General features: G+C 64.5%; 53 protein-coding genes, 1 tRNA gene and 1 pseudogene (1 of these 55 only partly in view). 17 read left to right on the forward strand and 38 right to left on the reverse strand.

Annotation, left to right across the window (positions count from 1 at the left end):
- The 17 genes and pseudogenes from CXR03_RS18095 to rpoB form a co-directional block, all read right to left on the reverse strand.
- Nucleotides 1-3,124, reverse strand: a pseudogene (locus CXR03_RS18095) (hypothetical protein); the annotation flags it as partial.
- 226 nt (nt 3,125-3,350) lie between these two features.
- Nucleotides 3,351-4,541, reverse strand: coding sequence for an elongation factor Tu (tuf, locus tag CXR03_RS01980; RefSeq protein WP_104052739.1), 1,191 nt, complete (start codon nt 4,539-4,541; stop codon nt 3,351-3,353).
- A gap of 224 nt (nt 4,542-4,765) precedes the next feature.
- A complete protein-coding gene (gene fusA / locus CXR03_RS01985) occupies nt 4,766-6,880 on the reverse strand; it encodes an elongation factor G (RefSeq protein ID WP_104101596.1) in 2,115 nt (704 codons plus the stop codon).
- A 117-nt stretch (nt 6,881-6,997) separates the two neighbouring features.
- Nucleotides 6,998-7,468 carry a 30S ribosomal protein S7 gene (gene rpsG, locus CXR03_RS01990; RefSeq protein ID WP_104052741.1) on the reverse strand — a complete coding sequence of 157 codons (471 nt, stop codon included), beginning with the start codon at nt 7,466-7,468 and terminating at the stop codon, nt 6,998-7,000.
- Nucleotide 7,469: 1 nt separating this feature from the next.
- Nucleotides 7,470-7,844, reverse strand: coding sequence for a 30S ribosomal protein S12 (gene rpsL / locus CXR03_RS01995; RefSeq protein WP_104052742.1), 375 nt, complete (start codon nt 7,842-7,844; stop codon nt 7,470-7,472).
- 310 nt (nt 7,845-8,154) lie between these two features.
- Nucleotides 8,155-8,946, reverse strand: a complete 792-nt coding sequence (locus tag CXR03_RS02000; protein ID WP_104101597.1) for an IclR family transcriptional regulator C-terminal domain-containing protein — start codon at nt 8,944-8,946, stop codon at nt 8,155-8,157.
- A gap of 28 nt (nt 8,947-8,974) precedes the next feature.
- A complete protein-coding gene (locus CXR03_RS02005; protein ID WP_104101599.1) occupies nt 8,975-9,694 on the reverse strand; it encodes a 3-oxoacid CoA-transferase subunit B in 720 nt (239 codons plus the stop codon).
- On the reverse strand, nt 9,691-10,374 hold the full coding sequence (locus CXR03_RS02010) for a 3-oxoacid CoA-transferase subunit A (protein WP_104101600.1): 684 nt from the start codon (nt 10,372-10,374) through the stop codon (nt 9,691-9,693). Before CXR03_RS02010 ends, CXR03_RS02005 begins: the two co-directional genes overlap by 4 nt.
- An 8-nt stretch (nt 10,375-10,382) precedes the next feature.
- Nucleotides 10,383-11,594 carry a thiolase family protein gene (locus CXR03_RS02015; RefSeq protein WP_104101602.1) on the reverse strand — a complete coding sequence of 404 codons (1,212 nt, stop codon included), beginning with the start codon at nt 11,592-11,594 and terminating at the stop codon, nt 10,383-10,385.
- Complete coding sequence (pcaC, locus tag CXR03_RS02020) at nt 11,591-12,001, reverse strand: 4-carboxymuconolactone decarboxylase (protein WP_104101603.1); 411 nt, start codon at nt 11,999-12,001, stop codon at nt 11,591-11,593. Before pcaC ends, CXR03_RS02015 begins: the two co-directional genes overlap by 4 nt.
- A 5-nt stretch (nt 12,002-12,006) precedes the next feature.
- Complete coding sequence (locus tag CXR03_RS02025; protein WP_104101605.1) at nt 12,007-12,819, reverse strand: alpha/beta fold hydrolase; 813 nt, start codon at nt 12,817-12,819, stop codon at nt 12,007-12,009.
- Entirely contained in the window at nt 12,816-14,237 is a 1,422-nt protein-coding gene (locus CXR03_RS02030) for a lyase family protein (protein WP_104101607.1), read from the reverse strand. The genes CXR03_RS02025 and CXR03_RS02030 overlap by 4 nt, the downstream gene beginning before the upstream one ends.
- A 3-nt stretch (nt 14,238-14,240) precedes the next feature.
- Nucleotides 14,241-14,807 carry a protocatechuate 3,4-dioxygenase subunit alpha gene (gene pcaG, locus CXR03_RS02035; protein WP_104101608.1) on the reverse strand — a complete coding sequence of 189 codons (567 nt, stop codon included), beginning with the start codon at nt 14,805-14,807 and terminating at the stop codon, nt 14,241-14,243.
- Nucleotides 14,807-15,625 (reverse strand): protocatechuate 3,4-dioxygenase subunit beta, encoded by an 819-nt coding sequence (gene pcaH, locus CXR03_RS02040; protein ID WP_104102754.1) that lies wholly within the window; start codon nt 15,623-15,625, stop codon nt 14,807-14,809. Before pcaH ends, pcaG begins: the two co-directional genes overlap by 1 nt.
- A gap of 126 nt (nt 15,626-15,751) precedes the next feature.
- On the reverse strand, nt 15,752-16,957 hold the full coding sequence (locus tag CXR03_RS02045; protein WP_104101610.1) for a 4-hydroxybenzoate 3-monooxygenase: 1,206 nt from the start codon (nt 16,955-16,957) through the stop codon (nt 15,752-15,754).
- Nucleotides 16,958-17,087: 130 nt separating this feature from the next.
- Entirely contained in the window at nt 17,088-20,978 is a 3,891-nt protein-coding gene (locus CXR03_RS02050) for a DNA-directed RNA polymerase subunit beta' (RefSeq protein WP_104101611.1), read from the reverse strand.
- A gap of 96 nt (nt 20,979-21,074) precedes the next feature.
- Nucleotides 21,075-24,575, reverse strand: coding sequence for a DNA-directed RNA polymerase subunit beta (rpoB, locus tag CXR03_RS02055; RefSeq protein WP_104102755.1), 3,501 nt, complete (start codon nt 24,573-24,575; stop codon nt 21,075-21,077).
- 489 nt (nt 24,576-25,064) lie between these two features.
- On the opposite strand from rpoB, the gene CXR03_RS02060 reads away from it, so the two are divergent.
- Complete coding sequence (locus CXR03_RS02060; protein ID WP_104101613.1) at nt 25,065-26,285, forward strand: acetyl-CoA C-acetyltransferase; 1,221 nt, start codon at nt 25,065-25,067, stop codon at nt 26,283-26,285.
- 132 nt (nt 26,286-26,417) lie between these two features.
- Here the strand turns inward: CXR03_RS02060 and rplL are convergent, their stop codons facing one another.
- The 8 genes from rplL to CXR03_RS02100 form a co-directional block, all read right to left on the reverse strand.
- Nucleotides 26,418-26,792, reverse strand: coding sequence for a 50S ribosomal protein L7/L12 (gene rplL, locus CXR03_RS02065; protein ID WP_104052754.1), 375 nt, complete (start codon nt 26,790-26,792; stop codon nt 26,418-26,420).
- Nucleotides 26,793-26,870: 78 nt separating this feature from the next.
- Complete coding sequence (gene rplJ, locus CXR03_RS02070; protein ID WP_104052755.1) at nt 26,871-27,434, reverse strand: 50S ribosomal protein L10; 564 nt, start codon at nt 27,432-27,434, stop codon at nt 26,871-26,873.
- 285 nt (nt 27,435-27,719) lie between these two features.
- The gene (locus CXR03_RS02075) at nt 27,720-28,811 is read right to left on the reverse strand and encodes a GNAT family N-acetyltransferase (protein WP_104101615.1); all 1,092 of its coding nucleotides are present in this window, start codon (nt 28,809-28,811) and stop codon (nt 27,720-27,722) included.
- A gap of 107 nt (nt 28,812-28,918) precedes the next feature.
- Nucleotides 28,919-29,626, reverse strand: a complete 708-nt coding sequence (gene rplA, locus CXR03_RS02080) for a 50S ribosomal protein L1 (protein ID WP_104101617.1) — start codon at nt 29,624-29,626, stop codon at nt 28,919-28,921.
- 140 nt (nt 29,627-29,766) lie between these two features.
- On the reverse strand, nt 29,767-30,198 hold the full coding sequence (gene rplK, locus CXR03_RS02085; RefSeq protein WP_104052758.1) for a 50S ribosomal protein L11: 432 nt from the start codon (nt 30,196-30,198) through the stop codon (nt 29,767-29,769).
- A gap of 129 nt (nt 30,199-30,327) precedes the next feature.
- Nucleotides 30,328-31,119, reverse strand: a complete 792-nt coding sequence (nusG, locus tag CXR03_RS02090) for a transcription termination/antitermination protein NusG (RefSeq protein ID WP_104101618.1) — start codon at nt 31,117-31,119, stop codon at nt 30,328-30,330.
- Nucleotides 31,120-31,220: 101 nt separating this feature from the next.
- Nucleotides 31,221-31,502, reverse strand: a complete 282-nt coding sequence (secE, locus tag CXR03_RS02095; RefSeq protein WP_104101620.1) for a preprotein translocase subunit SecE — start codon at nt 31,500-31,502, stop codon at nt 31,221-31,223.
- An 81-nt stretch (nt 31,503-31,583) separates the two neighbouring features.
- Nucleotides 31,584-31,656, reverse strand: a tRNA-Trp gene (locus CXR03_RS02100).
- Between the two features lie 319 nt (nt 31,657-31,975).
- Between CXR03_RS02100 and CXR03_RS02105 the strand changes: the two genes are divergently transcribed.
- A complete protein-coding gene (locus CXR03_RS02105) occupies nt 31,976-33,196 on the forward strand; it encodes a pyridoxal phosphate-dependent aminotransferase (RefSeq protein ID WP_104101621.1) in 1,221 nt (406 codons plus the stop codon).
- Between the two features lie 22 nt (nt 33,197-33,218).
- Here the strand turns inward: CXR03_RS02105 and CXR03_RS02110 are convergent, their stop codons facing one another.
- Complete coding sequence (locus tag CXR03_RS02110; RefSeq protein WP_104101623.1) at nt 33,219-33,872, reverse strand: response regulator transcription factor; 654 nt, start codon at nt 33,870-33,872, stop codon at nt 33,219-33,221.
- Complete coding sequence (locus CXR03_RS02115; protein ID WP_104101624.1) at nt 33,869-35,221, reverse strand: ATP-binding protein; 1,353 nt, start codon at nt 35,219-35,221, stop codon at nt 33,869-33,871. Before CXR03_RS02115 ends, CXR03_RS02110 begins: the two co-directional genes overlap by 4 nt.
- A gap of 134 nt (nt 35,222-35,355) precedes the next feature.
- Here CXR03_RS02115 and CXR03_RS02120 point away from each other — a divergent pair, with 134 nt between their 5' ends.
- The 5 genes from CXR03_RS02120 to CXR03_RS02140 all read left to right on the forward strand — a co-directional run bounded on the left by CXR03_RS02120 (nt 35,356) and on the right by CXR03_RS02140 (nt 39,139).
- Nucleotides 35,356-36,681, forward strand: a complete 1,326-nt coding sequence (locus tag CXR03_RS02120) for a PspC domain-containing protein (RefSeq protein ID WP_181034468.1) — start codon at nt 35,356-35,358, stop codon at nt 36,679-36,681.
- Nucleotides 36,678-36,977, forward strand: coding sequence for a hypothetical protein (locus CXR03_RS02125; RefSeq protein WP_258073453.1), 300 nt, complete (start codon nt 36,678-36,680; stop codon nt 36,975-36,977). The genes CXR03_RS02120 and CXR03_RS02125 overlap by 4 nt, the downstream gene beginning before the upstream one ends.
- A 4-nt stretch (nt 36,978-36,981) precedes the next feature.
- Nucleotides 36,982-37,221, forward strand: coding sequence for a PspC domain-containing protein (locus CXR03_RS02130; protein ID WP_104052767.1), 240 nt, complete (start codon nt 36,982-36,984; stop codon nt 37,219-37,221).
- Between the two features lie 128 nt (nt 37,222-37,349).
- Nucleotides 37,350-38,378 carry a 6-phosphofructokinase gene (locus CXR03_RS02135; RefSeq protein ID WP_104101627.1) on the forward strand — a complete coding sequence of 343 codons (1,029 nt, stop codon included), beginning with the start codon at nt 37,350-37,352 and terminating at the stop codon, nt 38,376-38,378.
- Between the two features lie 41 nt (nt 38,379-38,419).
- Nucleotides 38,420-39,139, forward strand: coding sequence for an N-acetyltransferase (locus tag CXR03_RS02140; protein WP_104101629.1), 720 nt, complete (start codon nt 38,420-38,422; stop codon nt 39,137-39,139).
- A gap of 28 nt (nt 39,140-39,167) precedes the next feature.
- On the opposite strand, the gene CXR03_RS02145 is transcribed toward CXR03_RS02140, so the two are convergent.
- From CXR03_RS02145 to CXR03_RS02160, 4 genes are all read right to left on the reverse strand, one after another.
- Entirely contained in the window at nt 39,168-39,569 is a 402-nt protein-coding gene (locus tag CXR03_RS02145) for an ankyrin repeat domain-containing protein (RefSeq protein WP_104101631.1), read from the reverse strand.
- A gap of 54 nt (nt 39,570-39,623) precedes the next feature.
- On the reverse strand, nt 39,624-40,715 hold the full coding sequence (locus tag CXR03_RS02150) for a folate-binding protein YgfZ (RefSeq protein WP_104101632.1): 1,092 nt from the start codon (nt 40,713-40,715) through the stop codon (nt 39,624-39,626).
- A 63-nt stretch (nt 40,716-40,778) separates the two neighbouring features.
- Entirely contained in the window at nt 40,779-41,378 is a 600-nt protein-coding gene (locus CXR03_RS02155; RefSeq protein WP_104101634.1) for an FABP family protein, read from the reverse strand.
- A gap of 219 nt (nt 41,379-41,597) precedes the next feature.
- Complete coding sequence (locus CXR03_RS02160; protein WP_146070441.1) at nt 41,598-42,347, reverse strand: hypothetical protein; 750 nt, start codon at nt 42,345-42,347, stop codon at nt 41,598-41,600.
- A 144-nt stretch (nt 42,348-42,491) separates the two neighbouring features.
- Here CXR03_RS02160 and CXR03_RS02165 point away from each other — a divergent pair, with 144 nt between their 5' ends.
- The 10 genes from CXR03_RS02165 (at nt 42,492) to CXR03_RS02210 (ending at nt 52,003) form a co-directional block, all read left to right on the forward strand.
- Entirely contained in the window at nt 42,492-43,202 is a 711-nt protein-coding gene (locus CXR03_RS02165) for a response regulator transcription factor (protein WP_104052782.1), read from the forward strand.
- Nucleotides 43,203-43,295: 93 nt separating this feature from the next.
- Nucleotides 43,296-44,261, forward strand: coding sequence for a mycothiol synthase (gene mshD, locus CXR03_RS02170; protein ID WP_258073524.1), 966 nt, complete (start codon nt 43,296-43,298; stop codon nt 44,259-44,261).
- Nucleotides 44,262-44,353: 92 nt separating this feature from the next.
- Nucleotides 44,354-46,579 (forward strand): RNA degradosome polyphosphate kinase, encoded by a 2,226-nt coding sequence (locus CXR03_RS02175; protein ID WP_104101639.1) that lies wholly within the window; start codon nt 44,354-44,356, stop codon nt 46,577-46,579.
- A gap of 5 nt (nt 46,580-46,584) precedes the next feature.
- Nucleotides 46,585-47,595 carry an NUDIX hydrolase gene (locus tag CXR03_RS02180; protein WP_258073454.1) on the forward strand — a complete coding sequence of 337 codons (1,011 nt, stop codon included), beginning with the start codon at nt 46,585-46,587 and terminating at the stop codon, nt 47,593-47,595.
- 77 nt (nt 47,596-47,672) lie between these two features.
- Complete coding sequence (locus CXR03_RS02185) at nt 47,673-48,200, forward strand: ferritin (protein WP_104052788.1); 528 nt, start codon at nt 47,673-47,675, stop codon at nt 48,198-48,200.
- A 38-nt stretch (nt 48,201-48,238) separates the two neighbouring features.
- Nucleotides 48,239-48,778: a DUF1648 domain-containing protein gene (locus CXR03_RS02190; RefSeq protein WP_104101640.1), complete on the forward strand. Its 540-nt coding sequence runs from the start codon at nt 48,239-48,241 to the stop codon at nt 48,776-48,778.
- A 28-nt stretch (nt 48,779-48,806) separates the two neighbouring features.
- On the forward strand, nt 48,807-49,610 hold the full coding sequence (locus tag CXR03_RS02195; RefSeq protein ID WP_104101642.1) for a thymidylate synthase: 804 nt from the start codon (nt 48,807-48,809) through the stop codon (nt 49,608-49,610).
- A gap of 11 nt (nt 49,611-49,621) precedes the next feature.
- Nucleotides 49,622-50,308, forward strand: coding sequence for a dihydrofolate reductase (locus CXR03_RS02200; RefSeq protein ID WP_258073455.1), 687 nt, complete (start codon nt 49,622-49,624; stop codon nt 50,306-50,308).
- A gap of 9 nt (nt 50,309-50,317) precedes the next feature.
- Complete coding sequence (gene asd, locus CXR03_RS02205; protein ID WP_104101644.1) at nt 50,318-51,457, forward strand: aspartate-semialdehyde dehydrogenase; 1,140 nt, start codon at nt 50,318-50,320, stop codon at nt 51,455-51,457.
- A gap of 111 nt (nt 51,458-51,568) precedes the next feature.
- Nucleotides 51,569-52,003, forward strand: a complete 435-nt coding sequence (locus CXR03_RS02210; protein ID WP_104101645.1) for a hypothetical protein — start codon at nt 51,569-51,571, stop codon at nt 52,001-52,003.
- Here the strand turns inward: CXR03_RS02210 and CXR03_RS02215 are convergent, their stop codons facing one another.
- The 7 genes from CXR03_RS02215 to CXR03_RS02245 form a co-directional block, all read right to left on the reverse strand.
- Entirely contained in the window at nt 52,004-53,077 is a 1,074-nt protein-coding gene (locus tag CXR03_RS02215) for a UDP-N-acetylmuramate dehydrogenase (RefSeq protein WP_104053685.1), read from the reverse strand.
- 5 nt (nt 53,078-53,082) lie between these two features.
- Nucleotides 53,083-53,514, reverse strand: a complete 432-nt coding sequence (locus CXR03_RS02220) for a MaoC family dehydratase (RefSeq protein WP_104052797.1) — start codon at nt 53,512-53,514, stop codon at nt 53,083-53,085.
- Between the two features lie 4 nt (nt 53,515-53,518).
- Entirely contained in the window at nt 53,519-53,968 is a 450-nt protein-coding gene (locus CXR03_RS02225) for a MaoC family dehydratase N-terminal domain-containing protein (protein ID WP_104052799.1), read from the reverse strand.
- A complete protein-coding gene (locus tag CXR03_RS02230; RefSeq protein ID WP_104052801.1) occupies nt 53,965-54,195 on the reverse strand; it encodes a hypothetical protein in 231 nt (76 codons plus the stop codon). Before CXR03_RS02230 ends, CXR03_RS02225 begins: the two co-directional genes overlap by 4 nt.
- A 69-nt stretch (nt 54,196-54,264) precedes the next feature.
- Nucleotides 54,265-55,194 carry a DUF2797 domain-containing protein gene (locus tag CXR03_RS02235; RefSeq protein WP_181034469.1) on the reverse strand — a complete coding sequence of 310 codons (930 nt, stop codon included), beginning with the start codon at nt 55,192-55,194 and terminating at the stop codon, nt 54,265-54,267.
- Nucleotides 55,195-55,287: 93 nt separating this feature from the next.
- Nucleotides 55,288-55,854: a type 1 glutamine amidotransferase domain-containing protein gene (locus tag CXR03_RS02240; RefSeq protein ID WP_104101648.1), complete on the reverse strand. Its 567-nt coding sequence runs from the start codon at nt 55,852-55,854 to the stop codon at nt 55,288-55,290.
- A gap of 115 nt (nt 55,855-55,969) precedes the next feature.
- Nucleotides 55,970-57,188, reverse strand: the 3' portion of a protein-coding gene (locus CXR03_RS02245; RefSeq protein ID WP_181034470.1) for a ParA family protein. Its footprint extends 53 nt past the window's final position; 1,219 of the gene's 1,272 nt are visible here — the last part of the coding sequence; its start codon lies beyond the right edge, outside the window — the gene reads right to left on this strand; it ends in the stop codon at nt 55,970-55,972.

Genomic DNA, 57,188 nt, shown 5'->3' on the forward strand with positions numbered 1-57,188 from the left:
AGTAGGCCAGGGGCAGCAAAGCCAGCACCGCAATACTCCCCCACTGAGCAACCGGCACCAGCTGACCCAGTCCCACACCGCCGAACCGGTCCTGCAACACCGTCCGCACCACCTGCTGAACGGCCACCGAAACAGCCACCGCAACAAACACCCCATGCACGCTCAACTCAAGGTCCGCAACAACCAGCGCCGCCAACACCGTCAGCATCACCTGGGCTGCCAGCACGTACCGGCCCCGCACTTCCACCCGCGCCCACCGCACGGCCATGAACCCGCAGTACGCCAAAGCCGCACCGACAAGCACCTCATACCCGCGCAGCCCCAGCACCCCGGCACCAACCAGCGCAGCCGCAGCAAACCCGCCAGGGCCCACCCACTCCAACCAGGAACTCGCAGCGAAGAAACGCCGCAGCACCACCGACGTCAGCACATTCACCGCCAGCGCACCGAACACCACGCACAACGTGAGCACAGTCCCCGGATCCTCCACGAACCGCAGCCACACCGTCAGCACCGGCACCAGCCCGGCCGCGCCGCCCAGCACGGCATCCGCAAACCGAACCGGACGGCCGGAAACCATCCGTGCCGTTGCCGCTGCCTGCATAAAGAGAGTCATCCCGATGGCAATTCCCAGCAGCAGCACGTACGTGGACTTTTGGACCGGAACAGCAATGAGGGAGTAGGCCAGGGGCAGCAAAGCCAGCACCGCAATACTCCCCCACTGAGCAACCGGCACCAGCTGACCCAGTCCCACACCGCCGAACCGGTCCTGCAACACCGTCCGCACCACCTGCTGAACGGCCACCGAAACAGCCACCGCAACAAACACCCCATGCACGCTCAACTCAAGGTCCGCAACAACCAGCGCCGCCAACACCGTCAGCATCACCTGGGCTGCCAGCACGTACCGGCCCCGCACTTCCACCCGCGCCCACCGCACGGCCATGAACCCGCAGTACGCCAAAGCCGCACCGACAAGCACCTCATACCCGCGCAGCCCCAGCACCCCGGCACCAACCAGCGCAGCCGCAGCAAACCCGCCAGGGCCCACCCACTCCAACCAGGAACTCGCAGCGAAGAAACGCCGCAGCACCACCGACGTCAGCACATTCACCGCCAGCGCACCGAACACCACGCACAACGTGAGCACAGTCCCCGGATCCTCCACGAACCGCAGCCACACCGTCAGCACCGGCACCAGCCCGGCCGCGCCGCCCAGCACGGCATCCGCAAACCGAACCGGACGGCCGGAAACCAGCAGGTAAACGGACAGCACCTGGTTCACCAGTACGGCGGCGATAGACAGGGTCAGGGTCCAAGCCCACACGGTCTGCCCATCCAGACGGGCACTTTCCATTCCCGCCACGGACAGGACAGGTACCAGGCCGGTAGCGGCGCACCGCGCGCCGACGATAAAGTCCTGGCGCTGCACGCCGGACGAGGAGACAGCGCGCAGGACCAGGAAGACCGCTAGCAACACGCCCAGCAGGACGGCCGTCCACAGCGATCCGTCCCAAGGGTCAAAGAGCCGGGGAATAAAGCCGGGCAGTGCCGCCGCGGCAACTGTTGGAGCGGGAACAAAAGGAACCTTCCAAGCCGCAACCATGAACGTGATCAGTACCAGCACGGACGTGGCGGTGAACGCGGCCAAGCTCCCGCTGCCGCCTTCGAAGGATGCTGCGATTCCTGCAGCAACTGCGGCAGCGGCTTGTAGGCACAGCAGGAGAACCAGATCGACGCCGAAGAATCGTTTTCCGCCAACGGCATCATAGTGACGGCGCCACGCTGCCAGTCCCGCCGTTTGGAGCGCCAGGAGCAGGGAAAGGACAAGGAGAGCGGTTCCAAGATCATCGCCAACCTCGTAGGACAGGACTGTCAGTCCTGCCGTGGCTGAGATCCGGAAACCGTAGCTATTGATCAGGCGTTCCCGCCGCGGGCTCTGCAGGAACAGAACGGCGTAGTAGCAGGCGAACGACAGGAACAGGATGGAGAACTGCCATCCTCCCAGCTCTGCGGCTGTTAGGACCGCCACGGCTGCTGTGGCGGGAACCAGGAAGCGGTGGGAGCGGACAAAGGCGTCCAGATACAGGTTGTTCAGCCACGCCGGGCGGCGCATGGCCACCAGGGAGATCACCGTCGCCAACAGGACAGTGAAGAGAAAGTACCAGACAATTCCGGAGCGCAGGGCGGCGCCTGAGGCCAGCGCTGTCGAGAGCAGGAAGGTTATGGACAGGTAGGCAACAACCCTGCTGTCAAGCTTTGCAGCTGCATAGCCAAACGCCATGGTTCCGACAAGCGAGGTGGCCAGCCACGCCAGGGGCGCATCACGGAGCACAAAGTTGTTCAATGCCAGGCCCACTACAGGGATGAGAGCCAGACCGGTTCCGGTAAAGGCGACTCCGGCTGGCCGCAGCCGCCGACTGCGGGCATGCACAGCCAGCCCGCCGGCGTAAAACATGCCGGAAACAACGCTCACGCCCGCAAACCGCGCGGTCTGCGATATTGCCAAGCCGATGAAGAGCGAGGCGGCGGCAACCAGCAGGAGGCATGCTGCGTACAGGGTGATGTTGATGTTGCGCAGGTCCCTGCGGTGTTTGCGGGCTTCCTCCTCCGCCTTCAGGGCCGCAAGTTGCTTGGGCCCCGGAGTCACGGCCCTAGGAGGCGCAGGCCGGGCGGGAGTGGACAAGGACGGAACCGGTCGGGCAGCCCCCGCGAAGCCCAGCGGCGACGCGGCCTGCGGGGACGGCACCGGAGCGGGATTCCGGAGTGCCTCCGGCGGCGGACCGTCCAGGCGGGGAGTTTCCGGCGGCGGGCCGTCCAGGCGGGGAGTTTCCGGCGGTCTGGCAGTTTCCGGCGGTCTGGGAATTTCCAGAACGGGCTGCCGCAGGGCAGCCTCGCTGCCAGCACCGTGCGCCGCAGAAGCGATGGTGTAACCGGCCCGGTAGCCTTCATTGAAAGCCTTGCTGAGAGCCTCTGACGCCACCGGCGCCGCCTGTGCCTGTACAGCATGTCCCTGTGCCTGTACAGCAGGTTCTGAAGCCTGCGAGCCGCGGCCGCGGCAGAACCAGCCTATGGCGAAGCCGATGCCCATAAGCACCAGGACCGCCCCAACAACTATCTCCATTGCCCGTCAACCCCCATTAAGCGATGCAAATCTGCTTCACATCATAGAGGCGCTGTCGTGGGCTTCAGGACAGAGTGCACCGCGGATGGGGATAACTCCCCTGCTTGCCGGGGCGCCGGCCGGTTAAAGCAAGATGTCCCCGCTGCGTGAGCAGCGGGGACATCTTTTCAGTTCGTATCCTTACCCGGAGGCAGGATCCTCACCGAGGATTCAACAAGTAAAAAAATTACTTGATGATCTTGGTGACACGGCCTGAACCAACGGTGCGGCCGCCTTCGCGGATAGCGAAGCCGAGGCCTTCTTCCATGGCGATGGGCTGGATGAGCTCAACGGTCATCTCAGTGTTGTCGCCGGGCATAACCATTTCCGTGCCCTCGGGCAGGGTGATAACGCCGGTTACGTCCGTGGTGCGGAAGTAGAACTGCGGGCGGTAGTTCGAGTAGAACGGGTTGTGGCGTCCGCCTTCATCCTTGGACAGGATGTAGACGTTGGCCTCGAAGTCGGTGTGCGGGGTGATGGAACCCGGCTTCACGACAACCTGGCCGCGCTCTACGTCTTCGCGCTTGATGCCGCGGAGCAGGAGACCACAGTTCTCGCCTGCCCATGCTTCGTCAAGCTGCTTGTGGAACATCTCGATACCGGTAACCGTGGTCTTCTGGACCGGACGGATGCCGACGATCTCGACCTCGGAGTTGATGGCAAGGGTACCGCGCTCGGCGCGGCCCGTGACAACGGTTCCACGACCGGTGATCGTGAAGACGTCCTCGATCGGCATCAGGAACGGCTTGTCCTTGTCGCGGATCGGGTCCGGCACGTTGTTGTCAACGGCTTCCATGAGCTCTTCGACGGAAGCAACCCACTTCGGGTCGCCTTCCAGAGCCTTGAGGCCGGAGACGCGAACGACGGGAGCGTTGTCGCCGTCGAATTCCTGGGAGCTCAGCAGTTCGCGAACTTCCATTTCAACGAGGTCCAGCAGTTCCTCATCGTCGACCATGTCGGACTTGTTCAGTGCGACCAGCAGGTAGGGAACGCCAACCTGGCGGGCCAGCAGAACGTGCTCGCGGGTCTGGGCCATCGGACCGTCAGTAGCGGCAACCACGAGGATTGCGCCGTCCATCTGAGCTGCACCGGTGATCATGTTCTTGATGTAGTCAGCGTGACCGGGGGCGTCTACGTGTGCGTAGTGGCGCTTCTCGGTCTGGTACTCGATGTGCGAGATGTTGATGGTGATACCGCGCTGGCGCTCTTCAGGTGCAGAGTCGATAGCAGCGAAATCGCGCTTTTCATTCAGATCAGGGTACTTGTCAGCAAGCACCTTCGAAATGGCAGCGGTCAACGTCGTCTTTCCATGGTCAACGTGACCAATGGTGCCGATGTTGACGTGCGGCTTAGTCCGCTCGAACTTTGCCTTCGCCACGGGTTCCTCCTAGAAAGGTTGAAGACTCAATCTCCAACAGCGCTTCTCGCTGCTGAAACTGATGTAAGTCTACTGGGGGCTGTTTATTTGATGAAATTGCCGTATATCCGCAGCAGCCTGGCGAGGCCGCTCAGTCTGGCTATGCAGCGGGCTTCCGGCCTGGGCCTTGGCCCGCTGCACACAGCTGGTGTTCCGAAGTTGCCCCCGGAACACCAACCAGGGTTTTATTCGCCGCGCGTCTTCTGGATGATCTCGTCGGCTACTGCCTTCGGGACCTCCGCGTAGCTGTTGAACGACATGGAGTAAACGGCGCGTCCCTGCGTCTTTGAACGCAGGTCGCCGATGTAGCCGAACATGCCGGACAGCGGTACGTGAGCACGGATGACCTTTACGCCTGCGGCGTCTTCCATGGACTGCATCTGGCCACGGCGGGAGTTGATGTCACCGATAACTTCACCCATGTATTCCTCAGGGGTGCGGACTTCAACATCCATCAGCGGTTCGAGCAGTACAGGGTTCGCCAGGCGGGCGGCTTCCTTGAAAGCCTGTCGTCCGGCGATCTTGAACGCCATTTCCGAGGAGTCAACATCGTGGTAGGCACCGTCAAGCAGGCTTGCCTTGACACCGACCACGGGGTAACCGGCGAGCACACCTTCGGTGAGCGCGCTCTGGATACCCTGGTCAACGCTGGGGATGTATTCGCGGGGAATACGGCCACCGGTGACCTTATTGTCGAACTCGTAGAACACGCCTTCGGAAGTATCCAGCGGCTCGATTGCGATCTGGACCTTTGCGAACTGGCCCGAACCACCGGTCTGCTTCTTGTGCGTGTAGTCATGCTTGGCCACTGCGCGCTTGATGGTTTCGCGGTAGGCAACCTGGGGCTTGCCCACGTTTGCCTCGACGCGGAATTCGCGGCGCATGCGGTCAACCAGGATGTCCAGGTGCAGCTCGCCCATACCGGCGATGATCGTCTGGTTGGTGTCTTCGTCGAGGGAGACCTGGAAGGTCGGATCCTCTTCGGAGAGCTTCTGGATGGCCGTGGAGAGCTTCTCCTGGTCACCCTTGGTCTTCGGCTCGATGGCCACGGAAATCACGGGCTCCGGGAAGCTCATGGATTCCAGCACGATCGGGTTCTGAAGGTCGCACAGGGTGTCACCCGTGGTGGTGTCCTTCAGGCCAATCGCAGCGTAGATGTGACCGGTGGTGATCTCTTCGACCGGGTTTTCCTTGTTGGCGTGCATCTGGAAGAGCTTTCCGATGCGCTCCTTCTTCTGCTTGGTCGCATTCATGACCTGGGCGCCGGAAGCAGCGTGACCGGAGTACACGCGGATGTACGTCAGGCGGCCGAAGAACGGGTGCGTGACAACCTTGAACGCCAGGGCCGAGAACGGAGCGTTGGCATCAGCGGCGCGTTCGAGGATGACCTCTTCGTCGCGGATGTCGTGGCCCTTGATGTTCGGGACGTCCAGCGGGTTCGGCAGGTAGGCGACGACGGCGTCAAGCATCGGCTGTACGCCGCGGTTCTTGAACGCGGAACCGCACAGCACCGGGTAAACCAGCGAGTTGATGGTCAGGTGGCGGATGCCGGCCTTGATTTCCTCGGTGGTGAATTCTTCACCTTCGAGGTACTTGTTCATCAGTTCGTCGCTGGCTTCGGCAACGGTCTCGATGAGCGCGGCGCGGTACTCTTCAGCCTTTTCGGCCAGATCGGCCGGGATGGGCTCAACCTCGTACTTGGCACCCATGGTGACGTCACCCTTGGAGTCGCCGCGCCACGTCAGTGCACGCATCTCGACCAGGTCAACGACGCCTTCAAACTCGCTCTCAGCACCGATGGGCAGCTGGATAACCAGCGGCTTCGCGCCGAGGCGGTTGATGATCGTGTCCACGGTGAAGTAGAAGTCTGCGCCAAGCTTGTCCATCTTGTTGACGAAGCAGATACGCGGAACGTTGTACTTGTCAGCCTGGCGCCAAACAGTCTCGGACTGCGGCTCCACGCCTTCCTTGCCGTCGAAAACGGCTACAGCGCCGTCGAGCACGCGCAGGGACCGCTCAACCTCGACCGTGAAGTCAACGTGACCCGGGGTGTCGATGATGTTGATCTGGTTGTTGTCCCAGTAGCACGTGGTAGCTGCGGAGGTAATGGTGATACCCCGCTCCTGCTCCTGTGCCATCCAGTCCATGGTGGACGCACCGTCGTGGGTCTCACCAATCTTGTGGTTGACACCGGTGTAGAACAGGATGCGCTCGGTGGTGGTGGTCTTACCGGCATCAATGTGGGCCATGATGCCGATGTTGCGGACCTTGTTCAGGTCGGTAAGCACGTCAAGTGCCACGGTTTCTCCCTTAGTTGGTTTTTGCCGGTTCGACTGCGTTTATCTGCTTCGGGCCCCGCACCCCGCCGTAAGCGGAATGCAGGGCCTTGAAGGAGTGGCCGCCGTCGGCCTGGCTTATTACCAGCGGTAGTGTGCGAAGGCCTTGTTGGATTCAGCCATCTTGTGGGTGTCTTCGCGGCGCTTGACTGCTGCACCAAGACCGTTGGAAGCATCCAGGATCTCGTTGCGCAGACGCTCGGTCATGGTCTTTTCGCGGCGGGCCTTGGAGTAGCCAACCAGCCAGCGCAGGGCCAGTGCAGTTGCACGGCCCGGCTTGACCTCAACCGGAACCTGGTAGGTGGCGCCGCCGACGCGGCGGGACTTGACCTCAAGGCTGGGCTTGATGTTGTCCATGGCCTTCTTCAGGGCTGCAACGGGGTCTCCCCCGGTCTTCTCCTGAGCGCCTGCGAGTGCACCGTAAACAATGCGCTCAGCGGTGGACTTCTTGCCGTCGACGAGAACCTTGTTGATCAGCTGAGTGACCAGCGGGGAGCCGTAGACGGGATCCAGTACGAGCGGCCGCTTGGGGGCCGGACCCTTGCGGGGCATATTACTTCTTCTCCATCTTCGCGCCGTAACGGCTGCGAGCCTGCTTGCGGTTCTTGACACCCTGGGTGTCGAGTGCGCCGCGAACGATCTTGTAACGAACACCGGGCAGGTCCTTCACACGACCACCGCGAACGAGGACGATGGAGTGTTCCTGCAGGTTGTGACCAACACCGGGGATGTAGGCGGTCACTTCAATGCCACCGTTCAGGCGCACGCGGGCAACCTTACGCAGTGCAGAGTTCGGCTTCTTCGGGGTGGTGGTGTAAACGCGGGTGCAGACACCACGGCGCATCGGGCTGCCCTGGAGGGCAGGAGCCTTGGTCTTGGAGACCTTGGGTGACCGGCCCTTGCGGACCAGCTGCTGAATCGTAGGCACTTTCGTGTTCTCCGTTTTTTCTCGAGATAAGTTCTCTTGGTTGCTCCGCCCCGCTGTCAGCTGTCGGAACAGCCGAGGCGACGCGCTTTAAGTCGTCGTTTCCGCAATGCCCCGAGAAGCTCCGATAGTCTCGCCGAAAGCGACCGTAGGCGTGCAAAAGTGTGGCATTCGTTGCACAGGAACCCTGCAACCCGGAAACAGGCCCGCTACGCTGAGCGTCCTTCATCCACTGCCACACAAACAATTGATTATTAGTCTAACAGACTTAAGCTTCCCCGCCTGACGATGCGGCAAGAATCACATCCTGAGGCTAGCTCCCGGCGACCAGCGCGGCGGTAATCTTCGCCGCAGTCTGCTGCAGATGCGGCAAGACCTCCGCAACAGCTTCCTCCAGCGTACTCCCGCCTGTCCCCAACGATGCCTGCATGGAGGTATTGATGGCTGCAATCACATCCCCGTCCGGCCCTCGGACCGGGACGGCAACGGAGCGCAGCCCCGCTTCGAGTTCCTGGTCCACGATGGCCCAGCCAGCTTCCCTCACCCGGGTTATCTCTTCCCGGAGATCCGTGACGGAGGTAAGGGTCCGTTCCGTCAGCGGCCGGGGCTGGACCTGGGCCAGGTACTGCTCCAGCTCCGCGTCCGGCAGGCCGGCCAGCAGGACCCGCCCCATGGAGGTGGCATAGGCGGGGAACCGGGTACCGACGGCGATGCCAACGCGCATCAGCCTCCGGGTATGGATCCGGGCGACGTAGACAATGTCCTGGCCGTCAAGGATGGACGCGGACGTGGACTCCGAGATGGTGCGGGAGAGGTCTTCCAGCAGGGGCTGCGCCAGCTGCGGCAGGGTCTGGCCCGAGAGGTAGGAATATCCCAGGCCCAGCACCTGGGCGGTCAGCTCAAAATTGCGGCCGTCAGTGCGCATGTACCCCAAATCCACGAGGGTCAGCAGGAACCGCCGGGCGGTGGCACGGGTCAGCCCGGTCCGGCGGGAAACCTCGCTCAGGGTCATGCTGACGTGGTCGGCGTCGAAGGACCGAATCACGCTTAGGCCGCGCGCCAGCGACTGGACGTGCTGGCCGCTTGCGGCGGAGGTCTCGCTCATTTCTCCCTCGTGGATAACGGTGCCGGCCTTAGGCGCCGGCCGGATCGCGGATCAGCGGAACATCCATCACGGCGGCCAGCTCCTCGAAGCTGATGCCGTGGGTTTCCCGCACGTGCACGCCGTCCTCCTTCAGCAGGAAGACCGCTTCATTAGTGTAGACGCGGGTCACGCAGCCCACTCCCGTCAGGGGGTAGGTGCACTCCCGGACGAGTTTACTCAGGCCTTCCCGGGTGAACAGGGACATCATGACGTAGACGTCCTTGGCTCCGGTTGCCAGGTCCATGGCCCCGCCCACGGCGGGAATGGCGTCGGCGGCGCCGGTGTGCCAGTTGGCCAGGTCTCCTGAGGCCGAAACCTGGAAAGCGCCAAGCACGCAGACGTCCAGGTGACCGCCGCGCATGATGGCGAAGGAATCGGCGTGATGGAAGTACGCCGCTCCCGGCAGCTCGGTGACCGGGATCTTTCCGGCGTTGATCAGGTCGCCGTCGATCTGGCTGCCCTGCGCTTGGGGCCCCATTCCCAGCATTCCGTTTTCGGTGTGCAGGGTAATCCTCTGTTCCGGCACCAGGTAGTTCGACACCAGGGTGGGCTGGCCGATCCCGAGGTTGACGTAGGAACCGGGTGCGATGTCCCGCGCCACCAGTTCCGCGAGTTGGAACTTGTCCAGGCGGTCCCCGGTTTCCGTCCCGCCTGCTGTGCCTTCTGCTCTCGTGCCTTCTGCTCTCGTGCCTTCAATTGAAAAGTTCATGCTGCTGCCGGCTCCTTTTTCTCTGCCACGCGCACCAGCGTGTTCACGTAAATACCCGGTGTGACAACGTGCTCCGGATCCAGGTCCCCCGGGTCCACGACGTCGCGGACCTGGACAATGGCGTTCTTCGCCGCGGCGGCCATGATGGGACCGAAGTTGCGGGCGGTCTTGCGGTAGACGAGGTTCCCTGCCCGGTCGGCACGCAGTGCCTTGACCAGCGCAAAGTCCGCCGAGAGCGGGGATTCGAAAACGTAGCCCCGGCCGTCGATAATCCGGGTCTCCTTGCCCTCAGCGAGCATCGTTCCGTACCCGGTGGGCGTGAAGAAGCCGCCGATGCCCGCCCCGGCGGCCCGAATCCGCTCTGCAAGGTTGCCCTGCGGCACCAGCTCGAGTTCGATCTCCCCGGCCCGGAACTTCGCGTCGAAGATCTGCGAGTCGGACTGCCGAGGGAAGGAACAGATGATTTTCTTCACCCTGCCGGCGCCAATGAGCGCTGCCAGGCCGTGTTCACCGTTGCCGGCGTTGTTATTCACCACTGTCAGGTCCGAGGCTCCCTGCCGGAGCAGCGCCTCGATCAGTTCCACGGGCTGTCCGGCCTTGCCGAAGCCGCCGATCATGACGGTTGCCCCGTCGGTGATGGAGGCAACAGCTTCGTCGACGTCCTGCACAATGTTGAGCACAGTTTCCCCTAGTTCGCGGTGGTTGTTGAGTTTTCGAGCACTACGGCCAGTCCCTGGCCGACGCCGATGCAGATCGCGGCGACGCCCCATCGCTCACCGGAGGCTTGGAGCCGGCGAGCCAGCGTTCCCAGGATTCGGGTGCCTGAGGCACCGAGCGGGTGTCCGATGGCCACCGCACCTCCCCACGCATTGACAATGTCCGGGTCGATGTCCCAGGCATCGAGGCACGCCAGGGACTGGGCAGCGAAGGCTTCATTGAGCTCGACGGCGCCCACGTCACCCCAGCTGATCCCGGCACGCTTGAGGGCGAGATTAGCGGCTTCGACCGGCGCGTAGCCGAAGTACTGCGGTTCGTTGGCGGCTGCGCCGCGCCCGGCGATGCGGGCCAGCGGAGGCAGCCCGAGAAGACCCTCGGCTGCCTCGCTTCCCAGCCAGGCGGCCGAAGCGCCGTCGTTCAGCGGCGAAGCATTGCCGGCGGTCACAGTGCCGCCCGCGGCGTCGTCTCCGGCGGGGCGGAACACGGTGACGAGGGTGGAGAGCTTCTCGACCGTCGAGCCGGGGCGGATGGATTCGTCGCGTTCCAGGGCGACGCCGTCGACGGCGACTGTCAGGTTGGCGTAGTTGCCTTCGTCCCAGGCCTTGGCGGCGAGCACGTGGGACTTCGCGGCAAACTCGTCCTGGCGGTCGCGGGTGATGTTGTATTTCTCGCGCAGCTGCTCGGTCGCTTCGCCCAGCGATACGGTCCATTCCGAAGGCATCGCGGGATTCACGAGCCGCCAGCCCAGCGTGGTGGAGGCCAGCGTCTGGTTCCCGGCGGGATAGGCCTTCTCGTTTTTCGGGAGTACCCAGGGCGCACGGCTCATGGATTCCACGCCGCCAACGAGCATAAGGTCGGCTTCCCCGGTGTTGATCTGCCGGGACGCGATGATGGCGGCGTCCAGGGAAGAGCCGCACAGCCGGTTCACGGTGGTCCCCGGGACCGACGTGGGCAGCGATGCCAGCAGCGAAGACATCCTGGCAACGTTGCGGTTCTCCTCGCCTGCGCCGTTGGCGTTGCCGAAGACCACTTCGTCCACGGCCGCGGGATCCAGGTCTGGTGCGCGGTCCAGGGCCGCACGGATGACCTGCGCTCCCAGGTCATCCGGCCGCACTCCGGCCAGCGCACCGCCGAACTTGCCGAACGGCGTGCGGACTGCGTCGTAGATGTACGCCTGATTCATCGTTTCTCCAACCCATCGAGTTCTGCGAAAACCTGCTGCGCCGTCTTGAACGCCGAATTGGCGGCCGGAACGCCGCAGTAGATGGCCGACTGCAGAATGATTTCCTTGATTTCGGCCCGGGTCAGCCCGTTGGTCAGCGCTGAGCGGACGTGCATGGCGAACTCCTCCGTGTGCCCGTGGGCAATCAGCGCGGTGAGCGTGATCGCACTGCGCATGGTCCGGGGCAGTCCGGGCCGGGTCCAGATGCTCCCCCACGCATACTTGGTGATGAGCTCCTGGAAGTCCTCGGTGAATTCGTCCTTGGCGGCGTTCGCGCGGTCCACGTGGGCAGCACCGAGCACCTCGCGGCGGACGGCCATCCCCTCGTCATAGACGTCCTGCTGGGTCTTGTCTGCATCCTCAATCATGGAACCTACAGTCCTTCCTGATATGCGGCACCAAAGAAGCTGCGCAGCAGGTGAGCGGTTTCTTCCGGCTTTTCGGCCGGAAGCAGATGGGCGGCGCCCCCGACGGCGGCGCTGGTGCCGTTGGGCGTGTGCTCGGCAACGTACTCGGCAAACGACGGCGGGGTGACCGCGTCCTGCTCGCCCGCCAGCGCAAGCAGTGGAAGGGTGATGTCGCCGAGCCTGCCGCGGACGTCGAATTCGGCCAGAGCCTCACAGCAAAACGCATAAGAGAACCGGTCTGCGTCCTGGAGGGAATGCAAAAGGGCAGCAGAGGCGGCCGGTTCCCGGTCGATAAAGCCGGGGGCAAACCAGCGCTCAGCGGAGCCGGCCAGGACTGCGGGAGTGCCCTGGTTCCGGACCGTATCGGCGCGCTCTGCCCAGCCTTCGGCGTCGCCAATCTTGGCCCCGGAGCACAGAATCGCCAGTCCCTCGAATTCCGGGGAGTGGTCCAGCCCCAACTGCAGCCCCACGGCACCGCCCAGGGACACTCCCGCGTAGTACACGCTCTGCTGCGCTGTGATATCGCCGCCGGCACGTGCTGCGGCGACCAGGGCCGCAACACTGTCGGACAGGTCCGCCACGCTGAACGGCTCGGCGGCTGCGGGGCTGAGGCCGTGTCCGGGAAGGTCCCAGGCGATCACGGTGAAGGTCTTCAGCACGGCTGCGGCCGGGGACCACAGCGCCGCGGCGGAGGTCCCCAGCGACGGGCCGGCGATGAGGACGGGAGCATTCGCGCCGGCGGCGCTGAGGAGGCTGGCTTTGAGGACGGGCTGGCTCACCTGGAGCTCCTTACGGGATAGGCGGCAAGAATGCGGTCAATCAGGGCGGAGGCCTCGCCCACGTAGTTGGCGGGATCCAGCTGGGCGGCAAGCTCGGCATCGCTCAGCACATCGGCGGATACTGCCTCGCGCAGCATTTCGCCCAGAGAGCTCCCCGTGGTCTGGGCGGCGGTGACCAGCTCCTGAAGGCGGGCCTTGCCGCTGCCTGGGGCGCCGTCGTCGTCCAGCAGCGGGGCAACGGTGGCCATCAACCGTTCGCTGACCACCAGCGGTCCGGCGGCGAGCAGGTTCTCCCGAAGCACTGCGGTGTTTACGGTGAGCCCTTCGGTGAGTTCAGCGAGTTTCTCGGCAGCACCCGAGGCGAGCCGCAGCAGGGAGCGCAGTGCCTGCCACTCGGTGTGCCAGGAGCCGCCGGGGCGCTCGTCGTCTGCAGCACCGGCCGCGGTCTGGAGCGCCACCCCGCAGCCCGGACCGGCCAGCGCGGCGCTGCGGATGAGCACGGACAGCACCGGGTTCCGCTTCTGCGGCATGGCCGAGGATCCCCCGCGGCCAGCCGCCCGCGGCTCGGAAACCTCTGCCACCTCGGGCCTGCTCATCAGCAGGACGTCATTGGCGATCTTGCCGGCGGCAGACAGCAGGTCCTGCAGGGCGGCACCCACCGCAGTGACGGGCAGCCGGTTTCCCTGCCAGGGTGCGGCCGGCGCTGCCAGTCCCAGCCGGAGTGCCAACTCGTCGGCAAGCTCCAGAGGCGTTGCCGCTGATCCGCTGGCATCCACGACGGTGCGCAGGGCCGCAAGCGTTCCCGACCCGCCGCCCCACTGCAGGGGCAGACGGGCTGCCGCTGTTTCGAGTGCCTCCGCCGCCTGCCCGATCCCGTGCAGCCACTGGGCGGCGCGGAGACCGAAGGTGGAGGGCAGCGAATGCTGGGTCAGGGTCCGGGCCACGCAGAGGGTATGCCGGTGCTCGACGGCGAGACCGGCCAGGGCAGACATGGTCCGCCGGGTATCGGAGGCAATGCCTGCCAGCGTGTCCGCGGAGACCAGCATCAGTGCCGTGTCCAGGATGTCCTGGCTGGTGGCGGCAGTGTGCACCGCTTCGGCGGCAGCGGGCGAAATATCGCGCACCTTGGCGCGCAGGTCAGCCAGGAGGGGAATCACCGGGTTACCTCCCCCGGCGGAGCGGGCTGCCAGGGACGCCGGGTCGTAGAGGTCGGCACGGAAGGCGGGGACGGCCTCGTCGGGCAGCTGCGGTGCAATAACGCCCGCGCCGGCCAGGACGCGCAGCCATTGGAGTTCGACGTCCAGCAGTTTCTGAACAATCCGGCGGTCACCAGTCTGGCCTGCACCGGTGGTGCCTGCCCACACCGGGGACAACAGCCCGTAGTCTGCGGTGTCCGCTGCGCTTACTGATCCGGGCACCGGTTAGGCTCCGGGGAAGGACAGGAAAACGGTTTCATCCCGGCCCTGCAGGCTGATGTTCCAGCGCAGTCCGCCGTCCGCCTCACGGGTGGCGATCAGGGTCCGGCGGCGTTCCTCGGGCAGCGAGGAGAGCAGGCTATCCCGGGCAAGGGCCTCTTCGTCGTCCGGCAGGTACATCCGGGTGTGCAGCTTGTTCAGCAGGCCGCGGGCAAAAATGACGAAGGAGATAAAGGGTGCCGCTCCCTCTTCCGCGGGACCGGGGTTCACCGTGGTGAAGGTGTAATTGCCGGCGTTGTCGACTGCGGTGCGGCCCCAGCCGGTAAAGGTGTAGCCGTCGCGGACCAGGGAACCTGCCCGCTGCGGGATGTTTCCATCGGCGTCGGCCTGCCAGATTTCCAGCAGGGCGTCAGGGATGGGATCCCCGGCGCCGTCGGTCACGGTACCCTGTAGCCGGACGCTCCCGGGCAGGCCCGGGGACAGCAGTTGGTTGTCCTTCTCGAAGGGGAGGGCATAGCCGTAGAACGGGCCGATGGTCTGGCCCGGCGTGGCTGTCAGCTTCTGCTCGCTCATTACTCTGCGTCCTCTTCTTCCATCCAGGTGCGGTTGCTGCCGGTGAGCACGATGTCCCAGTTGTATCCGGTGGCCCACTCGTGCGAGGTGAGGTTGTGGTCGTACGCGGCCACGAGGCGGTCCCGTGCTTTCTGGTCGGTGATCGACTGGTAGATCGGATCCAGCGCGAACAGCGGATCCCCGGGAAAATACATCTGGGTGATCATGCGCTGGGTGAAGTCGGTGCCGAAGAGCGAGAAGTGGATGTGCGCCGGCCGCCAGGCGTTGTAGTGGTTCTTCCACGGGTACGGTCCGGGCTTGATGGTGGTGAACTCGTAGAAGCCGTCCTCAGTAGTGAGGCAGCGTCCGACGCCGGTGAAGTTGGGGTCGATCGGCGCCGGGTGCTGGTCCCGCTTGTGGATGTAGCGTCCCGCCGAGTTCGCCTGCCAGATTTCCACCAGCTGGTTACGGACCGGATGCCCGTCGCCGTCGAGGATGCGTCCGCGGACAATGATCCGCTCCCCCAGCGGTTCGCCGTTGTGCTGGATGGTCAGGTCACTTTCCAGGGCGTGGACATCCTGGTGGCCGAAAGCCGGGGACCACAGCTCAATGGTTTCGGGGTCCGCGTGGTGCGGATCCTTGGTGGGGTGGCGCAGAAGGGAGCTGCGGTACGGCTGGAAGTCCACGCGGGGCTGGGTCTCCTCCGTACCGCCGTCGTCAACCGTTTTGCGGTAGGAGGCATGGATCGAATCGATCTCCGCGGAAATTTGGTCCTGCGAGGCTTCCGCGGCATCCAGCCGTTCGATTACATGGCTGTCCTGGAACAGGCCTTCTTCCATTTCCATGGTTCTCCCTTGTCGATGTTTTCCCCCCCCCTCAGCCCGTACCGCTGCCAAGCATCTTGAGGATGGGACCACCCTACGTCAATGTTCACTTTGTGTACAGGTGTTCACTATGCGAACTTCTTATTTCGAGATTGTCGCCGGCCAGCCTGTGTAGGCCTCCGCAAGGTAGGCGCTGCCGTGCCGGGAGGCAACGACGCCGGCCAGCTCCCCCAGCGCACGCTTGCGTTCAAAAGGGCTGGCATCGGACCGGGTATGCAGCATGGAAGTCATCCAGTAAGAGAAATTCTGGGCCCGCCAAACCCGTGCCAGTGCGCGCTCACTGTATCCGTCCAACAGGTTAGTTTTTCCGGTGGCATACAACGATTCAACGGCCTCAAACAGAACCTGGACGTCGGCCAGGGCAAGATTGAGCCCCTTGGCTCCCGTGGGCGGCACGGTGTGTCCTGCGTCGCCGGCAAGGAACATCTTCCCGTAGCGCAGCGGCTCGCAAACATAGCTGCGGAACTTCAACAGCGTCTTTTCAAAGATCGGGCCGCGTTTGAGCTCTAAGCCGTCGGGACCGTCCACCCGCCGCTGGAGCTCAGCCCAAATCTGCTCCTCGGACCAACCGTCGGGGTTCTCATCAGGGTCGGCCTGAAAGTACATCCGCTGGATAGTCTGACTGCGCTGGCTGATCAGCGCGAAGCCCCGACCGGAGTTGGTGTAGATCAATTCAGGTGCACTCGGCGGCGCCTCTGTCAGGATTCCGAACCAGGCAAAGGGGTACTCAATGAAATTCTCCCTGCGCTGTCCAGCCGGGATGGCCCGCCGGCAAATCCCCTGCGAACCATCCGCGCCCACCAGGATGTCGCAGTGGACCTCGAAGGCGGCACCCTCCGCGTCGGTGAACCGGATTTTGGGCGTATCGGAGGGAAGGTCAAGAACCTCAGTGTCGGAGACCGCCCACCGCACGTCCCCGCCGTCGCGCTCCCTGGCAGCAGCCAGGTCCACGAACACTTCATTCTGCGGATAGAGCCAAACGGACTCCCCCACCAGATCCTGGAAATCTATCCGGTGGCTGACACCGCCGAAGCGAAGGTCAATACCGTCGTGGCGGTGCCCGTCGGTGAGGACCCTGTTGCTGACACCGCCCTCGGTGAGCATCCGCACCGACCCGTGCTCCAGGATTCCGGCACGGTGCGTGGTGCGGATGGTGTGATAATCCCGTTTCTCCACCACGATGCTCTCAATGCCGGCTTGAGCCAGCAGATGCGAGAGCATCAATCCGGCAGGACCGGCGCCCACGATGCCGACCCGGGCCTTGAGAACCGTGCGTGCTGCGCCCATGCAATACTCCTTGGAAAGCTGCCTGTTGGCCATTCCCAGAGTCTGGCACAAACGCGAAAGGTCCCGCACCAAACGGTGCGGGACCTTTCCTTACTGCGGCATGCCGTGTGGCTGGCCGCAGCGTTGCAGGTTAGCGGAAGTCGCTGCCCATGTCGTAGTCATCCAGCGGGATGGCATGGAACTCGGGGCTCAGGCCGCCGTCCACTCCGGCGTAGTCGAAGTCGCTGAAGGCGCTCGGGCCGGTGAACAGGTTGGCCTTTGCTTCTTCGGTCGGCTCGACAGTGACCTCGGTGTAACGGGGAAGACCCGTTCCGGCCGGGATCAGCTTACCGATGATGACGTTCTCCTTGAGGCCGAGCAGCGGATCGCTCTTGCCTTCCATGGCCGCCTGCGTCAGGACGCGGGTGGTTTCCTGGAAGGAAGCAGCGGACAGCCAGGACTCGGTGGCCAGCGACGCCTTGGTGATACCCATGAGCTCGGGACGGCCGGAGGCCGGCTTCTTGCCCTCGGATACCACGCGGCGGTTCTCGTTCTCGAAGCGGCGGCGCTCAGCCAGCTCACCCGGGAGCAGATCCGAATCGCCGGACTCGATCACGGTCACGCGGCGCAGCATCTGGCGGACGATGACTTCCACGTGCTTGTCGTGGATGCCAACACCCTGGCTGCGGTACACGCGCTGGACTTCGTCCACCAGGAATTCCTGTGCCTTGCGCGGGCCGAGGATACGGAGGATCTGCTTGGGATCCACCGCACCGAAGACCAGCTGCTGGCCAACCTCAACGTGGTCGCCGTCGGCAACCAGCAGGCGGGCACGGCGCAGGACCGGGTACGCGATTTCTTCGGAGCCGTCATCGGGAGTGACAACCAGACGCATCTGGCGGTCGGTCTCTTCGATGGTGACCCGACCCGCGGTCTCGGAGATCGGAGCAACACCCTTAGGTGTGCGTGCTTCGAAGAGCTCCTGGATACGGGGCAGACCCTGGGTGATATCTTCCGCAGAAGCAACACCACCGGTGTGGAAGGTACGCATGGTCAGCTGGGTGCCCGGCTCACCAATGGACTGTGCGGCGATGATGCCGACGGCCTCGCCGATGTCCACGGTCTTACCCGTGGCCAGGGAGCGGCCGTAGCACAGTGCACAGGTACCGACGGCGGACTCACAGGTGAGTACGGAGCGGACCTTGATGTTGGTGACACCGGCTTCGAACAGCTTCGCGATGAGGACGTCGCCCACATCGTCGCCGCCCTTGGCCAGGACATTGCCCTGGGGGTCGACGACGTCGGTGGCCAGCGTACGGGCGTACGCCGAGTTCTCGACCTCTTCGTGCAGCTGCAGTTCACCGTTGGAGTCCGGCACTGCGATGGTGACGTTCAGGCCGCGCTCGGTGCCGCAGTCTTCCTCGCGGACAATGACGTCCTGGGAGACGTCCACCAGACGACGGGTCAGGTAACCCGAGTTGGCGGTACGCAGAGCGGTATCAGCAAGACCCTTACGGGCACCGTGGGTGGCGATGAAGTATTCCAGCACCGACAGGCCCTCGCGGTACGAGGACTTGATCGGGCGGGGAATGATCTCACCCTTAGGGTTGGCCACCAGACCACGGATACCGGCAATCTGGCGAACCTGCAGCCAGTTACCACGGGCACCGGAGGACACCATGCGGTTGATGTTGTTTTCCTTGGGCATGTTCGCACGCATGGCCGCAGCAACTTCGTTCGTTGCCTTGTTCCAAATGTCGATGAGCTCCTGACGGCGCTCGTCTTCTGCGATCAGGCCCTTGCCGTACTGGCTTTCAACCTTGGCAGCCTGTGCTTCGTAAACCTCCATGATGGCCGGCTTGTCGATCGGCGCGGAGATGTCCGAGATGGCAACGGTGACGCCTGAGCGGGTGGCCCAGTAGAAACCGGCGTCCTTCAGGTTATCCAGCGTTGCCGCCGTCATCACCTTCGGGTAGCGCTCTGCCAGGTCGTTCACGATCGTGGACAGCTGGCCCTTGTCTGCAACCTTCTCAACCCACGGGTAATCCGCCGGCAGGGTCTGGTTGAAGATGACCTGGCCCAGGGAGGTCTGGATGAGGGCAGGAGTGCCTTCTTCCCAGCCTTCCGGAGCCGGACGGTCGGCGGAGGGCACAAAGCCTTCCAGACGCATGCTGACCTGAGCGTTCAGGTCCAGCTCACCGAGGTCGTACGCCATCAGGGCTTCGGACGGTGTCGTGAAGAACCGGCCCTCGCCTGCTGCGCCTTCCTTCTTGGTGGTGAGGTGGTGCAGGCCGATGATCATATCCTGCGAAGGCAGGGTTACCGGGCGTCCGTCCGAGGGCTTCAGGATGTTGTTCGAGGACAGCATCAGGATGCGTGCCTCGGCCTGGGCCTCCGGGCTCAGCGGCAGGTGAACTGCCATCTGGTCACCGTCGAAGTCAGCGTTGAACGCGCCACAGACGAGCGGGTGCAGCTGAAGCGCCTTGCCTTCAACGAGCTGCGGCTCGAATGCCTGGATACCCAGGCGGTGCAGGGTGGGTGCACGGTTGAGCAGCACCGGGTGTTCGGTGATGATCTCTTCCAGCACGTCCCAGACCTGCGGGCGGAAACGCTCGACCATGCGCTTGGCGCTCTTGATGTTCTGTGCGTGGTTGAGGTCAACCAGGCGCTTCATCACGAACGGCTTGAAGAGCTCCAGGGCCATCTGCTTGGGCAGACCGCACTGGTGCAGCTTCAGCTGCGGACCAACAACAATGACGGAACGGCCGGAGTAGTCAACGCGCTTACCCAGAAGGTTCTGGCGGAAACGTCCCTGCTTGCCCTTGAGCATGTCGGAGAGCGACTTCAGCGGGCGGTTGCCCGGTCCGGTGACCGGACGGCCGCGGCGGCCGTTGTCGAACAGGGAGTCAACAGCTTCCTGGAGCATGCGCTTTTCGTTGTTGACGATGATCTCGGGGGCACCGAGATCCAGCAGGCGCTTCAGGCGGTTGTTGCGGTTGATGACGCGGCGGTACAGGTCGTTGAGGTCGGACGTCGCGAAACGGCCGCCGTCGAGCTGGACCATCGGGCGCAGTTCCGGCGGGATGACCGGGACAGCGTCCAGGACCATGCCCAGCGGGCTGTTGGTGGTGGTCAGGAATGCGTTGACAACCTTCAGGCGCTTCAGGGCACGCGTCTTGCGCTGGCCCTTGCCGTTCTGGATGATGTCGCGCAGCAGCTCGGACTCAGCCTGCATGTCGAAGTCCTCAAGGCGCTGCTTGATGGCTTCGGCACCCATGGAGCCTTCGAAGTACAGGCCGTAGCGGTCACGCAGTTCGCGGTACAGGCCTTCATCGCCCTCGAGGTCGCCGACCTTGAGGTTCTTGAAGCGTTCCCAGACCTGCTCGAGGCGCTCGATGTTGTTGTCGGCGTCGCGGCGGACCTTGGCCATCTGGCGGTCGGCGGAGTCGCGGGCCTTCTTCTTGTCTGCTGCCTTGGCGCCTTCACCCTCGAGGCGTGCAATTTCACCCTCAAGATCCTTGGCGATGGCGGCAATGTCAGAGTCGCGCTGGTCGACGAGGTGCTTGCGCTCCAGGTCGTGCTCGGCCTGCAGGTTCGGAAGTTCCGCATGGCGGTTTTCTTCGTCCACCGAGGTGATCATGTAAGCAGCGAAGTAGATGACCTTTTCGAGGTCCTTCGGAGCCAGGTCCAGCAGGTAACCCAGACGGGACGGAACACCCTTGAAGTACCAGATGTGGGTCACGGGAGCGGCAAGCTCGATGTGGCCCATGCGCTCGCGGCGCACCTTGGCACGGGTGACCTCGACGCCGCAGCGCTCACAGATGATGCCCTTGAAGCGAACTCGCTTGTACTTACCGCAGTAGCATTCCCAGTCGCGGGAAGGACCGAAGATCTTTTCGCAGAAAAGACCGTCCTTCTCCGGCTTCAGGGTTCGGTAGTTGATGGTTTCCGGCTTCTTGACCTCGCCGTAAGACCAACCGCGGATTTCATCCGCGGTGGCAAGGCCGATTCGCATAAGGCCGAACGTGGAATCGTTGGACATGGGTCCCTGTTCTCTCTTGTTCTCTAAATCTGAATGTCTCGGGTACGGGAAGGGGCTGCCGGAGGCCGGCCCGCTGATGCGGACCGGCCGGCTCGGCTAAACCTCTTCTACGGAGCTGGGCTCTGCGCGGGACAGATCGATACCCAGTTCTTCCGCGGCCCGGAAGACTTCTTCATCCGAGTCACGCATTTCAATCGTGTTGCCCTCGGTGGAGAGTACTTCCACATTCAGGCAGAGCGACTGCATTTCCTTGATGAGCACCTTGAAGGACTCGGGAACGCCCGGCTCCGGGATGTTCTCGCCCTTGACGATGGCTTCGTAGACCTTCACGCGGCCGTGGATGTCATCGGACTTGATCGTCAGCAGCTCCTGCAGCGTGTAGGCGGCGCCGTACGCTTCCAGGGCCCAAACTTCCATTTCACCGAAGCGCTGGCCACCGAACTGTGCCTTACCACCCAGCGGCTGCTGCGTGATCATGGAGTACGGGCCGGTGGAGCGTGCGTGGATCTTGTCGTCAACAAGGTGGTGCAGCTTCAGGATGTACATGTAGCCCACGGAGATGGGCTCCGGGAACGGCTGGCCGGAGCGGCCGTCGAACATCCTCGCCTTGCCGGAAGCACCGATCAGGCGGTTGCCGTCACGGGTCACGTTGGTGGAATCGAGCAGGCCGGTGATTTCATCTTCACTGGCGCCGTCGAACACCGGGGTGGCAACCGTCGTCGGACCGGTTTCACGCGGCAGTGCCGGCAGGTTCTTGACCCACTCCGGATTACCGTCGATCTTCCAACCCTGCTTGGCAGCCCAGCCCAGGTGGATTTCCAGGACCTGGCCGACGTTCATTCGACCCGGAACACCCAGCGGGTTCAGGACGATGTCAACGGGGGTTCCGTCTTCCATGAACGGCATGTCTTCGATCGGAAGGATCTTGGAGATGACGCCCTTGTTGCCGTGGCGGCCGGCCAGCTTGTCGCCGTCCGTGATCTTGCGCTTGTGCGCCACGTAGACGCGCACCAGCTGGTTCACGCCCGGGGGCAGCTCGTCGTCGTTGTCGCGGTCGAAGATGCGGACACCGATGACCGTTCCGGACTCGCCGTGGGGCACCTTCAGGGAAGTGTCGCGGACTTCGCGGCTCTTCTCGCCGAAGATGGCGCGCAGCAGACGCTCTTCCGGAGTTAGTTCCGTTTCGCCCTTGGGGGTGACGCGGCCAACCAGGATGTCGCCGGCTTCAACCTCGGCACCGATGTGAATGATGCCGCGCTCGTCCAGCTGGGAGAGCACTTCCTCGGACACGTTCGGGATGTCACGGGTGATTTCCTCGGCACCAAGCTTGGTGTCGCGGGCATCAACTTCGTGCTCCTCGATGTGGATGGAGGTCAGGACATCGTCGGAGACCATCCGCTGCGAGAGGATGATGGCATCTTCGTAGTTGTGGCCTTCCCATGACATGAATGCCACGAGCAGGTTCTTACCCAGAGCCAGTTCACCCTGGTCCGTGGAAGGACCGTCGGCGATGATGCTGTTGACCTCGACGCGTGCGCCTTCGGAGACCAATACCCGCTGGTTGTACGCGTTGCCCTGGTTGGAGCGCGCGAACTTCATGATCGGGTAGTTGGACTCGGTGCCGTCGTCGTTCATGACGGTAACGAGTTCAGCGGAGACCTCGGTGACGACTCCGGGCTTGACAGCGGTAACAGAGTCACCGGCGTCAACGGCGGCGTACTTCTCCATGCCGGTACCCACAACAGGGCGCTCGGAACGGAGCAGCGGCACGGCCTGCCGCTGCATGTTCGCACCCATCAGGGCGCGGTTAGCGTCATCGTGTTCCAGGAACGGAATCAGGGCAGTAGCCACAGACACCATCTGGCGCGGGGAGACGTCCATGTACTCGACGCCTTCGGGCTCAACGAGAACGGGCTCGCCGGAACCGCCGCGGGCACGGACGAGGACCAGGTCCTCGGCGAAGTGCTGGTCTTCGCGCAGCGGAGCGTTTGCCTGGGCAATGGTGCGCTCAACTTCGTCGTCAGCGGTCAGGTAATCAACCTGGTCGGTGACAACGCCGTCGATGACCTTGCGGTACGGGGTTTCGATGAAACCAAACGCGTTGATCCGGGCGTAGGACGCCAGCGAACCGATGAGGCCAATGTTCGGGCCTTCAGGGGTTTCGATGGGGCACATGCGGCCGTAGTGCGAGGGGTGGACGTCTCGGACTTCCATGCCTGCGCGGTCACGGGACAGACCACCCGGGCCCAGCGCGGACAGGCGGCGCTTGTGCGTCAGTCCGGCGAGCGGGTTGTTCTGGTCCATGAACTGCGAGAGCTGGGAGGTTCCGAAGAACTCCTTGATCGCTGCCACGACGGGGCGGATGTTGATCAGCGTCTGGGGCGTGATGGCCTCGACGTCCTGAGTGGTCATGCGCTCACGGACAACGCGCTCCATGCGGGACAGGCCCGTGCGGATCTGGTTCTCGATGAGTTCACCGACGGCGCGGATACGGCGGTTGCCGAAGTGGTCGATGTCATCGACCTCGACGCGGATGTCAACATCCTCGCCGTTGCGCTTGCCCGGGACGGTCTTCTCGCCGGCGTGCAGTGCCACCAGGAACTTGATCATGGCGACGATGTCGTCGTTGTTCAGGACCGAGGCATCAGAATCCGTCAGCGGCTTGTCGATGCCCAGCTTGCGGTTGATCTTGTAGCGGCCAACCTTGGCCAGGTCATAGCGCTTCGGGTTGAAGTACAGGTTGTCCAGCAGGGTCTGGGCAGCCTCGACCGTGGGCGGCTCGCCCGGACGGAGCTTGCGGTAGATGTCCAGCAGGGCATCTTCGCGGGTTTCCGTGGGGTCCTTCTCCAGGGTGGCACGGATGGAGTCGTACTCGCCGAAGGTTTCCAGGATCTGGCCTTCGGTCCAGCCCAGTGCCTTCAGCAGCACGGTGACGGACTGCTTGCGCTTGCGGTCCAGGCGGACGCCCACCTGGTCGCGCTTGTCGATTTCCAGTTCGAACCATGCACCGCGGGAAGGAATGATCTTCGCGGTGTAGATGTCCTTGTCACTGGTCTTGTCAGCGGTGCGCTCGAAGTAGGCACCCGGGGAACGGACCAGCTGGGAAACCACGACACGCTCGGTGCCGTTGATGACGAACGTTCCCTTGTCTGTCATGAGGGGGAAGTCGCCCATGAACACGGTCTGCTGCTTGATTTCGCCCGTGTTGTTGTTCATGAATTCGGCTTTAACGTACAGAGGGGCCGAGTACGTGGCGTCCCGGTCCTTGCACTCAGCCATGGTGTACTTCGGGTCGGCAAACTCCGGCTCCGAGAAGCTCAGGGACATGGTGCCCTGGAAATCCTCGATCGGGGAAATTTCCTCGAAGATGTCGGCCAGGCCGGAGGTGGTGGCAATGCCCTGTTCCCCGGTCTGCTTGACCTCTTCTACGCGCGCTTTCCAGCGCTCGTTGCCGACGAGCCAGTCAAAGCTGTCGGTCTGCAGGGCAAGAAGATTGGGAACGTCAAGCGGTTCGTGAATCTTTGCGAATGAAATCCGGGGAGCGATGTTCTCCGGGATGTTAGCGGTTGCATTATTAGAGGTGCTCGAGGCGACCAAGAGGGATCCTTCCACAGACCTTCAGGCGTGTTTCGCGCCTCCTTCTCTGCACAGAACGGACCTGGTCCGCGTGCGTCCTTGCATCCGGCCGGGCGCGCAAAACGCTGCCTGGCACAGGACGGAGCCCACCGCTATATGAAGGCTGAAGGTTAAGAGAGGGAAGCAAATATCTACTATAGGGCATTATGGGCAGACAAGTCTACCCGGTCCCTGAAACCCTGCGTGGCTCAACCCGCCGGGCAAGGCTGGAATCGTGTTCCAGCCGGCCGCTTTACGGGGAGCTACAGGCAACACCGGCGCACCGCTGACGCATCGGATACAGATACCTTACCGCACCCGGCCCCAATTGTGCGCGCCGGTGCCCGGCCGCCCGCCGAGGACGGTGTGACTCTTCTCTCCCCGCACCCGTGTCTTGGCGTACCCTTGTTCCAGCGTGGTCCGCATCACCGGGCTCACCGCAGATTCGACGACGAAAGAGACTATTCCGCCATGAGCAACCCTCCAGACCAAGATGCAGCAGCCATGACCGAAGTGGTGATCGTCGGTGGTGCACGCACCCCGCAGGGACGACTGAACGGCCAGCTTGCCTCTTTTAGCGCCGTGGAGCTCGGCGCCTTCGCCATTGCGGGTGCTTTGGAGCAGGCCCGTGTACCGGCCGCCGATGTGCAGGCCGTCATCATGGGCCATGTGGTCCAGGCCGGCTGTGGACAGAACCCGGCCCGCCAGTCCTCCATCAAGGCCGGCATTGGCTGGGATGTCCCCACAGTCACGATCAACAAGGTTTGCCTGTCCGGACTGGCCTCCGTGATCGACGCCGCCCGCCTGATCCGCGGCGGTGAAGCCACGGTGGTGGTGGCCGGGGGCCAGGAATCCATGACAAACGGGCCGCACCTGCTGCCCGGGTCCCGCCAGGGTTGGAACTACGGCAACATCAGTGCCCTGGATTCCGTGGCCCATGACGGGCTGACGGACGCTTTCGACCATGACTCCATGGGCATCTCCACCGAACGCGGCAACACCAAGCTGGCCATCAAACGGCTGGAGCAGGACGAAGTGGCCGCCGCTTCACACCGTCGGGCCGCCGCCGCCATGGCATCCGGAGTGTTTGAAACCGAGATTGTGCCGGTCACCGTTCCGCAGCGCCGGGGCGAGCCGCTCATCCTCACCTCCGACGAAGGCGTGCGTCCCGCTACGACCACCGAAACACTGGCCGGCCTCCGTCCTGCCTTTGATCCCGAAGGCACCATCACGGCAGGCAACTCGTCGCCGCTCTCCGACGGCGCTGCTGCGCTGATTCTCACCACTCGCGCCTACGCGGAAGAGAACGGCCTCGACGTCCTGGCGGTGGTGGGTGCCCCGGGGCAGGTGGCCGGTCCCGACAACAGCCTGCATTCACAGCCCTCCAAGGCCATTTTTGCCGCCTTGAACCGGGCCGGCTGGACCCCTGCGGACTTGGATTTCATCGAGATCAATGAAGCCTTCGGTGCTGTGGCCGTCCAGTCCCTAAATGAACTGGGAATGGATTTGGACCAGTGCAATCTGTACGGCGGTGCCATCGCCCTGGGTCACCCGATTGGAGCCTCGGGTGCCCGGCTGGCCCTGACCGCAGCCTTCGAGCTGCAGCGGCGCGGCACCGGCAAAGCTGCGGTTGCCCTGTGCGGCGGCGGCGGCCAGGGTGAAGCACTGCTGCTGTTCCGCGACGAGGCCTGACTACCAAAGCCAGAGGCTCCGTCCGCGCACCGGACAGCACCAGGCTGCGGCGGCCGCCTAAACAGAAAGACCCCGTCCAAAGGGACGGGGTCTTTCTGTCTGCGCGGCGTCAAGCCGCGAAGGGAAAAACTACTACTTGACGGTAACCGTGGCGCCGGCAGCCTCGAGGGCTTCCTTTGCCTTCTCTGCGGCTTCCTTCGTAGCGCCTTCCAGGACAGCCTTCGGGGCGCTGTCGACAACGTCCTTGGCTTCCTTCAGGCCCAGGGAAGTCAGGGCACGAACTTCCTTGATGACTGCGATCTTCTTGTCGCCTGCAGCTTCGAGGATGACGTCGAATTCAGTCTTCTCGTCTTCGGCCTCGGCAGCACCGGCGGCGGGACCGGCAACTGCAACAGCAGCAGCGGTAACGTCGAAGGTCTCTTCGAAGAGCTTCACGAAGTCGGAGAGCTCGATGATGGACAGTTCCTTGAAGGCTTCAATGAGCTCTTCGTTGGTCAGCTTCGCCATGGTGTGGCGTCCTTCCTATAAGTGGTGCGCGGGCACCTTAGTGGTGCGACGGCACCGGAGTGTGGATTGGAAGAGCGATTACTCTTCGGTGGCTGCTTCTGCGGCCGGAGCTTCTTCTGCGGCGGCCGGAGCCTCTTCCGCGGCGGGAGCAGAATCGCTTCCCTCTTCAAGCTTGACGCGCAGGGCATCGACCGAGCGTGCCAGCATGGACATCGGTGCCTTGAGGACACCGGCGACGCGTGCAAGCTGGAGCTCACGGGATTCAAGGGCAGCCAGGGCGGCAACACCGGTAGCATCCAGGGCATTGCCCTCGAAGACACCGGTCTTGATGATCAGCTGCGGGTTGGTCTTGGCAAAATCCGTCAGGCTCTTTGCAGCTGCAACTGCGTCACCCTTGATGAAGGCAATTGCAGTGGGGCCGGAGAGCTGGCCGTCGAACGCGTCGATGCCGGCTTCCTTGGCTGCAATGCCAGTCAGGGTGTTCTTGACGACCGAGTACTTGGTGTCCTGGCCGAGCGAACGACGCAGCTCCTTGAGCTGTGCAACGGTGAGCCCGCGGTATTCGGTTAGGACAGCAGCGGTTGATTCCTTGAAATCTGTGGTGATTTCTTCAACTGCCGATACCTTTGTTGGCGTTGCCATAACCCTCCTTCCGGGGAATAGTGCCGGTGGATCGGGTCCCGAACATAAAAAACGCCCCGGGCAGATGCACGGGGCTTAGCAGCGGGCACGCATTGACGCGCACCGTTTGGCTGAGTTCGTTCACCTGCGCAGGCCGCCCTGTGAAGGGACTTTCGGATGTCCGATCAACCGGAGTCCACCCGCGGTCCCGGAGATCCAGGATGAGAGTGGGATTGAAAGCACATCGACCGACGGTCTTTGGTATCTCCAGCGTACGGGAGAATCCCGGGCAGGCCAAATCGGCCTTCAGAGAACCTTCTGCCACTCCCCCGAGTATCCGACGGGCTCGAAACCCAGATCCTCGTTGATGGCCAGCATGTGGACGTTCTCGGCTGCATTCCAGGTCCAAACACGTGATGCTGCGGAGAGCTCCTGCCGCAGCCGCACCAGGTTGGCAGCCTTGAGCAGCATGCCGAGTCCGTGGCCCCGGTGCTTCTCCAGGACCAGGGTATCGTCCTGAAAGGCCACCGCCGGGTTGCTGCGAAAGACCATCAGGACCGTGTGCCCGGCCAGCTGGCCGGTGGGAACATGCCGGACAGCGCTCACCAGCTCTTCGGCCTGCATTTCACGCACTTTAGCTTCCCCCTCACGGATCCGACCGGCATCCCACCGCTCCTCCTCCACGTCCAGGCCTGCCATGGGGGCATCCGTGCTCATCCTTTGCCGCAGCAGCGCGTATGCATCCACAAGGTGCTCCGGGCAGGCACCATGCCAGAACTCCAGGGCATAGTCCGGTCCGGCGGCCGCTGCGGCAGCGTCCAGCTTCCCCTGCCAGTCAATGCTGCCCGTCAAATCCAGGAGGCTGACCCGTTCCACCTGTTCCAGCTCAAAGCGCCGGCCCGCGGCAAAGCGTGCGGCGCTGTCCGCAGGAATGGCTCCGATCCCGCTCTTCGGTGCCATCACCGGGCCGGAGCCAGCGCCCGGCCGCACAGGATGGTCAGTTTCACCCAGAAGGGTTCGGCGCCCGTCGGCCGCTGCAGCCTGCTCAACCGCCGCATACAGGCGCTTTCCCAGCCCGGTCCGCCGGATACCGGGAGCCACGGCCACGTTCACCCATGCCGAGTGGATGTTGTCCAGCAGCGGCAGCTTCAACGTGGCCACTCCCACCAGCTCGTCGCCGATCCGCGCACCCAGCAGAATCCGCCGCCGCATTGATGAAGGACGAAAACCCGCCAGCTGCGTCTGGGGCGCGTCCCGGAAGTCGTCGTTGCCCCACGTCTCGCGCAGGGCGCCATTCAGAAGCTCAACGGCGGCGATAAAATCCGCCGAGGCAGGATCCGAAGAATCCAGGCTCTCGGGGATCGGCAGCGGAGCGATAACCGCAGAGTCAGGTGTCATGGATCACATCCTGCCGCAACCTGCTGCAGGGCACAAAAAGGCGGCCGCAGCGAGATGCTGCGGCCGCCTTTGAGACGGAATCGGAACGCTGGCGTCCCTAAGCCGAATTATGCGTCGGCGAGAACCTTCGTGACGTTGGGGTCAACGGAGATGCCCGGGCCGAACGTGGTGGAAACGGTTGCCTTCTGGATGTAGCGTCCCTTGGAGGCGGACGGCTTCAGACGCAGGACTTCCTCCAGGGCTGCGGCGTAGTTCTCGGCCAGCTTCTGCTGGTCGAAGGACACCTTGCCGATGATGAAGTGCAGGTTGGAGTGCTTGTCGACGCGGAAGTCGATCTTGCCGCCCTTGATGTCGGTGACAGCCTTGGCGACGTTCGGGGTAACCGTGCCGGTCTTCGGGTTCGGCATCAGGTTACGCGGGCCGAGCACGCGGCCGAGGCGGCCAACCTTGCCCATCATGTCCGGGGTGGCAACGGCGGCGTCGAAGTCGGTCCAGCCTGCTGCAACCTTTTCGATCATGTCATCGGAACCAACGAAATCAGCGCCGGCTGCAATAGCCTGCTCTGCCTTCTCGCCCGTTGCGAAAACCAGGACGCGGGCGGTCTTACCCGTACCGTGCGGCAGGTTAACCGTGCCGCGGACCATCTGGTCGGCCTTGCGGGGGTCAACGCCCAGTCGGAATGCAACCTCAACGGTGGCATCGAACTTGGAGGGGTTGGTTTCCTTCGCCAGCTCTACAGCCTCAACCGGTGCGTACAGCTTGTCCGCATCGATCTTGGCTACAGCTGCTTCATATGCTTTGCTGCGCTTTGCCATCTGCTTTTTCTCCTTGTGCAGTTGTGGTCTGTCGGACCGCGCTCGGCCCTGCCACACGCCGTCGTACCCAGTGGCACGAGCAGCTTTTTGAGTGTAAATGTTTGTTCGGCGGGCGAACCCGCGTCACGGAAAAGGCGTTATTAGCCTTCTACGGTGATACCCATGGAGCGGGCGGTGCCGGCGATGATCTTGGCAGCAGCCTTGACGTCGTTGGCGTTGAGGTCTTCCATCTTCATGGTGGCGATCTCTTCGACCTGAGCCTGGGTCAGGTTGGCAACCTTGGCGGTGTGCGGGGTTGCGGAACCCTTGGCAACGCCGGCAGCCTTCTTGATCAGCTGAGCAGCCGGAGGAGTCTTCGTGATGAAGGTGAACGAACGGTCTTCGTAAACGGTGATTTCAACCGGGATAACGTTGCCGCGCTGGGATTCCGTTGCAGCGTTGTACGCCTTGCAGAATTCCATGATGTTGACACCGTGCTGGCCAAGTGCCGGACCAATCGGAGGAGCCGGGTTAGCGGCACCTGCGTTGATCTGCAGCTTGATGAGGCCGGTGACCTTTTTCTTGGGGGCCATGAAAGGGTCCTTCTCTAAATTATGTTCCCGGGGAACAGGAGCGTCCGTCCGGGTTGGTGGCCGCCATGGCGTGGCGGCCGGACGCTGCCGGCAGGGTAAAGCGGACCTGCAGACAACGAAGTCTTTGTGTTACTGCAGCTTGGTGACCTGGCCGAAGCCAAGCGTAACCGGAGTCTCGCGCTCGAAGATGGTCACGAGGACGACCAGCTGCTGGGACTCGGGCTTGATCTCGGAGATCGTGGCCTGAAGCGTCTCGAACGGTCCTTCGTTGACCGTAACGGGCTCGCCGACCTCGAAGTCCACTGCGTAGTTCGAAGATTCCTGCGCGGGCTTGCCGGCTTCGACCTTCGGGGAAACCACGGTGTGCTCCAGCATGGAGTAAACCTCTTTGAGGCTCAGCGGCACCGGGTTGTGGGCGTTGCCTACGAAGCCTGTAACACCGGGGGTGTGTCGCACAACGCCCCAGGACGCGTCGGTCAGTTCCATGCGAACCAGCACGTAACCGGGGATTCGGACCCGGTTGACGATCTTGCGGGTCGTGTTCTTGATCTCGACGACTTCCTCCATCGGGACCTGGATTTCGAAGATGTTATCTTCCATTTCCATGGTCTGGATGCGGGTCTCAAGATTGGCCTTGACGCGGTTTTCGTAACCTGCGTAGGAGTGGATGACGTACCAGTCACCCTCCTGGCGCCGCAGCTTGGCCTTGAAGGCTTCTGCGGGATCTTCCTCGGGCTCTTCTTCAGAGTCTTCGGAGTCTGCGGAATCAGAGTTCACGGCCTCATCGGCGGCGTCGGCATCCTCTGCCTGAACGTCGGCCTCAGCGGGCGCCTCGGCGACGTCTGCTGCGGTCGTTTCATCCTCGGCATCCAGATCAGCGGCATTGTCATTGATCTGTGATTCGAGTTCTTGCTCGGACACGTAGATTCCTGCTTTCTTCTTCAGAGCTCTATAGGGTTTGTCACTAGCTCCAGCTCAAAGGCCTGAGGTTCCTGCCCTTGGGGCGGGGCTCAAGGAAGGCGCTAGCTCTCGCCGCCGCCCTCACCGAAGATCCACAGTGCTCCCGCACCAAAGACAAAATCCAGAACTGTCACGATAACTATCATCACGACCACGAAGGCCAGGACCACGAGGGTGTATCTCAGCAGTTCCTTGCGGGTGGGGGTGACCACCTTTTTCAGTTCTGCAATGACCTGACGCAGGAAGAGCGCGATGGCCGCGAAGAAGCCGCGCTTCTTGGGCCCGCTGGAGGGGTGTCCCTTGGAGCTGCCGGCAGCTGTCTCGGTCACCATCGCCTCACTCATCTGTTCGGTTCACAGCCGCAGCAAGTGCTGGGACTGCTGCTTCATGAAGGACTGCTGAGCTGCCGTGATGACAGCCGTGCGCAGGGCAGACAGGACTCGAACCTGCAACCTGCGGTTTTGGAGACCGCTGCGCTACCAATTGCGCCACTACCCTATGGAGGAAACCACTCTACCGGCAATAACCGTCGTCAGCGAACCGGCGACAGGCACAGACCAGTGTTGGGACTTCAACACGAAGATCAAGTCTACTCAATGTTTGCTGTTCCGTCGAACCGGCGTTTTACGACGGCGGATTGCCGTGCATTTTGCGATGCTCAGCACACGGTTGACCGCCGGGATTTTCGCAGCAGCTTCGTAAGAAAAGGCGGGCACCGGCCCCTGCACCTAAACTGGAACCGGCTGCCGGATATCCGGCAGCCGCGTATGCCATAAGTCCCCTTCGGGAAATCAACGCAACCACAGACGGGAACGCCATGCCTTCCACCGGCCGAATTTCAGAGCGCATCGCTTCGATCGCGGAGTCCGCGACACTTGCCGTAGACGCCAAGGCGAAGGCACTCAAGGCAGCAGGGCGGCCGGTGATTGGCTTCGGTGCAGGCGAGCCGGATTTCCCGACCCCGGAGTACATTGTCGACGCGGCGGTCGAGGCCGCACGCAACCCGCGGTTCCACCGCTACTCCCCCGCCGGCGGGCTGCCTGAACTGAAAAAGGCCATCGCGGAGAAAACGCTGCGCGATTCCGGTTATGCCGTGGACCCGAGCCAAATCCTGGTGACCAACGGCGGCAAGCAGGCGGTCTACGAGGCCTTCGCCACCCTGCTGAACCCCGGCGACGAGGTTCTGCTCCCCGCTCCCTACTGGACGACGTATCCGGAAGCCATCCGGCTGGCCGGCGGCGTTCCCGTGGAAGTGTTTGCCGGCCCCGAGCAGGGATACATGGTCACCGTGGAGCAGCTCGAGGCAGCCTGCACCGACAAGACCAAGCTCCTGCTGTTTTGCTCGCCGTCCAACCCCACCGGCGCCGTATATCCCGCCGAGCAGGTTGCCGAAATCGGCCGGTGGGCTGCAGCCCGCGGCCTCTGGGTAGTCACCGATGAGATCTATGAACACCTGACGTACGACGGCGTGGAGTTCACCTCCATTGCGACCGCGGCGCCGGAGCTCGGCGACAAGGTGGTAGTGCTCAATGGTGTGGCCAAGACCTACGCCATGACCGGCTGGCGCGTGGGCTGGATGATTGCCGCCGCGGACGTGATCAAGGCTGCCACCAACCTCCAGTCCCATCTGTCCTCCAATGTGGCCAACGTTTCCCAGATGGCCGCACTTGCTGCTGTCTCCGGTCCGCTGACCGCCGTGGAAGAGATGAAAACAGCCTTCGACCGCCGCCGCAAAGCCATGGTGGCGGCACTGAACTCGGTTGACGGCGTCGATTGCCCCATGCCGGAAGGTGCTTTCTACGCTTATGCCGACGTTAGGCAGCTGCTGGGCAAGGAGTTCCCCGGCTCTGACGGTCCGGTCCGGCCGCAGACCTCGGCCGAGCTGGCGGCGCTCATCCTGGAAACGGTGGAGGTGGCAGTGGTTCCCGGCGAGGCGTTTGGCCCCTCCGGCTACCTCCGCCTGTCCTATGCACTGGGCGATGAGGACCTTGCCGAAGGTATGTCCCGCCTGACGGAATTCCTCGGCCGGGCCAGCTGACCCGGTCCCGGGCTGCGGGGAACTAAAGAAGCCGGCGTGCCGCAGCCCAGCGGGTGAGTTCATGCCGGTTGGAGAGCTGGAGTTTTCGCAGGACGGCCGAAACATGGGTTTCGACCGTCCTGACGGAGATGAAAAGCTCTTTGGCCACTTCCTTGTAGCTGTAGCCGCGGGCGATCAGCCGCATTACCTCCAGCTCGCGGGCGGAGAGGCGGTCCAGCTCGTCGTCGACCGCGGCGACCGCAGCAGTTCCGAACGCGTCCAGGACAAAGCCCGCGAGCCGGGGCGAGAACACCGCGTCGCCGCCTGCCACCCGCACCACGGCGTCGGAGATCTCGGCACCGGAGATCGTTTTGGTGACGTAGCCGCGGGCGCCGGCCCGGATCACGGTCACGACGTCCTCCGCCGCGTCCGAAACGCTGAGCGCGAGGAACCGGGTGCTGCCCAGCAGATCGCGGCAACCGGCTATGACTTCTGCCCCGCCGCCTCCCACTCCGCCGGGCAGATGTACGTCAAGGAGCACGACGGCGGGGCGGTGCGCGCGGACAGCGGCGACGGCGCGCTCCACGGTATCCGCCTCGGCCACAACGCGGAGCCGGGAGTCCAGGTCCGCTTTCAGGCCCGAACGGAAGATTGCGTGGTCATCAACCACCACGACGTCGATGGTGCCGGGAATCATTTTCGCTCCGATGACTGCTGGTTGTTCTCTGTGGTTTCCGTTGATGGGTCAGCTCCCGTTGCCGGGTTTGTTTCCGTTGCCGGGCGGGTCAGCGGCAGGGCCAGCCGCACTTCGGTTCCGTCCGGCCCGCTGCGGATGACGGCGGTGCCGCCGTGGCGCCTCATCCGGCCGACAATTGACTCGCGGACACCGAGTCGGTCTTCGGGCACTTCCTCGGGATTGAAGCCGGGTCCGCGGTCGCGGATGAAGACCTCAGCACGATCCGCGGTGCATTCCACGTAGACCGAGACCGGTCCGGGCGCATGCTGGGCTGCGTTAATCAGCGCCGCACGTGCGGCCTGGACCAGGGCGTCCGCAGGCTGGTCCAGGGTCGCATCACCCACCGTCACCACCTCCACGGGGTGCCCGTACTCGTCCTCAACCGAAGCAGCCACCGCTTTGAGGCGGTCCGACAGCTGTCCGGCCGTCCGCGGATCATCGGCGTAGAGCCACCGCCGCAGCTCGCGCTCCTGCGCCCGTGCCAGACGCAGAACGTCCTGCTCCGAGCCGGACCGGTTTTGGATCAGGGCCAGGGTCTGCAGAACCGAGTCATGCAGGTGCGCAGCAATTTCCGCCCGTTCCCGCTCCCGGATCCGGCCGGTCCGCTCCGTTTCCAGATCCCGCCAGTACTTTACGGCCCACGGCGCAAACACCAGTGCCACTCCGGCCAAAACGGCTGCCGAGGCGAGCAGGCCTGCCAGCAGGACGTCCCAGGTCAAGGCGCCGGACACCATGAGGATCACCCCCACAACCACCAGCAGGAGTCCGCCTCCCAGCCTGAGCAGACCGGTGCGGCGGCCCGCACCCGCACGGCTGAGCAAACCCGCCCGTCGTGTTTCATCAAGCTGGGACCAGGCCAGGACGGCTCCAACAATGATGGTCCCCGCAGGAAACAGGAGCTGCCAGTTCACATCGGCGCCGAACCGCTGCGCAATAACCGCTCCGGCCACGGCAAGCAGTGCCAGCCCGGCGAGGACCTCCCTGTTGGACGCTGCTGCAATCCAGCGGGAATCTGCCGGTGCGGGTTCCCGGGTGTCGGAGTCCCCGGACGGTTGCTCGTTCAGATAGGCAGCAAAGTTCCGGGCCACACTCCTGGGGTCGCGGTTGGACTGCACCTTGTCGGCGGCTTCATCCGCCGTGGGGACCAGCACCCACAACCAGGCGTACAGCACCAGGCCTGCACCTCCGGCCAGCGCCAGCAGAACCATGAGTGCCCGGACCAATCCGGCTGACCAGCCCAGGTGCCCGGCCAGCCCGGAACAGACCCCTGCCACCACGCGGTCATCTGTTCTCAGAAGCGGATCCAACATGTCCTAATCCAAGCACGTTCGCTGTCCCGGGACGTCCCGGGGGCCAGTCCCGGGCCTGTTTTCAGGGCCATCTCAGGGTTTGCTCAGGGCTGTCCCGGATGTTTCAGCAGCCTGCCGCCGGCCAGAATGGAAACATGACCCCGCAACCCCCAGTCCCGGACCCGGCCGGCTCCCCCACGGAACCCCTGCCGCCCTTTGACTCCGCTGAGAATCCCACCCGCCCGCTGCCCCGTCCCAACGGTTTCTTCACCTGGTTGCGTTCCCTGGGCATCGTCCGCGGAGAGGACCGCTGGGTGGGCGGTGTCTGTGAGGGAATCGCAACCCGCACCGGACTGGATCCGGTCCTGGTCCGTGGGCTGTTCATTGTCCTCGGCCTGTTCGGCGGCGGACTCCTGCTCTACGGCCTGGCCTGGGCCCTGCTCCCGGAACCCGACGGACGCATCCATGCAGAGGAAGCCCTGCGCGGCTCTTGGACGTCCGGGACCACCGGGGCCCTGGTGGCCTGCATCCTGGGTGCTGGAAGCCCCAGCATCTTCTGGGCCGGCGACGGGGTTCTCGGCGGCTTTTTCTGGACGCTGTTCTGGGTTGGCGGCCTGGGATTGCTGCTTTACTGGATCTTCACGCGCTCCGGCCGCGGTGCAGTGGGCGGCCCCCACACTTCTGCCGCGCCTGTCCCGCCGATGCCGCCGGCCCCCTCCGCTCCATATGCAGCAACCTCCGCCCCGGGTCCTGCAGCTTCCTCCGCCCGCTACACCGCGCAGGGACCTGCGGCTTCGCCGGCCCGGCCCACTGCGGTCCCGCCCCGCCGGCGGACCACGCCCGGAGCCGCCGAAACCGCCGTTGTCCTTGGATCGGTGCTGCTGACCATCGGCGTCATCCTGACCCTGGATTACGCCTCCGTTATCGACATCGGCACCCCGGTGGCCGTTGCCCTCGCGGCGGGGGCGGCAGTCAACGGACTTGGCATCGTCATCCTCGGGGCCCTTGGGCGTTCCTCCGGAATCCTTGGCCTGACCGCCATCGCCGCAGTGGCCGGTGCCGGCGTGGCGGGCAGCAACCTTGGCACTTTCGACACCGTCGTCGTCGCCAATGAGGGGAACTGGACACCCACTGCTTCCTCCCCGGCCACCGGGGGTTACACGCTTGCAGCCGCCGACGGGAACCTGGACCTGCGATACCTTGCAGACGAGACAGACCCGGCCGTTGAGATCCCGGTCAACATGGCAGCCAGCGACCTCACCATCCTGGTGCCGGACGATGTCCCCGTCCTGGTCCGGGCGGACATGTTTGCGGGTAACGTCCAGATTGACGACGGCGTCACCCTCACCGGATCCGGGGGGTTATGGAAAACAGCGGACGAACGTATGAATGACACGGACGGCGACCCCCTGATAGTCCGTATCAAAGGAGTTGCCAGCAATGTCCTGGTGACCGTAAACGAAAGCGACCTGGACCGATGAATGCTACCGCGTACCCCCAGGGTTCCTCCGGGCACGTCCCTGCAGATTCCCCCGCCAAGCGGCCGGTCCGGACCGGCACCATTGTCTGGGGACTGGTGATCATCGCAGCTGCGGTCCTGCTCCTGGCCTGGCTGCTGACCGACATCAGTTTCGACCCCCTGGCAGTGCTGCTGGGCCTGTTGCTGGGCGGCGGCACCGCCCTGCTGATCGGCGGCGCAATTTCCGCTTTCGGCGGCCGCAACCACTTCACCAGCGGCGGAAACGACGCCCGTCGCCCCACCGAACAGGCAGACTAATACCATGAACCGTTTCTTTGACATTCTCCGCTCCTCCCCCGTCCGCCGGACCCGCGGCTGGGCCGGCGGGGTCTGCGCCGGGGTGGCAGCGCGGTACGGCTGGGACGTCTCAGCGGTCCGGATAGCCGTCCTGCTCAGCTTCCTGCTGCCTTTTGTCGGCGTGTGGACGTATCTCGCCGCCTGGCTCCTGCTGCCTAAGGATGACGGCACCATTGCGCTGGAGCAGCTGATCGGCAAACGCTAGCAGTCTGCAGGCTTGTTTTGGCTCCTCGGGGCCGGCTGGAGCCTCCGTGCGATGGCCGGCAGCCCGGCGATGGCTAGAATCAAGGCTGAGGATCCACCAGCCGCCCAACTGAACCAGAGGTTTTAACCATGAAGATCGGCATCCTAACCAGTGGGGGCGACTGCCCCGGACTCAACGCGGTGATCCGCGGAGCCGTCCTCAAGGGCATCAAGGTCCACAACCAGGAGTTTGTCGGGTTCCTGGACGGATGGCGCGGCGTGGTGGACGGCGACATCATCGACCTCCCCCGAACCAGCGTCCGCGGCATTTCGAAACAGGGTGGAACCATCCTGGGGACCTCCCGCACCAATCCCTTCGAGGGACCCAACGGCGGGCCGGAAAAAATCAAGGCCACCATGGACCGGCTCGGCGTCGACGCCATCATCGCGATCGGCGGTGAGGGCACCCTGGCGGCCGCGCAGCGCCTCACAGATGCAGGCCTGAACATCGTGGGCGTCCCCAAAACCGTGGACAACGATCTGGACGCCACCGACTACACCTTCGGTTTTGACACCGCTGTGCAGATCGCCACCGAAGCCATTGACCGGCTGCGGACCACCGGTGAATCCCATCACCGCTGCATGGTCGCTGAAGTCATGGGACGCCACGTCGGCTGGATCGCGCTTCACTCCGGCATGGCTGCCGGCGCGCACGCCATCCTCATTCCGGAAAATCCACAGAGCCTGGATCAGATTGCCGAGTGGGTCACCCATGCCCGTGACCGCGGCCGCGCCCCGCTCGTCGTCGTTGCCGAGGGGTTTGTCACCACTGACATGGAGTCCCCGCACTCAGAACGCGGGCTGGACGCCTTCGGCCGGCCCCGGCTCGGCGGCATCGGAGAGCTGCTGGCCCCGGAGATCGAAGCCCGCACCGGCATCGAAACCCGTGCCACTGTCCTGGGACACATCCAGCGCGGAGGTGTTCCCACCGCTTATGACCGGGTACTGGCCACACGACTCGGCATGGCTGCCATTGATTCCGTGATCGACGGGCTTTGGGGGACCATGGTGGCCCTGCACGGCACGGACATTGTGCACGTGGGCTTCGAAAAGGCGCTGGACAATCTCAAGACGGTTCCCCAGCACCGCTACGACGAAGCGTCCATTCTCTTCGGCTGACGGCCTGAGCCTCAGACGGGACCGGGTGTAGGTTGAAACGTATGAATTTGGATCCGGGAACGATTGCGATCATTCAGCTCGCCTGGTCCCGCCGCTTAGGCCTGGCCGATGATGCCCTGTCCGCCGCCGGGGACGGAACGCGGATCTACAGCGTGCAGGACGAGTCCCGCAGCGTATCCTTCATGCGCCTTTTTGGCCGGGAGGTCTTCTGCGGGCCCGAATGGGCGGCTCGGCGTGCCCACGGCAAGAGCGCAGCGGAACTCAGCCGCCAAACCTCTCTCGCCGGCCTTTCCGTGGAGTACGGCGGAAGAACCGTTGGCTCCGAACATCTGTGTTTTGCCGATGCGTTCCCGGAGCCCCTGGAACCGGCGGAGGAACTGGCTGTCTCCGAGGACCCGGAGATTGCCGTCCAGCTGGAGCGTCTGTGCCCACCCGACGACGTCGCTGAAGCTGGCTTGGCCGGCAAGGAAGCGCTGTTCATAGTGGTGGATGACAGCGCAGAAGTTCCGGTTCCGCTGGCTGGAGCCGGCTACAGCATCCGGGACGGCATCCTCGCTGACATCTCCACGCTCACCGCGCCGTCCAGCCGCCGGCAAGGACTGGGACGCTATGTCACGTCCATTGCAGTGGAGGAGTCCATGGCGGCTGGCCTGATCCCGCAGTACCGCACGCCCCTGGACAACATCGGGGCGGCGCGGACGGCGGCCGGAGCAGGTTTTCTTGCCGTCGGGATCCGCTCCGAAGTCCAGCTGACGGCCTAGCCTTTCGGGCCAGGGTGTGGACCTGCAGTTATTGCAGCAGGTCCAGCATTTCCTGCCGCTGAAAGAATCCTGCCGTGTCCCGCGCACTCGGCGAACCGGCGTCAGGGTCCGCTCCCCCTTCAACCAGGATGCGGAAGATACCGGTGTAGCCCTTGAAGACGGCACCCGCCAGCGGGGTCTGGCCCCGGTCATTCTGGGTGTTCACATCCGCGCCCCGCTCAACCAGCAGCGCGGTCAGGCTCTCGTGGCCGTGGTAGGAGGCCAGCATTACCAGTGTGTCGCCGGATCCGTTGGTCAGGTTCACCGGCACGCCTGCGTCCAGGAAATTCCGGATTCCTTCCGTGTCACCGGCCCGCGCAGCATCGAACACCAAACCGGCCAGTTCGATGATGCCTTCGTCAATCTCCGGACGGGATTCCGGGGTGCTCATGGGGATTCCTTTCAAATACGTACATCGGTCTAACGTCTTTGGCGCTGAACGCCGCTATGCCCGGGGCGGGCGCAGGAATCCGCCGGCACGGCCCACAACCTGGCCGGCATCCGGGGCAACAATGATTTCCTGCGCGGCAGCGTAGGGCTCGCCGTCGTCGTCCACCACCAGCTCTGCCGCGGGATCCACAGAGCGCTTGATCACGGCCAGCGCAACGGCGCCCATTTCATAGTGCTGGGCAACCGACGTCACCGCTCCCACCCTGCGTTCTCCCAGCATCACTGCACTGCCCGGCGCGGGAAGCGTGTGCTGGGAACCGTCCAGCTGCAGGAACACGAGCCGGCGGGGCGGATGCCCCAGGTTGTGTACACGGGCCACGGTTTCCTGGCCCTTGTAGCAGCCCTTGGCCAGATGAACCGCTGTCCGGATCAGATCCAGCTCATGCGGAATGGTTTTGTCGTCGGTCTCGGCGCCCAGCCGCGGACGCCAGGCCGCAATCCGCAGGGCTTCGGAGGCCATGGTGCCGGCAAGGGTGCGCCCTGAGTCCGTAACGGCCTGTTCCAGCTCCGCTGCCGGAATCATATATTCGTGCCAGGGGCGGTCGCGTCCCGGATGGGAATCCTCAGGCACGCCGGTGTAGGCGAAACCGCCGGCACCAATGTTCGGCCAGGGATCGGTCCAGACGGAATAGTTGGCCCAAGCCTCCACTGGCGTCACTGATCCCACAACGGCCCAGTCCCTGCTGACATCGGCCACCTCGACCCGGAGCATGAACTTCATCCGTTCCAGGAACTGGGCCAGGACGGGAGCCTCAGCGGCTTCCACGATCAGCCACGCGGTGTTCCCGTCGTCCAGGATCCGTGCGTCGTGCTCAATGCGCCCCTGGACGCTGAGCAGCAGCAGCTCAGAGCTTGTGCCTGGCTGCAGGCCGCTCACGCTTTGGGAGGACAGGGTGTTCAGCCAGCTGAGGCGGTCGGGGCCGGTGACGGTGACAACGCCGCGGTGGGACAGGTCCGTGACGGCGTTGCCGCGGGCCAGTTCCCGCTGCTCACGCAGGGGATCGCCGTAGTGGGCTGCGACACCGGCGTCGAGGCCGCCGGCTTCCACCGCACCGTGGCGGGACAGGAGGGGGCTGAGGTAAGTCATAACGGGTGCAACGTCCTTGCGGGGGCGGCTATTCCGTGCTTGGTTTCCGCAGCGCCGGAAGGCTTAGGAGGTTTTCTTCAGGATGGCGGAGGCGTGCGCCTTCAGTGCGTTGCCGCCCTCAGCTACATCCCAGCGCCAGTACAGGTCACCGTTGACCAAACCGAAGATGCGCGTGGCGGCGGTGTACTCCTTGGAGTTCACGCCCCGCATGACCAGATCGGTGGTCAGCTGAATTTGCGGACCCTTGATTTGGCCGTAGTACAGCTCTGCGATGCCGCCGGGATGGACGATGGTGGCGGTGATGTCAAAGCCGCCGCTGTCATTGCGGAGCTTTTCGACTTCGTCGGCGCTGCGCAGCGCCGGGACGATGTCCGCCGGGGTCAGCCCGGGGCCTCCGTCGGCGTCGTTCAGGGGGCGGTCCAGCGCCCAGAATCCCGTCTCAACGGCGAGCGGGCGCAGAACGGTGCCGTCTTCGTCCGTGAGCCAGCTTTCGGCGTCGTACTTCAGGTACGGCAGGCCATTTTGGCTGAAAGTCACACGCTGGGTGAAGTGCTCGGAATCGGCTTCACCCTCCCCCAGCCTGCCGGAGCCCTCCCAGACTCCAAGGAGCCAGGACAGCGGCACGAGCTCAGGGGTCAGATCGGTGGGGATCTCCATGGGCATGGCGCTGACCTCTTCCTTCGGTTGCTCTTGGGCGGGCTACTTCTGGCCTTTGTACAGGCGGCTGATGACCAGGCCGGCGAACGCGGCCATGCCGACGCCGGTGATGCCAAGCAGGACGATAAAGAAGATTTCAAGGGCTACAAGCGAATCCATAGCTACATCCTAACCCGGAGCCGCGGACGTTTCGTCCCATGACCTGCCGGCCGGGATACGGAGAGGTCAGGGGACGAGCAGGCTGGCCAGGAAATAGACCACGGAGCCCAGCGCCACGATGGGTGCCAGGGCCAGGGCCAGCCGCCCCCGGCGCGTGGAAATGTCATCGCGGGAGAGGATCAGCCGGCGGACCGCCATGACGACGGCGGCACCCGCGGCGCCCATTAGCGCAGCAGCGGCAGCATGCACTCCGGCTTCCGGCTGCAGGACTCCGGCCAGCGCACCGGCCACGGCGCCGGCGGCTACGCCCAGCGGGGCGGTAATCCTGTCCGGCAGGGGGATCAGGGACACAGCGAGTGCGGCGAGGATGCCGGCTGCGCTGATGGTCAGGCCTGCCGGGCTGCCGTCGGCACCGGCCAGCCGGTCCGCGGCCACCCAGCCTGAACCCATCACCGTCAGGAGGACACCTGCGATGTTGCCGATGGTTGATTCCAGCCGGTGGGCCTGTCCGGTTCCGCGCAGCAGCTGGATCAGGAAGATGGCGCCTACGCCTACTGCCGCCACCCCGGGCAGCCAGGTCAGTAATGCCGTGGACGGTGCCACCAGCGCGGCGGCACAGGCGGCTGCGCCTGCGAGCCCAAGTACGGCGCCCTGGGTCTTTTTGGCCGGAACATCCAAGAGGTGCGGCCAGCCGATCCCCACCACGATGCAAAGAATGCCGGTAACCACTGCCACGGCCCCAACGGACCAGTACGAAGCACCGACGATGCCAATGAGGGCTGCTGCCGCCAGCACCGCTACGCTCCAAAGTTTCACCTAAGCCATCCTGCCTTATTACGTAGTGCAGATGAAAGCTACGGGTCCGGCGAGGCCCCGTGGGTATACTTTCAACACCTTCGCCCCGCCTGCGGACGCGGCCCAGCTTGTGCCCGATGATGTGCGCCCAACCTTGGAGGATCCATGTCGCACATTTTGCTGCTGACCAACAGTCCGGGACCCTCTGTAGAGGTCCTGCCGGCCCTCGGTCTGCTCAACCACAAAGTGCAGGTTGTTCCCGCCGAACCCACGGCGCTGCTCGACACAGAGCCCAGCGACGTCGTGCTTATTGACGCCCGCAAGGATCTGGTCGGCGCCCGTTCACTGACCCAGCTGCTGAAGGCAACCGGACTGGACACGCCGCTGATCCTTATTCTTACCGAAGGCGGAATGGCTGCCGTGGCGGCAAACTGGCGGGCCGACGACGTCATCCTTGATTCGGCGGGACCGGCCGAGCTGGAGGCCCGGCTGCGGCTCATGTCCGCAAGGATCAACTCGTCCTCGGAAGCTGCCAGCACCGAGATCCGTGCATCCGGCGTCGTTATTGACGAAGCGAGCTACACGGCCCGGGTGAACGGCACTGCACTGAACCTCACCTATAAGGAGTTTGAGCTCCTCAAGTACCTGGCACAGCACCCCGGCCGTGTCTTCACCCGCGACCAGCTGCTGCACGAGGTGTGGGGCTACGACTATTACGGGGGCACACGGACGGTGGACGTCCACGTCCGGCGGCTGCGGGCCAAGCTGGGTGCGGACCATGAAAACCTGATCGGCACGGTCCGCAACGTGGGCTACCGGTTCACCCGGTCCCGTCTGGCCGGGGATCCCGCGCAGCCCGCGAGCCAGGAAGCCTGACCTGCTGCGACACTGCCTGCGGGAACTTTGGACGCCTCCGCTTGTCCGGTGCCCTCCGGGCGCTAGGCTTCTTCAATGAGAGACGAACGCGTAATGCCCTGGCCCGTCACAGTCACCAAGGGAACCCCGGAGCCCGATGAGCTGGACCGGATCCGCGAGTTGGCCGCTGCCGCCGCCGACGCGGACGGCAACCCGCCGCTCTCCGAACAGACCCTCGTTGACCTGCGTTCCGGCGACACTGACCCGGATTCCCTGCTGGTTTTCGCCACCTATGCCAACGATGAGTCCTCGGATCCGTCGGCTACCCAGGCGCTGGCCGGCGTCGCTGTGCTGATCAGTGACGGCCCGAAAGAACCGGGCGTGCTGGAACTGGTGGTCCACCCTGCCTACCGTGAGAAGGGTGTGGGAACCGCCCTGGCGGCCTCCGTGCAGGAGCACGTTAGCGCCGGCACCGTCCCCGCACCCCAGGCATGGTCGCACGGCAACCATGACGCCGCCGTCGAGCTGGCCCGGCGTTTTGGCTACCGTCCGGTGCGCGAGCTGCTGCGCCTGCGGCTGAGCCGTGGCGCCGGCACTGACGGGCTGCCCGCCGCCGAGCTGCCCGAAGGCGTCTCGCTGCGGGCCTTTCACCCGGGGGCCGACGACGCCGCCTGGCTGGCAGCCAACGCGGCCGCCTTTGCCCACCATCCCGAGCAGGGCGGCATGACCCGGAGCGACCTCGCCGCACGCATGGCCGAGGACTGGTTCGATCCCGAAGGATTCCTGCTGGCTGTGCGGGACGAGGACAATGCCATCCTCGGCTTCCACTGGACCAAGGTCCATCCCGGTGCCGGCGGACATCCGCCCATCGGAGAGGTGTACGTGGTGGGAGTGGTTCCCGAGGCCCAGGGCATGGGACTGGGCCGCACCCTGACCGTTGCCGGCATCCGGCATCTCCAGGACAGCGGCCTGCCGGCCATCATGCTTTACGTGGATGCAGACAACGCTCCGGCCATGGCGCTGTACCAGCGGCTGGGTTTCGTCCGTTGGGACGCGGATGTGATGTACGCGGCCGGATGAGCCGGAACAGCTTGTAATGTTGAATTGACGGCCCTGCCGCCCGGTCCTCCGGGAGGCACCGCCTGACCGCCGCCATACTGCAGGGAGAAACCATGGGATCCGATACCGCCGCCGAGCCACACTCCACTTTCGGATCGGCTGAGTCCATGTCGGCGCCACGGGCCACTGAGGACCGGATTGATATTCCGGACTTTGGTCCGGCACTCGTCCCGGAAGGGGACATCAGCCCCGAGCGTTTCCTGGACCGTGAAATCAGCTGGCTCCATTTCAACGCCCGTGTTCTTGAGCTCGCTGAGGACCCGGACCTGTACCTGCTGGAGCGGGTCAGTTTCCTGTCCATCTTCGCGTCCAACCTGGACGAGTTCTTCATGGTGAGGGTTGCCGGCCTCAAGCGCCGCATCGCCACCGGGTTGGCGGTTCCCTCCGCTGCCGGCCTGAGCCCGATGGAACAGCTGGAACACATCGTGGAGGCCGGCTACCGGCTGCAGCAGCGTCATGCCGAGGTATTTGCCCGTCAAATCCGCCCGGCGCTGGCCGAGGAGCAGATCCATCTCGTGGGGTGGAACGAGCTCGATGACACCGCCAAGGCCTATCTGCACCGCCAGTTCGCGTCCAAGGTTTTCCCGATCCTCACCCCGCTGGCCGTGGATCCGGCGCATCCCTTCCCCTACATCTCCGGCCTCTCCCTGAACCTGGCCGTGGTGGTGCGCAACCCCGTGAGCGGCAAGGAGTTCTTCGCCCGCGTCAAGGTTCCGGACCAGCTGCCCCGGCTGATCTCCGTGGACGGGCCCAGGGCCGGAAATATTGCCGGCCGGGTGGCCCGCTTCATTCCGCTGGAAGACGTCATTGCCGAACATCTGGACCAGCTGTTCCCCGGTATGGACGTCATGGAACACCACGCCTTCCGGGTTACCCGCAATGAGGATCTGGAGGTGGAGGAGGACGACGCCGAGAACCTGCTGCAGGCGCTGGAAAAGGAGCTCCTGCGTCGCCGGTTCGGCCCGCCCGTCCGCCTGGAAGTCACCACCGACATCAACCCGAGCATCCGCGAGCTGCTGGTGCGCGAACTCGGCGTGGAAGAAGACGAGGTGTATGCGCTGCCCGCACCGCTGGACCTGCGCGGACTGGCCGGCATCAGCCGCATCGACCGCCCGGACCTGCACTACCCCAAGCAGGTGCCGCATACGTCCCTGCACCTGAAGGAGTCCGAAACATCCAAGCCGGCGGACGTGTTTGCTGCGATGCGCCGCCGCGACATCCTGCTGCACCACCCCTATGATTCCTTCTCCACCTCCGTTCAGGCCTTCCTGGAGCAGGCCGCCGCCGACCCACGGGTCCAGGCCATCAAGCAGACGCTCTACCGCACGTCCGGGGACTCCCCCATTGTTGACGCGCTGATTGATGCCGCGGAGTCCGGCAAGCAGGTGCTGGCCCTGGTGGAAATCAAGGCACGGTTCGACGAGCAGGCCAACATTTCCTGGGCCCGCAAGCTGGAGCAGGCCGGCGTGCACGTGGTCTACGGCATCGTGGGGCTGAAAACGCACTGCAAGTTGTCGCTGGTGGTCCGCCAGGAAGTGGACGGGCTGCGGCGCTACTGCCACATCGGCACCGGAAACTATCACCCCCGCACCGCCCGCTACTACGAAGACCTGGGGCTGCTGACCTCTAACGAACAGGTGGGTGAAGATCTGACGAAGCTCTTCAACCAGCTCTCCGGGTATGCCCCGAAGTCCACGTTCAAGCGCCTGCTTGTGGCTCCCCGGTCGGTGCGGTCAGGTTTGATTGACCGGATTGAACGGGAAATTGCCAATAAGAAGGCCGGTCTGGCCGCCCGGGTGATCATCAAGGTCAACTCGATGGTGGATGAAGCCATCATCGATTCGCTGTACCGTGCCTCCCAGGCCGGTGTCCGGGTGGACGTGATTGTGCGCGGCATCTGTTCCGTGCGCCCGGGTGTCCCCGGCCTGAGCGAGAACATTACTGTCCGGTCCGTTCTGGGCCGGTTCCTGGAGCACTCGCGCGTGTTTGCCTTCGCCAATGCCGGAGACCCGGTGGTGTTCATCGGTTCAGCGGACATGATGCACCGCAACCTGGACCGCCGGGTGGAGGCCCTGGTGCAGCTTGCCTCCCGGGAGGACATCGCTGACCTCATCGCGCTGATGGACCGCTACATGGATCCGGCCACCGCAAGCTGGCATCTGGAGAAGGACGGCATCTGGACCCGGCACCACAAGAATGAAGAAGGGGAGCCGCTGCTGGACGTGCAGTCGTGGCTGCTCGCTTCCCGGTCCCGGCAGCGCGCCGCTGTCCGCCGTTGATGACCATGCCCACCGAACCGGGAGCTTCCATGGGTGAACAGGCCACTCTCCCCCGTCGCGGCCTGGAAACGGGTGCCGGGGATTCCGTGCCCGCAGACATCAAAGTGGTGGCTGCAGGCGCCATTTGCTGGCGCACCCGGAACGGTGAACTCGAGGTCCTCATGATCCACCGGCCCCGGTACAAGGACTGGTCGTGGCCGAAGGGGAAACTGGATGCCGGCGAGACAACCCCTGAGTGCGCAGTGCGCGAAGTGCAGGAGGAAGCCGGGGTCCGGATCAGGCTGGGCATTCCGCTGCCGGCCACGGTATATCCGGTGGCGTCGGGGATGAAGATCGTCCACTACTGGGCCGCCCGCATCGAGGAGGGAAAGCCCCGGCCGGACGGCAAAGAAGTGGACGGCGTCCGCTGGTGCACTCCGGCACAGGCCCATGCCGAGCTCAGCAATCCTTCGGACCGGCTGCCGCTGCGCACCCTGGAGGAGGCCCACGCCGAAGGCCGCCTCCGGACGTGGCCGCTGATCGTGGTGCGCCACGCCAAGGCCAAGCCCCGGTCATCCTGGACCCGGGCTGAAGGGGACCGTCCGCTGGCGGCCACCGGCCTGCGCCAGGCACAGGCCGTGTCGCGGCTGCTGGCCGCATGGCTGCCGGACCGGGTGGTGTCCAGTCCCTGGGTCCGCTGCGTGCAGACTGTGCGTCCCTATGTGAAGGCACGGGCCGTGAAGTTCAAAACCGTCGATGCCATTACCGAGCACAGCGCCAAGCGCAAGCCCGGCAAGGCCCGCAACGCGGTGGAAGCATTGTTCGACAAGGCCAAACCTGTTGCCCTGTGCACGCACCGGCCGGTTTTGCCGCTGACATTCGAGGTTCTGGCAGACCATATGCCGACCGGCCTGTCCATTGGCTTGCCCGACAAGGATCCGTATCTGGCACCGGGTGAAGCGATCATCTGCCAGGTCTCCTCCGCCGAGGAGGGGCGCATCGTGTCGCTGGAGCGGTTCCGGGCATTCGACGACTAGGTTTTCAGCCGTGCCGCACCGGATAGCTAAGCCTAACCGTCCTTTTTTGAGTCCGGCCACCGCCCTAAGGTGGGGCAATGACAACTTTCACCGAACTCCTCGAAGCCCAAATCGGTAACGAATTCAATGCCTCGCAGCAGTACGTGGCCATGGCAGTGTTTTTCGACGGCGAAGACCTCCCGCAGCTGGCCCGGCACTTCTATGCTCAGTCGGTTGAGGAACGCAACCACGCCATGATGCTGGTGCAGTACATGCTGGACCGGGACATGCCCGTGCGGATCCCCGGCGTCGCCGCGGTGCGCAACGACTTTGCCACCGTGGTGGAACCGATCCAGCTGGCCCTGGAGCAGGAACGCCAGGTCACCCGCCAGATTGAGGCTCTCTTCGCCGCCGCACGTGCGGAGGGCGATGCCCTGGGAGAGCAGTTCATGCTCTGGTTCCTCAAGGAGCAGGTGGAGGAAGTTGCCTCCATGTCCACCCTCCTCACGGTGGCCAAGCGCGCCGACAACCTCTTCGACCTGGAGAATTTCATGGCGCGGGAACAGGTTGGCGACGGCGGCGGAAGCGACGCCGGCGCTCCCGAGGCCGCCGGCGGAGCCCTCTGATTGATACCTTCCCGGGGCCCGGAAGCAACAGGGACACAATGACAAAGACGGCGGAGAAGAACATCCCTCTGCCCGGCGTGCACCGCGGCTGGTATCTGGCCTCCGGGTTCTTGGTGGGCCTGGTGGTAGCCACGGGCTCGCTGGCCTGGTCCACGATCCCGCAGCGCCTGCCCATGCACTGGGACGGCGCCGGGAACGTGGACCGCTTTGCGGAAAAGTCCTTCTGGACCGTCTTCACCGGGCCCCTGATTTGCCTCGGACTGCTCCTGTTCCTCTATGCAACCGCCCTGATTATCCGGCGTTTCCCGCTCAACAATTCCGCCCCGTACGGCGTGGACGAGCAGGTGCACCAGCGGGCCGGCATGGACTCAACATTGTATTTCCTGGCACTGAGTGCGTTTGCGTTATCCCTGCTGATTGGCTGGATGACTCTGCGCAGCTGGTTCCTGCCCCCGGAAGCGTCGGCTCTCCTGCTCGTACTGCCCACACTGGCTTTCCTGGGTGTGGTGGCCGTGGCCGGACTGCTCGCCTGGCGACGCTACGGCCGTCTTGTAGCCGCCCTCTCCGCCGAGGACTGAGCTGGGGACTGAGCTATAGACTAAAGGGGTGACTATCCCAACCCCGTACGAAGATCTGCTCCGCGACGTGATGGCCCACGGAACGCAGAAATCCGACCGCACCGGCACCGGAACCCGCAGTGTCTTTGGCCGCCAGATGCGCTTTGATCTTAGTGATTCCTTCCCGCTGATCACCACCAAGCGGGTGCACTTCAAGTCGGTGGCCCTGGAACTCCTGTGGTTCCTGCGCGGCGACTCCAACGTGCGCTGGCTGCAGGAGCGCGGCGTCAGCATCTGGAACGAGTGGGCGGACGACGACGGCGAACTGGGCCCGGTCTACGGTGTCCAGTGGCGCTCCTGGCCGGCTCCGGACGGCGGACAGATTGACCAGATCGCCAAGGTGGTTGAAAGCATCCGCACCAATCCGGACTCCCGCCGGCACATCGTCACGGCCTGGAACCCGGCCGAAGTGGACAACATGGCCCTGCCCCCGTGCCACGCGATGTTCCAGTTCTACGTGGCCGATGGGAAACTGTCCTGCCAGCTGTACCAGCGCTCGGCCGATCTGTTCCTCGGCGTCCCCTTCAACATTGCCTCCTACGCACTTTTGACGCTCATGGTGGCGCAGCAGACCGGCCTCCAGCCCGGCGAATTTGTCTGGACAGGCGGCGACGTCCATATCTACGACAACCATGTGGACCAGGTCCGCGAACAGCTCAGCCGCGCACCCTACCCGTATCCGCAGCTGCGCCTGGCCCGGACGCCGGACTCGATCTTCGATTACGTCCTGGAGGATTTTGAGGTCCTGGACTACCGCCACCACCCCGGCATCAAAGCTCCGATTGCAGTCTGAGAGGCGTTCCCTTGAATGAACCCGCCGGCATCCGCTATTTCGCCACAAGCGGTGGAGATGCTTCTCCTGAGGGCATGGATCTGTTGGCGGCATTGTCAGCGGCCAATCCCCTGGGGATGCCGCAGCCGCTGGTAGGCATGATCTGGGCGCAAACCGTGGACGGCGTCATCGGCCGGGACGGAGGAATGCCGTGGCACCTGCCCGAAGACCTGGCACATTTCAAGAACACCACGGCCGGACACCCGGTCATCATGGGCCGGCGCACCTGGGAGTCCTTTCCCGCCGCCTACCGGCCGCTGCCCGGCCGCACCAACATTGTGGTGAGTTCCAGCGAAACGCTGGCGGACGAGATTTCCCCGGCCGGCGCCGTCGTGGTTCCCACGCTGGAGCAGGCGCTGGACACCGCCCGGCACAGCCCCGGCGGCAGCGAACAGATCTGGATTGTCGGCGGAGCCCGGATGTACGAGGCAGCTGCTCCCCTGGCGGACGCCGCCGTAGTGACGGTCATTGATGCGAGCACCGATGGTGACACCTACGCGCCGCACCTCGGCCCCGACTGGGGGTTCACTGCGGTGAGCCCCGCCGAAGGCTGGCACACGGGAACCAACGGCACCTGCTACCGGATAGCCCTCTGGTCCCGGGTCCGGGATACGGACAGCGGCGTCACCAATCACCACGGCAGCGCGGCCCTGCCCTAAACTGAAACCATGACTTTCGCAGCTACCCCTGTACCCACCGCGGGCTTCATCGGCTGGCGGGGCATGGTCGGTTCCGTCCTCATGCAGCGCATGCAGGATGAAGGCGACTTTGACCTGATCAACCCCGTGTTCTTCTCCACCTCCAACGCCGGGGGCGCCGCGCCGTCCTTCGCTTCGGGTGCAGGAGAGCTCCAGAATGCCTACGACATTGAGACGCTGGCCAAACTGCCGATCATCGTCACTGCCCAGGGCGGCGGTTACACCTCGGAGGTCTATCCCAAACTGCGCGACGCCGGCTGGACCGGGCTATGGATCGACGCCGCGTCCACACTGCGGATGGAGCAGGACTCCATCATCGTTCTGGACCCGGTGAACCGGGACGTCATCGACGCCGGGCTGGCCCACGGGGTGCGGAACTTCGTGGGCGGCAACTGCACCGTGTCCTGCATGCTCATGGGGCTGGGCGGATTGTTCCGCAACGGCCTGGTGGAATGGGGCACCTCCATGACCTATCAGGCTGCCTCCGGCGGCGGTGCCCGGCACATGCGTGAGCTGCTCAATCAGTTCGGCTCGCTGAACTCCGTGGTTGCGGACCAGCTTGCAGACCCGGCCTCCGCCATCCTGGACATCGACCGGGCGGTGCTGGCCCAGCAGAAGAACCCCGCCATGGACTCCTCACAGTTCGGCGTGCCGCTGGCCGGTTCGGTGATCCCCTGGATCGACGCAGACCTGGGCAACGGGCAGTCCAGGGAAGAGTGGAAAGCCGGTGCCGAAACCAACAAGATCCTGGGCCGGGACACGGCCGGACGAATTCCGTTTGACGGTCTCTGCGTCCGCATCGGCGCCATGCGCTCACATTCACAGGCTCTGACCCTCAAACTCACCGAAGACCTTTCAGTGGCGGAGATTGAGCGGATCATCGACGCCGACAACGAATGGGCCAAGGTGGTGCCCAACACCAAGGAAGCATCCATGGCGGAGCTGACCCCGGTGGCCGTCAGCGGAACCCTGGACATTCCGGTGGGCCGGATCCGGAAACTGGAAATGGGTCCGGAGTACATCAGCGCCTTCACCATCGGAGACCAGCTGCTCTGGGGCGCAGCCGAACCGCTGCGGCGTATGCTGCGGATTGCCACCGGCAACCTCTAAACCCTGCCAGGCCGGTCCGAATCCGGCTGCAGCCAGCGGATCCGTTCCCTGCGGGACGGGTCCGCTTTTGCGTGTGCGCGCAGTGTCAGTGGCAGGTGGGAAGGTGGCGCTATGGACAAGTTCACCGTGGAAGAAATCCTCCGCACCTTCTTCACCCTCAGCGCCGAGGGCAAACAAACAGCCACCGCAGCGCGGTACGCCAGGGTTCTGGTACAGCTGCGGCTGTACCTGGAAACAGACGGCTGGATATACCTGACCCCGGACCGTGCCGTCCTGCTGGATTTGGAACGAAGCTTCAACCCGGAGAACGCCTTCGCGCGGATCTTCGACGCCGAGGACCTGCTCTATACGCTGCACGGCTTCCTGGACCCGCAGTGGCTGCTGCCCGGACTGCAGGACCGGCGAACCCAGGTGAGCCTGACGTCCCGGCTGGTGCAGTGGCTGTGCAGCCGGGCACTGGTGGACCGGTCATGGCACGGCGGACAGGTGCGCGAAGTCCTGGCCGCCGCCCAAATCATGCGCCGGAACCGCGGCGGGGCAGCCTGATTACAGCGAGCAGTTAATGAGCAGCGGCTCCGGGTGCAGCCGAAGGCCAAAGGCTTCGTCCACGCCGTCTGCCACGGCCCGCGCCACAGCCAGCAGGTCCTCGGCCGAGGCGTTGCCGCGGTTGGTTACCGCAAGGGTGTGCTTGGTGGACAGTGAAGCCCGGCCGCCGGCCAGTTCGGCCCCCTGGCCGGTCTCCGGCAGGCCGAAGCCCTTGGGGAAACCGGAACGGTCAATGAGCCAGGCGGCGCTGAGCTTGACCATTCCGGGCTGTTCCACCGGGTAGCGCGGCGCCTCGGGCGGCAGATGCGCGGCCTCCTCCTCGGAAACCACCGGATTCGTGAAGAAGGAGCCGGTGCTCCAGGTGTCCGGATCTTCGGGATCAAGCACCATGCCCTTGCCGGCGCGCAGCCGCAGCACCTCGCGGCGGACGTCTTCGGCAGCGGCCCGCTCCCCCGCCTCCACACCGAGTGCCCGGGCCAGCTCGGCGTAGCGCACGGGCGCACTTTCCATGCCCCGGGTCAGGCCGAAGTCCACGGTCAGGACCACGTACCGCGGTGAACCGTTCACCGTGGCGCGTTTCAGCACCGAGTCCCGGTACCCGAACTGCAGCTCTTCATTGGTGAACTGCACTACGGTACGGGTTTCCCGGTCCCAGGCGCGGACTCCGGTAATGCTGTGCGAAACATCCGCACCGTAGGCGCCCACGTTCTGCACCGGCGTCGCACCGGCCAGGCCCGGAATGCCGGAGAGCGCCTCGAGGCCGGAGCAGCCCCGGCGCAGTGTTTCCGCCACCAGCTCATCCCAGGGGTGACCGGCCTGCGCACGGACGGTGACAGTGTTTTTGTCCTCGGTGAATTCCAGGCCGCGGGTGGCAACGTGGACCACGGCGCCGTCGAACCCGGCGTCAGAGATCAGCAGATTGGAACCGCCGCCCACAATCAGCAGCGGTTCCTTCGCCTCATCGGCGGCACGGACCGCACCGATGAGCTCGTCCTCGGTTTCGGCGTTGATGTAGCGGCGGGCAGGCCCGCCCACGCGGGAGGTGGTCAGGGAGGCCAGGGGCAAAGAGGTCAGCGCACTCACCAGATCCGTACAACCGCCTGTGCCTTGACCAGCACCTTCTGGCCGTTGAACGTGACGGTAAGGTCCACGCGTGCGGTGGAATTGTCAGCGTCGAGCGCTCCAATTACTCCGGTGACTTCGACGACGGCGCCGGCCTCGCCGTCAACATCCTCCACCGGAACCGGCCGGGTGAAACGCGTCTGGTAGTCGATCACGGCACCCGGATCGCCGATCCAGTCCGTCACCAGCTGCACAGCGGCACCCATGGTGAACATGCCGTGGGCGATGACACCGGGCAGATCCACGCTGCGGGCAAACCGCTCGTTCCAGTGGATGGGGTTGAAGTCTCCGGACGCTCCCGCGTAACGGACCAGATCGGCGCGGGAAATTTCCAGCGTGGCCGAGCCGATTTCCTGTCCGGCGGCGAGTTCGCTCAATGCAATCGACACGGCGTTACTGCCCTTCTCCGCGGACGAGGATGGATGACACGGCAGTGGCGACCTTTTCGCCCTCCGTGGTGGAAATTTCCGAGCGGGTGGTGAGCAGGGCGCCGTCGCCCATGGCCCGGACGGAATCCACATGAAGTTCTGCAATCAGTTCATCCCCGGCGACAATCGGCCGGTGATGCGTGAAGCGCTGGTCTGCGTGGACCACGCGGGTGAAATCGATGCCGGCCTCCGGGTCGGAAATCAGCTGCGCATCGGCGCGCTGGGCCACGATGACGGCAAAGGTGGGCGGCGCCACCAGGTCCGAGTACCCCAGCTGCGCGGCCTCCGCTACGTCATAATGCGCGGCATGGCCGGCTTTGACGGAACGGGCAAACTCACGGATTTTCTCGCGGCCCACTTGATAGGGCTCGCTGGCGGGATAGCTGCGCCCCTGCAGTTCGGGATTGATGCTCATTTGGTTCCCTTCATCCGGCGCCGGGCGTCCCGGGCTCGAACCACCATACCGCTCAGGTGCAGGCACATGCCCACCACGATCACGGGCGCGGCGATGTACATCAGCAACGGAGAATCTCCGATCGCACCGAAAACGACCATCAGCACGCCGGCTCCGGAAACCACCAGGGCGGATACAACCAGCTTGCGATACAGGGCGGAACCGGTTTCCCACGGGGTGTTTAGCATGCCCCCAGAATACAGGCGGGGCACCTCCTGCCGCGAAACGGGGGTCCGGGGCCGGGAGCCTTCCTGACCCTAAAAGAGCGCAGTCTGCAGGGCGGGAAGCCGTGCCTGATAGGCACCGAGGTTCAGCCGGCGCCCCTTCAGCCGGGCCAGATCGGCAAGGAGCGGCGTGTCCGAACCTTCCACCGTCACCAGTGCCGCTGCCCCCACCATGGCTTCAATGACCATGGCGTGCTCGCCGCTGCCCGGGTCCAGCGGATAGGCAACAGCTCCGGCCGCGTCCAGCACCACCCGGGCCTGGGCCGGACGCTCCCAGGTTTCAGCGACCACGCTGAATCCGCGGATGTCCGCCCCGGTCAGCAGTTCCCGGACCTTCGCCGCGTGCAGGGAGTTGGTCCGGTCCAGGAATTCCTCCGCCAGCGGCTGCGCCAGGGCAGCGGCCTTGGTGCCGGCACGCACCGCCTGCACCAGTCCCGCTTCAGCTGCGACCAGGTCTTCAAGGATGCGCACCACCCGCCCGTCGTCTGCGCGGGCCACGTAGCGCGCGGCCACCGCGCCCTGTTCCACGAGGCGCAGGCGTTTCCTTCCGGCTGCAGCGGTCCCCACCTTGCTCGTGCCGTCCGCAAAGGTGGCAACGTACAGCCAGTGCGGCTGCTCGAGGTACAGCTGAAGTCCCGGCGACGCGATTCCGGACCGGTGGACGTTATGCACCAGCCGCCAGTCGTCGCGGGCGAAGCAGGGCCCGCACTGATAGCCGCGTTCTGCCGCCGAATGCTCAGGGCAGGGCTGAGCGATGCGGGTGTGCCGGTCCTGCACCTTCACCGACCCCAGGCAGTGCCGCAGCGCGCCGTCCTCGCCGGGAAGAACCCGGTAGGACAGGACGGTCCCGGCGTTGAGCCTCTTCTGCAAGGACACGCCAACAGGCGAGCGCAGCGCAAGGTACGGACCGTCGTCGTCCCACGAAACTCCGGCGCTCAGATACCGGCCGGGGGCAGTCGTCACGGGTGAATCTCCAGAGAAAAAGGGAACAGGGCGCAAAGCGAAGGGCGGGGAGACGCCTGCGCGTGTCCCCGCCCCATTATCCCGCTTGACCGGTTAGGCGTGCTGTCCCTCGTGCTCACCCTCGGCAATTTCCTCCAGCAGCTTGTCGTTGAAGGCCGGCAAATCATCCGGGTTGCGGCTGGTCACCAGCCCCTGGTCCACCACCACTTCCTCGTCGCTCCAGTTGGCGCCGGCGTTCTTGAGGTCCGTGGCCAGCGTGTGGTACGAGGTCAGGTCACGGCCCTTGACGACGCCGGCTTCGATCAGCAGCCACGGTCCGTGGCAGATGGACGCCACCGGCTTGTGCGCTTCGAAGAACGCGCGGGTGAAGGCCTGCGCGTCCTTGTCCACACGCAGGAAGTCAGCGTTGACCACGCCGCCGGGGAGGACCAGGGCATCGAAATCATCGGCGTTGGCGTCTGCCACGGCCAGGTCAACGGTAAACGTCTCGCCCTTGTCCATGCCGTCGAAGCCCTGGACCGTGCCGCTGGACGGTGAGACCAGGGTGGGGACGCCACCTGCGGCCTTCACGGCCTCCCAGGGGCTGGTGAGCTCGACCTGTTCCACACCGTCGGTGAGGAGAAAAGCGACCTTCTTGCCGGAAATATCATGTTCAGACATGTTGCCTCCGTTTCGCAGACTTCTAGGGGCGGTATGTATCCGCCTGGAATCGAACGATTCCGTTGCCCCCACCCTAGAAAAAACCGGCAACAATAAGCAAGCTGACTAAATGCCCTTAGCTGGCAGACAGGCCCTCGGCGACTGCGGCAGCAGCTGCCAGCCAGGCCCGTTGGGTGGCCGGGCGCAGTGAACCGTAGCGAATCTGGCCCTTGCGCAGCGCCGCATCGTAGGGAATGGTCACCGTGGCCCGGGCCAGCGGTTCGAAGCCGCGGGCAACCCCGCGGACCTGGGCATCGGTTCCGTTGCGGTCCGACTGGCTGACGATGACGACGGCGTTGGTGGCGAGTTCGGCGAACATGCCGCCGCGCTCCTGGAGGGCTTCGAGGAGCAGGGCCCCGGCCTCGGCGTGTTCCTCAACCGTGGTGGTGGCAATGACGAGCTGGTCAGTGTGGTGGATCATCCGCAGCCAGCGCTCTGCGCTTTCATCGTTGCCTGAATCCACAAGGTTGAGCCGGAAATACTTCGAGGCCACCTCATGCAGGGCGTCGAAGTCCGCCATGGTGATCTTCTGCTCGGAGGCCAGGACGTCGGGCTTGGAGCGCAGGACGTCAAACTTGTCCTCCGTCTGGTGATGCACAAAGCGGGCCAGCAGGGCGGACTGGGCCGACGGCGACAGCAGGTTGCCGGTGTTCGGCAGCAGGTCCATGACGGTGGAGTCATGCGGCCCCTGCTCGGTGCGCCAGCCCAGGGTTCCGCGGGTTTCGTTGTTGTCCCAGGCCAGGACCGGACCCCCGCCGTTGCGGGCGAATACGGCCGCCAGCATGACGGTGGTGGGTGTCTTGTTGGCGCCGCCCTTGCCGTTGACCACGGAGATGGTCCTTGGGCCGGGCCAATGCTGGCTGACTGCCCGGATGTCACGGCGCTCGGCCTGCTCGGACTCGGACGGGGACATCCGGATGCCCATGCTGCTCAACAGTCCGCGGAAACCGCGCGTGGCCGGAATCCGGGCAGTCTGGGTGTCCAGGAAGGAGGCCCGGCGCCGGGCCGTGGCACGCGTTTCCGGTTCCCCGGCGATGACGCTGCTCCAATCCGGGGCGTCGGTCTGTTCGGCGGCGTGCCCGGTCTCCGCGGCATACCCGGCTTCGTCCTCCCAAACCAGAGGCGGGTTGTCCTGCCGGAGGGATTCCGTGAAGCCGGCAGGCGGCTGGGCAGGCGGCTGGGCAGGCGGCTGGGCAGGCGGAACGGGAGCGGACACCGCCGCGGTGCGGCCTTCGATCCCCCGCCGGCTGCGCCGGCTCATCGCAGGAATGCCGGCTGCTTCCCTCCCCTCAGGA

It is taken from the genome of Arthrobacter sp. 08Y14 (genome assembly GCF_002929455.1).
Lineage (GTDB): Bacteria > Actinomycetota > Actinomycetes > Actinomycetales > Micrococcaceae > Arthrobacter_B > Arthrobacter_B sunyaminii.

What these genes read in the sequence shown, in the direction of transcription:
- rpsG (WP_104052741.1), bottom strand. Translation starts at nt 7,468, where the DNA reads ATGCCCCGCAAGGGTCCGGCCCCCAAGCGGCCGCTCGTACTGGATCCC.
- CXR03_RS02000 (WP_104101597.1), bottom strand. Translation starts at nt 8,946, where the DNA reads ATGAGCGAGACCTCCGCCGCAAGCGGCCAGCACGTCCAGTCGCTGGCG.
- CXR03_RS02005 (WP_104101599.1), bottom strand. Translation starts at nt 9,694, where the DNA reads ATGAACTTTTCAATTGAAGGCACGAGAGCAGAAGGCACGAGAGCAGAA.
- CXR03_RS02015 (WP_104101602.1), bottom strand. Translation starts at nt 11,594, where the DNA reads ATGAATCAGGCGTACATCTACGACGCAGTCCGCACGCCGTTCGGCAAG.
- pcaC (WP_104101603.1), bottom strand. Translation starts at nt 12,001, where the DNA reads ATGATTGAGGATGCAGACAAGACCCAGCAGGACGTCTATGACGAGGGG.
- pcaG (WP_104101608.1), bottom strand. Translation starts at nt 14,807, where the DNA reads ATGAGCGAGCAGAAGCTGACAGCCACGCCGGGCCAGACCATCGGCCCG.
- pcaH (WP_104102754.1), bottom strand. Translation starts at nt 15,625, where the DNA reads ATGGAAGAAGGCCTGTTCCAGGACAGCCATGTAATCGAACGGCTGGAT.
- CXR03_RS02045 (WP_104101610.1), bottom strand. Translation starts at nt 16,957, where the DNA reads ATGGGCGCAGCACGCACGGTTCTCAAGGCCCGGGTCGGCATCGTGGGC.
- CXR03_RS02050 (WP_104101611.1), bottom strand. Translation starts at nt 20,978, where the DNA reads ATGTCCAACGATTCCACGTTCGGCCTTATGCGAATCGGCCTTGCCACC.
- CXR03_RS02060 (WP_104101613.1), top strand. Translation starts at nt 25,065, where the DNA reads ATGAGCAACCCTCCAGACCAAGATGCAGCAGCCATGACCGAAGTGGTG.
- rplL (WP_104052754.1), bottom strand. Translation starts at nt 26,792, where the DNA reads ATGGCGAAGCTGACCAACGAAGAGCTCATTGAAGCCTTCAAGGAACTG.
- rplJ (WP_104052755.1), bottom strand. Translation starts at nt 27,434, where the DNA reads ATGGCAACGCCAACAAAGGTATCGGCAGTTGAAGAAATCACCACAGAT.
- CXR03_RS02075 (WP_104101615.1), bottom strand. Translation starts at nt 28,811, where the DNA reads ATGACACCTGACTCTGCGGTTATCGCTCCGCTGCCGATCCCCGAGAGC.
- rplA (WP_104101617.1), bottom strand. Translation starts at nt 29,626, where the DNA reads ATGGCAAAGCGCAGCAAAGCATATGAAGCAGCTGTAGCCAAGATCGAT.
- rplK (WP_104052758.1), bottom strand. Translation starts at nt 30,198, where the DNA reads ATGGCCCCCAAGAAAAAGGTCACCGGCCTCATCAAGCTGCAGATCAAC.
- secE (WP_104101620.1), bottom strand. Translation starts at nt 31,502, where the DNA reads ATGAGTGAGGCGATGGTGACCGAGACAGCTGCCGGCAGCTCCAAGGGA.
- CXR03_RS02105 (WP_104101621.1), top strand. Translation starts at nt 31,976, where the DNA reads ATGCCTTCCACCGGCCGAATTTCAGAGCGCATCGCTTCGATCGCGGAG.
- CXR03_RS02110 (WP_104101623.1), bottom strand. Translation starts at nt 33,872, where the DNA reads ATGATTCCCGGCACCATCGACGTCGTGGTGGTTGATGACCACGCAATC.
- CXR03_RS02115 (WP_104101624.1), bottom strand. Translation starts at nt 35,221, where the DNA reads ATGTTGGATCCGCTTCTGAGAACAGATGACCGCGTGGTGGCAGGGGTC.
- CXR03_RS02120 (WP_181034468.1), top strand. Translation starts at nt 35,356, where the DNA reads ATGACCCCGCAACCCCCAGTCCCGGACCCGGCCGGCTCCCCCACGGAA.
- CXR03_RS02125 (WP_258073453.1), top strand. Translation starts at nt 36,678, where the DNA reads ATGAATGCTACCGCGTACCCCCAGGGTTCCTCCGGGCACGTCCCTGCA.
- CXR03_RS02130 (WP_104052767.1), top strand. Translation starts at nt 36,982, where the DNA reads ATGAACCGTTTCTTTGACATTCTCCGCTCCTCCCCCGTCCGCCGGACC.
- CXR03_RS02135 (WP_104101627.1), top strand. Translation starts at nt 37,350, where the DNA reads ATGAAGATCGGCATCCTAACCAGTGGGGGCGACTGCCCCGGACTCAAC.
- CXR03_RS02140 (WP_104101629.1), top strand. Translation starts at nt 38,420, where the DNA reads ATGAATTTGGATCCGGGAACGATTGCGATCATTCAGCTCGCCTGGTCC.
- CXR03_RS02145 (WP_104101631.1), bottom strand. Translation starts at nt 39,569, where the DNA reads ATGAGCACCCCGGAATCCCGTCCGGAGATTGACGAAGGCATCATCGAA.
- CXR03_RS02150 (WP_104101632.1), bottom strand. Translation starts at nt 40,715, where the DNA reads ATGACTTACCTCAGCCCCCTCCTGTCCCGCCACGGTGCGGTGGAAGCC.
- CXR03_RS02155 (WP_104101634.1), bottom strand. Translation starts at nt 41,378, where the DNA reads ATGCCCATGGAGATCCCCACCGATCTGACCCCTGAGCTCGTGCCGCTG.
- CXR03_RS02165 (WP_104052782.1), top strand. Translation starts at nt 42,492, where the DNA reads ATGTCGCACATTTTGCTGCTGACCAACAGTCCGGGACCCTCTGTAGAG.
- mshD (WP_258073524.1), top strand. Translation starts at nt 43,296, where the DNA reads ATGCCCTGGCCCGTCACAGTCACCAAGGGAACCCCGGAGCCCGATGAG.
- CXR03_RS02175 (WP_104101639.1), top strand. Translation starts at nt 44,354, where the DNA reads ATGGGATCCGATACCGCCGCCGAGCCACACTCCACTTTCGGATCGGCT.
- CXR03_RS02180 (WP_258073454.1), top strand. Translation starts at nt 46,585, where the DNA reads ATGCCCACCGAACCGGGAGCTTCCATGGGTGAACAGGCCACTCTCCCC.
- CXR03_RS02185 (WP_104052788.1), top strand. Translation starts at nt 47,673, where the DNA reads ATGACAACTTTCACCGAACTCCTCGAAGCCCAAATCGGTAACGAATTC.
- CXR03_RS02190 (WP_104101640.1), top strand. Translation starts at nt 48,239, where the DNA reads ATGACAAAGACGGCGGAGAAGAACATCCCTCTGCCCGGCGTGCACCGC.
- asd (WP_104101644.1), top strand. Translation starts at nt 50,318, where the DNA reads ATGACTTTCGCAGCTACCCCTGTACCCACCGCGGGCTTCATCGGCTGG.
- CXR03_RS02210 (WP_104101645.1), top strand. Translation starts at nt 51,569, where the DNA reads ATGGACAAGTTCACCGTGGAAGAAATCCTCCGCACCTTCTTCACCCTC.
- CXR03_RS02225 (WP_104052799.1), bottom strand. Translation starts at nt 53,968, where the DNA reads ATGAGCATCAATCCCGAACTGCAGGGGCGCAGCTATCCCGCCAGCGAG.
- CXR03_RS02230 (WP_104052801.1), bottom strand. Translation starts at nt 54,195, where the DNA reads ATGCTAAACACCCCGTGGGAAACCGGTTCCGCCCTGTATCGCAAGCTG.
- CXR03_RS02240 (WP_104101648.1), bottom strand. Translation starts at nt 55,854, where the DNA reads ATGTCTGAACATGATATTTCCGGCAAGAAGGTCGCTTTTCTCCTCACC.